The organism is Embleya sp. NBC_00888, from assembly GCF_045207655.1.
Classification (GTDB): domain Bacteria; phylum Actinomycetota; class Actinomycetes; order Streptomycetales; family Streptomycetaceae; genus Embleya.
Genome location: NZ_CP108785.1, coordinates 3,107,867 through 3,165,537, shown reverse-complemented (window position 1 = coordinate 3,165,537; position 57,671 = coordinate 3,107,867). Strand labels below are relative to the sequence as shown.

Sequence of the window (57,671 nt, the reverse complement as noted above, 5' to 3'; positions counted from 1 at the left end):
ACGCTCACTGCGCGCGTGCTCGCGGGCGAACCGTTCGCGCTCGGCGGTCGTCGCGCCCTGTGCCCGCACCCGGCGTACCTCGGGCGGCAGTTCCGGCAGGACGATCGCCTCCGCGGCGCCGTCGCGATAGTGGAACACCGTGCGCAGAGCCTCGTGTCGGCGCACGATTTCGGCCAGAGCCGCCTCCAGCGCGTCCGGGTCGAACGCGTCGGTGATCCGGATCCCCACGCTCACCGGGCCCACGTCGCGCGTCTCGTCGGTCGCGTGCATCCAGACGAAGAAGTTCTCCTGCTGCGAGCTCAGCGGCATCCGGGCGGGCGCGGGCGCCGGCTCCGGCGCGCTCGGGCGCACGGTTTCCGATCCGGCCCGCGCGCTGTCGATCCACGCCGCCTGGGCGGCCAGTTCGGGGTGGTCGAAGGCCAGCGACGCGGGCACTTCCAGGGCGAACAGGCGCTCCGCGGCGGCGGCCAGTCGGCCGGCCTTGAACGAGTCCCCACCGAGCGCGAAGAAGTTGTCCTCGCCCCCGGCGCCGGCGGCGCCGAGCACCTCGTTCCACAACCCGGCGACCGCGACCTCGGTCGCGGTCGCCGGGGCTCGCCCGGGGGATGTGTCGGCCGCGGTCAATCGGGCCCGCAACTGCGCTTTGCGCACCTTGCCCGCCGGGTTCCTGGGCAGGGTGTCCACGCGCAGGAACCGGGTCGGGATCTCGTGCCGGGCCAGCCGTTCGCGCAGGAACACCCGCAGGTCCTCGGCCGACGCCTCGGCGCGGAGCACCAACGCGGCGGCGACCATGGTGCCCATCGCCGCGTGCGGCACACCGAACACGGACGCGTCCGCGACGGCGGGGTGTTCGTACAGCGCGGCCTCCACCGCGAGGGTGGACACGCGCAGCGCGCCGGACTTGATCAGGTCGCTTTCCCGGTCGACGAGGTACAGGTAGCCGTCCGCGTCGAGCCGGCCGATGTCGCCCATGCGCACCCAGCCGTCGGTGAACACCGCCGTGTCGGCCCCGGGGTCGCGGTAGTAGCTGCGCGACGCGGTGGGCGAGCGCAGCCAGATCTCGCCGGTCTCGCCGACGGGCACGGCCTCGCCGTCCGGGCCCAGGACCCGCAGGTCCTCGCGCCCGGTGCCGCGCCCCACCGAGGTGGGCCGTTCGGGGTCGAAGACCATGGTGGTCTGCGCGGGCGCCGCCTCGGTGGAGGTGTACGCGTTGACGATGGTGGCGTCCGGGAACGCCTCGGTCAGCGCGAGCGCCGTGGCCGGGGGCAGCGCGGCGGCGGTCGAGCCGAACAGTTGCACGGAGCCGACGTCGTGCCGGGTCCAGGCCCTGGAGTTCACCAACTCGCCCGCCATCGCGGGGACGGTGAACACCGTCCCGACCCGATGGGCGGCGATCAACGCGCAGAACTCCTCGGCGTCGAACGTCGGTGCGCACAGCGCGGTCGGCGCGGCGGTCAACGCGTTGAGCAGCATCGTCTGGCCCGCGTTGGTGCCGATCACAAACGCGTGCAGGAAGTGTCGAGAGTGGGCCAACTGCCGTCGACGCGGCGCGAATTCGTGGCCGAAGGCGAGGTTGGCGTGGGTGGCGGCGACACCCTTGGGGGTACCGGTGGTGCCGGAGGTGTACAGGATCTGGGCCAGGTCGTCGGGGCCCGGCGGGGACGGGTCGGGTGGTTCCGCGGGGGCCCGACGCGGTACGGGATCGCGGTGCGCGGCCCGTTGGGCGGCGGCCTCCAGGTCGGCGGCGGGGGCGGTCCACGCATCGGTCGCCGGTGGCCGGATTCCGACGCCGTGCAGGACGGCGCCGGCCGCGCAGTGGGTGAGCATGGTGCGCAGCGCGGCGGGCGGCAAGCGCTCGGGCAGCGGCACCGCGACCGCGCCGGCCCGTTGCACCGCGCAGTAGGCGACGGCGTAGTCGGCCCATTCCGAGCCGGTGAAGATCAGCCCGACCCGGTCCCCCGCGTGTACCGAGCGGGCCCGCAACTCCCTTGCGAGCAAGGTGGATCGGTGGTCCCAGCCGGCGAAGGTCAGGCGACTTTCGGATCTTCCGGGCACCAGGATGGCGACTCGTTCGGGGTCGACGAGCGCGCGGGCTGCCAACAGGCCCGGCACGGTCGGCCCCGACGTGGTCGGGTCGGTGGCGCCGGTCGTGGAGCGCACCGGGTCGGTGGGTCCGCGGCGGGTGTCGGCGGCGGTCATGTCGCGATCCGATGCGGCGCGATCGGGTCCGGACATGGGTGAGCTCTGGCTCTGCGCATGGGATATCTCCGGGGTAGGAGCGAAACGCGGAACGCCATGGGCAACATCGGCCCATGCTGAGCGGCGGAAAATGCCATACGGGAACCGCCGATCCGGTCATGGAGCGATGACCGTCGGCGACGACTCCAAGACTGTCAATGGACTAGACCAATGACAAGAGCCGGCCGGAATCCCGCTGCCGATCCGGGGCGGAAACCGGACGGTGGGCCGACCCGGACCCCCGTCGCGGGAGACCACCGGTTGGTCGCCCGGCTTCGTGCGAACGCCCTGATTCCCCTGCCTGGCGGGCGAATTCACCCGCCGAAAACTGGGTCTGTCGCCGCCGTCCTTACGGCGCTACCGTGAGCCTGCCGCACTTCCCTAACCCAGGGTCGATGACCGGTGCACCCGGCGTACCGGCCGGGTCGTCCGGCATCGGCGGAAAGGTATCGCCATGCGCACCGCATCGAATGCCGCTCGGAACGCCGTCGTCAACGCCTGGCGCTCCGGCGCCGAATCGGCCGACGGCGTCGAGAACCCCGCCGGTTCGCTCTACATCGGCGGATCCGCAACCGAACAGAGCCTCACCGAGATCGACGTCGCCGCGATCAGCTGCGGCACCGCGTGCTCCGGGTCGCGCACTCGCCCCTGTTGTTGATCCGTTCCACACCGGCCCGCCGCCCGGAACCGTCGCCTGTCGACCGGTTCCGGGCGGCGAGTCCGTCCTCGATGGGTGGCGATCCGCGCATGGCAATCCCGGTCCGGCCCCGCCCCGTGGTCACCTACGACGACGCCGGCGAATTCGACGCCGCGTTCGAGCCGTTGATCGGCCCCGCCCTGGACCGCTTCCGACGCCGGCTGCGGGCGATCCCCGATCCCCTGTCGACCGTCGAGCGGGAAGTCCTGCTGCGTGCCGCCCACCACTCGCTGCTGGACGTGGTCCGACCCAAGGCCAACCGGCTGCTGCTGCTCGAACTGCACGCCGCCCGGATGTCCGGCCGCCTCACCCGAGACACCAGCGCGCGACGCTGGGACGAGTTCCTCGAACTCGCCTCCGGTGCCGAGTTCTGGCGCGAACTCGATTTCGACTACCCGGCGTTCGCACCGCGCCTGGAGCGAGTGATCCGCAATCGATGCGCCGCCCTGCTCACCCTGGCCCGGCACCTGGCGAGCGACCGGTCGCGCCTGGCCGACCTGCTCGGCAGGCCGCCCGGCGACCTCGTGGAGATCCGCCTGGACGCCGGCGACTCGCACCGCGGCGGCCGTACCGTCGCCCTGGTCCGCTTCGAGGCCGGCCGCGCGGTGTACAAACCCCGCTCGCTCGACGTGGACGCCGCGCTCGCCGCGACGCTGGAGGAACTCCTGGCCGGCACCCCGCACCCGGATCGCATCAAGGTGCCGCGCGTGCTGCTCGGCACCGACTACGGCTGGGCCGAGCACATCGAACACCGCTACTGCGCGAACCCCGCCGAACTCGCCCGGTTCTACCGGGGCTTGGGCGAGTGGATGTGCGTGATGCAGCTGCTCGGCGCCACCGACCTGCACTCGGACAACGTGATCGCCCAGGGGCCGGTGCCGTGGGTGGTGGACTGCGAGACGCTGTTCAGCCCGGAACCCCCGATGGCCGCCAGCGGACTCGGTGACGCCTTCGACACCGCCGCCGCCTCGGTTCGCCGAACCGTGCTGCGCACCGGACTGTTGCCCATGCGACTGGCCCAACTCGTGCTCCAGGGCGTAGACATGTCCGCCGTGGGCGCACTGCCCGAGCAACAGCCCCGGATCCCGGCACCGGTGATCGCCGGGGCCGGAACCGACCTGGCCCACCTGGCGATGGAGCCCGCCGACGTGGGCGGTTCGGCCAACCTGCCCGCCCCCGACGCCGATCCGATCGCCCATCAGGACGACATCGTGCGCGGCTACCGCGACCTGCGCCACCGACTCGACGCGCTGGACCGGGACGGCCGGCTGCGCCCGATGCTGGACGGCTTCGTCGGCTGCGACCTCCGTGTGGTGCTGCGGCCCACCCAGGTCTACGTGGAGATCGCCCGGATGTTGTGGCATCCCGCGTCCCTGCACGACGAACCCCCGGCCGTCGAACGCGCCACGGACGTGCTGACCCGGCAGGCGAAGGCACTGCACGGCGCGCCCTCCACCCCGGAGGTGGTCGGCGCCGAGGTCGCCGATCTGCTGGACGGCGACATCCCGTTCTTCGGCGTACGGCCCGAACACGGCCGGATGGACGGGCCGCGCGGCACCACATGGGGAGAGCCGGTCCACCTGATCGACGCGAGTGTCGAGCGCTGGCGGGCGGGCGATCCGCGGTTCGAGGAGGTGATGATCCGCTCGTCGCTGCTGGGCGTCTACCGCGACCGCAGCGCGATCCCCGAGGCGGAACGACGGCACGAGACCCCGGTCCGGACCGGCGACCTCGAGGAACGGCGCCGCGACCTGGCCGCCCGATTCGCCCGGGACCTGTGCGCACGAGCGGTGATCGGCGCGGACGGGACGGCCACCTGGATCGGGCCGGTCTACACCGAAGGCGGGTTCAGCGTGCGGCCGTTCGCCGCCGATTTCTACAGCGGGCAGGCCGGGGTCGCGCTGGCACTGGACACCTACCTGGCCCGCTCCCGCACCGGCCGGGTGCCGACGGTGCCCGGTCTGCGGGCGATCGCCGACGGCGCGATCCGGGCGCTGGCGGCGATGGAGGACGCGGTACCCACCGGCCGGCTCGGCGCGTTCGACGGGATCGGCGCGGCCGTACGCACCTGGCTGGCGCTGTACGCCCGCTCCGGCCGGCCGGCGGACCTGGAACGCGCCGTCCGACACGCCGAGCGCGCGCCGGGCCTGTTGGCCCAGGACACCATCCTGGACGTCGCGGGCGGCGCGGCCGGATTGATCGTGCCGCTGCTGGCCCTGGCCGGCGTCACCGGCGACGGCCGATGGCGCGAGGTCGCCGAGTCCGCGGGGGCCCTGCTGGTCGAGCGCGCCGTCGTCGAGGACGGCGACGCGGGCCGCACCGCGCGCTGGCCGACCGCGCTCTTCCCGGACGGCATCGGCGGATTCGCGCACGGATCGGCGGGCATCGGCTGGGCACTGGACCGCCTGTCCCTCGCGACGAACGATCCGGGGCCGCTCGAACCGGCCGCCCGCGCCTGGGCGTTCCAGGAGGACCTGTATCGGCCGGAGGCCGCCGCCTGGCTGGACGGCCGGGAAGCGGACCAGGTCCTGTACCTGGACTCCTGGTGCCACGGCAGCACGGGCATCGGCCTGGCCTCCTGGGACCTGTACGCGCGCACCGGTGCCCCCGCCCACCTGGACCGCGCGCTGCGCGCCGCGGCGGCGACCCGGCGTACCGGGTTCGGCTGGGACTACACGCTGTGCCACGGCGACGCGGGCTCCTGGGAACTCCTGGACACCCTCCTGCGCGGCGCCCCCGACCGACTGCGCGCCCACCTCCCGGACACCCCCACCCGGGACCACCTGGACGCCCTCCTGCTCACCGCGCTGGAAACCTACGGCCCCCTCACCAAGTCCATCACCGACACCACCACCGGTCTGCTCCCGGGCACCGCGGGCGCCCTCCACCAACTCCTGCGCCTGGACCACACCGACCCGGAACGTGCTCCGTCCCTGTTGCTGCTCGACGAGTTGTAGGGCGAGCCGGGGCGCGTCCCCGAGCCCCGCCGCGGTGCTCGGCGGGCATCGAGGACACGCCCCGGGCCGGTCTCACCCCGCCGGGTCGGCGTACGCCTGCGCCTGGAGGCGGTACAGCTCCGCGTACTCACCGCCCTCGCGCATCAGTTGCTCGTGTGTGCCCTGCTGGACCACCTCACCCGCGCGCAGCACCACGATGCGATCGCATTCGCGTACCGAGGCCAGGCGATGGCTGATCAGCACCACCGTGCGCCCCGCCGCCAAGCGCCGGATGTTCGCGTACACCGCGTGCTCCGCCCGCGCGTCCAGTGCCGCCGTCGGCTCGTCCGCGATCAACAGGCGCGCGTCCCGGTAGAAGCCGCGCGCGATGCCGATCCGCTGCCACTGCCCGCCGGACAGATCCACCCCGGCCCGGAACTTCTTCGACAACAACGTGTCGTACCCGTGCGGCAGGCGCTCGATCAGCCCGTCCGCCCCCGCGTCCCGCGCCGCGCGCAGCATCGCCGCGCCCTCCGGATCGACCCGATCGGCCCGCCCCAGCACGATATTGCCGCGCGCGGTCAGCGGCCAGCGGGTCGGCTGCTGCATCACCAGCGCCACCTGCTCGCGGATTCCGGCCGGATCCACCTCGGCCAGGTCGGTATCGTCCCAGTGCATCGTGCCCTTGTCCGCGTGGTAGAGCGCGGCCAACAGGAGCGCGAGCGTGGTCTTTCCGGACCCGTTCTCGCCGACCAGGGCCACCGTCTCGCCCCGGCGGATCACCAGATCCACCCCGCGCAGCGCCGACTCCGCACTCCCGGGATAACCGAAGTAGACGTCCCGCAGCCGGATCTCGGCGAACCCTACCGGCACCGCCACCGTCGTCCTCGGCCGTGCGCGAGCGCTCGCCTGCTCCAGGAACGCGTGATAGTCGGCGATGTACAGGGACTTCTCGTAGAGCCGGTCGACCGCGACCATCAAGGTGGCCAGCGAACCACTCGCGGTACGCACCGCCAGCACCGCCGTGCCCGCCACCGCGAGCGGCACGATCTCGGCACGCACCAGCAGACCCAGCGCGACGTACGTGGCCCCCAGTGCCAGGCCGGAGAGCGTCCGTCCGATCAGCCCCACCCGGACCTGCGCGTAGCCGACCCCGACCTCCGCCCGCTCCACCGACCCGGCCAGCCGCCGGAATTCGGCCAACAGCGGTCGCTCGGCGGTACAGGCCCGAACCTCCGCCGCCGCCTCCCGGGCGCTGAGCAGGTCGGCGAACAACCACAGTCGCCGATACAGCGTCATGCGCCGGACCATGCCCTCGAAGCCGATCCGGGCCGAGCGCAGCGCCGCCCACCCCTGCGGCGCGATCGACAGGGCCAGCAGCGGCAACAGCACCGGATGCAACCCGGTCACCACGCCGATCCCGACCAACAGGCCCACCAGCGCCCCCAGCAGCTCGACCGCGTGCCCCAGGGCCAGTTGCGCGTGATCGATGCCGCGATCGCGGGCCCGGGCCAGCGCGTCGTGCCAGTCCGCGTCGTCGAACGCGCCCAGGTCCGCGCCGACCGCCGCGGCGTGCAGCCGATTCTCCGCCACCCGGCGAATGCCCGGGGACAACCGCGCCTGGGTCGCCGCCACCACGGTCTCCAACCCCGCCCGCACCGCCGTGGCCGACACCACCGCGATCACCGCCGGCAGCGCGGCACCGACCCGGTCCGGCGCCGGCCCCGAGGCGAACAACGCCCCCAACGCCCGCGCGGTGGCCAGCAACGCCAGCGCCGTGGCCACCCCGGCGGCCGACTGGGCCAGTACCAGCAGCCACGTCGCACGCCGACTCGCCGCCCGGGACAGTCGCCACACCTGCACCAGCGCGACCGGCAGCCGAGTGAGCATCCGACCCAGGCCCGCGTTCGCCGCGTCCCCGTCGAACGGGGTGTCGTACCCCTCCCCCAATTCGTCGAACTCGCCCATCCCCGAAGGCACTTGCCCAGCCATCCCGAACCCCTCCCGGCCGACAGGTACGGTATGCCCGGGACGGGGGTGCGCTACGGGTACGGATGGGGTCCGACCCCGGACGGGGCAACTCCCGCCGCCGCGCCCGGCCCCGGTCCGGGATCGACGCCACTCGGTCCGGGATCGACCCGAATCCGCTCGGTCGGGGCCGCTCCGCTCGGTCGGGGCCCGCTCCGCTCAGTCCGGAAGCAACCCGCTGCGCCGGGCCAGGGCCACCGCCTCGGTGCGGCGGGACGCGCCGACCTTGGCCATGATGTTGGAGACGTGCACACTCGCGGTCTTCGCGCTGATGAACAGTTCCTCGCCGATCTGCCGGTTGGTCCGGCCCTTGGCGAGCAGTTCCAGCACCTCCTGCTCGCGCGCGGTCAGCATCGCCTCGCCGGCCGGCGCCGCGTTCGGATCGCCCAACCGCGCGCGCCGCACCGCCGCGTCCACCGCGTCCCGCAGCGGCACCGATCCCAGCCGATCCGCCGTCTCCCGCGCCCGCCGCGCCAGGTCGGCCGCCTCGTCCCGGCGCCCGGCCGCCACCAGCGCCTGGACCAGCCGCAGTTCGCTGCGCGCGCCCTCGAACACGTTGCCGTAGTCGTACGCCCGGACCGTCTTCTCCCACAGCGCGACGTCCGAATCGCCGGACACCCGGGACCACTCGGCCTCGACGCGCAGCAGCCAGGCGGTGCCCTCCGCGCCGGTGCGCGGATGGCGACGACCGGGCCAGGTCGCCGTGGTGCGGGCCAGTTCGATGAACTCCCGTGCCGTCGCCATCTCCTGCTCCACCCCCTCGGCGTCGCCCGCGGCCCGCAGCTCGGCCACCGTGTCGCCGATCGCGGACAGCACCAGGGCGGACAACCGCACCCCAACGTCCGGGTACCGATTGAGCTCCTCGGACAGTTCGGACAGCGTGCGTCGCGCCCATTCGGCCGTCGCGCGGGAATCACCGCGCCAGGCCGCCTCGTCGGTCAGCACCAGACCGCCCACGAGCGTGCCCATCCAGTTGAACGGCCGCCCCTCGAACAGGACCCGCGCCCGCTCCGCGACACCGGGCCCACCGCGACCCAGCAGCACGTACAGCTCCGCCGCCGCGACGTGGCCGAACGCCGAGGGCACCGTCGAGGGCACCTCGGCCAGGGCGTCGTCCCAGCGCCCCAGCGTGTACAGGAGCTGGGCGCGCAGGTAGCGCATCTCGAGCGGATACGGGGACGTGGTCCTGGTGCTGCTGCGGGCCAGTTCCAGGCCCTCGTCCAACCAGCGCAGGCAGTCCTGGAGCAGGCCCGACTCGAACGTGCCCATGGCCAGGTTCATCAGCGCCCGCAGCTCGATCGTCGGATTTCCCGATCGGCGGGCCAACTCGCGTGCCTGAACCAGCCGTTGACGTCCCTCGTCGGACTGCCGACTGGACTCCAGACCGGTCAGCGAGATGATCGCGTCGGCGAGGGCGTCGTCCGTGCCGAGTTCCTCGGCGACCGCCAGCACCTGGCGACCGACCCGCCGGGCGGTCTCGTCGTCCTTGTAGTAGTACGCGGCCTGCACGTACGTGGCCGCCGCCCACAACCAGGTGTGCGACGGCGGCTCGGCCGGAATCATCTCGAGTGCCTGTCTGCTGTACTCGAACGCGGCCTGGAGGTCGTCCACGCTCATCAGGCTGGAGGCCAGCGTGTAGCGCACGGTCACCGCCAGGTCGACGTCCGCGTGCTCGCCGAGCCGATCCAGGGCGGTACGCGCGAACGCGACGGCACGGTGCGCCTCACCGGCTCGGACCGCTGCCGCGGACGCGCGCAACATCAGCGACACGTTGTCGCTGTCGACCAACTCCCGCGCGTTCGGCACCGCGTCCCACACCTCGAGGGCCGTTTCGACCCAGCGCATCTCCTCGGCGGGCGCACCCATGCGCGCGGCATGGTCGGCCGCCTCGATCGACGCGGTGAGCGCTCCGGGCAGGTCGTGAGCGGCCCGGTGGTGATGGGCCCGCTCGGCCGGACTCGCGGCCCGGCGCTCCGCGGCGCCGAGCAGGCGGCCGAACACCGCGTGGATCCGCACCCGTTCGCCCGGCAGCAGGTCCGCGTACGCCGCCTCGCGGATCAGCGCGTGGCGAAACGCGTAGGTGTCGCCCTCGCCGGCCACCAGCAGGTGCCGTCCGACCGCCTCGCGCAGCGCCGCCTCCAACTCGTCGTCCGGCAGCTCGACGGCGTCCCGAAGCAATCCGTGCTCGACCCGGCGACCGGCCACGGCGGCCGTGCGGATCACCCGCTGGGCGGTGCCCGACATCTGCTCGATCCGGGTGAGCAGCACCTCGGCCAGGCCGCTGGGCACACCGCCCACCGCGGTGTCGGTGGCCGCGCGCAGTTCCTGGGCGTAGAACGCGTTGCCCTCGGCCCGCTCGACGATGGCCCGTACGGTGTGCTCGGGCAGCGGGTGGGCGTCCAGGCCGCGCACCAGGCTGGCCACGTCCTCGTCGTCCATCGGGCGCAGGTCCAGCCGCCCGACCGAGGGCAGCCGGACCAACTCGGCCAGCAGCGGGCGCAGCGGGTGCCGCCGATGCAGGTCGTCCGAGCGGTAGGAGGCCAGCACGGTCAACCGCTGGTACGCGGCGCCGCCCGGGCGCTGCGGCAACAACCGGCTCAGCAGGAAGCGCAGCAGGTCGCGGGTGGACTGGTCGGCCCAGTGCAGGTCCTCGACCACCAGCAGGACGGGAGCCTGCTCGGCGAGGTCGCCGAGCAGCGCCGCGACGTCCTCCAACAGCCGCAGCCGCACCCCGGAGTCCGGCATCGTGCCCGCGTACTCCGCCGCGCCCCCGCCGGCGCGCAACAGCCGATCGACGGCCGGGTGCGCGGCCAACACGTCGGCGTACCGCTCCTCGGCGTCCAGCCGGCGCAGCACCTCGACGAACGGCAGGTACGGCAGGCCGACGTCACCGAGGTCCACACAGTGGCCGGTCAACACGGTCATCCCGGCGCCGGCCGCCCGTGCGGCGGCCTCCGCGAGCAGCCGGGTCTTGCCCACTCCGGCGTCCCCGGCCAGCAGTACGGCGCACGGATCACCCGCCCGCCCCCACGCCAACGCCTCGTCGAGCCGGGCGACCTCCTCGCCCCGCCCCACCAGCGCCGCATCCCAACCCACGTCAGTCACCGCGCAATCCTGACACGTGTCGGCGACACAGGACATCTCGCCCCACAACCGTGTCCTGCCACGACACGCCGCGGCGACCCGCGGGCCCTCCCGGGGTGGCACGCACGCGCTCCGCGTGACGCCGATGTCACGGATCGTGCGCGCGAAAGGCCACCGCGGGCTGCGGTGGCCTTTCGTCGTGCGGGACCGGCAGGGTGGCGCGGGTCGGCTCGGCTGCGCTTCGGGCCGGGCCGGGCCGGGCCGGGCGCCGAGTGCCGGGTGTGGTCGGTGTCGGGGGTGGTCGGGCTCGGGGGTGGTCGGGCTCGGAAGCGGTCGGGTCTCGGGTGGTCGGCGCGGCCTCGATCAGCTCTTGATCGAGTAGCTGTCGCCGTAGACCTTCCAGTTCAGCGGCGGGTTGAGGTCGAGGTTGCCGGCCTTGAGGAAGACGCGCTGTTCGGTGTCGACCCGGCTGGTGTCGCTGTGCGCGTCCTCGTGCTTCATCGCGACCTTGCGGGCGTCGAGGAAGGCGTTGAGGTAGGTGGTCTCGTTGCCGCCCTGGGCCGGCGGCTTGGCCTTCTTGAGCGCGTTGGCGCGGATCGAGCCGAAGCTGTCCCGGTCGCCGCCGTCGCCGTGCATGACGATCGCGTCGTAGTAGATGAACTGGCCGAGTGCGCCCAGCCCGTCCGACTTGCCGCGGTTGACGGCCGGGTTGAAGTACACGCGGTCCCGCTCGTCGTCCTGTGCCTGGCGGAAGTCGGCGTCGCCGGCGGCGGTCGCCCAGGCCTTCGTGAACGAACTGCCCAGGCCCGCGTGCGAGTCCGTGCCGTTGACCTTGCGCAGTGCGGGCAGGAACTTGGCCAGCACGTTGCCGGGCTTGCGCGCGGTGTACAACTCGACCAGGTCGAGCATGTCACCGGTGCCGGAACAGAAGCCGATGATTCCGGCCGTGTATCCGCGCCCGTCGTCGATGTCCTCGATGTACTTGTACTGCGCCTTCCAGTCCAGGGAGGAGTTCTCCGCACTGGACACCAGTTGCATGGCGATGTCCTTCTTGTGCGGGTCGTCCAATCCGATCCGCGCGGCGGCGACCTGGGCCGCCGCGCCGGTCGAACCCGACTCCGCGGCGTCGTTCGTCGCCGCGTGGGCCAGCGGCCCGGGTACGGCGATCAGCAGTCCGGTGGCCACAAGCAGAGTCAGGCGCTTGCGGCGTCGTCCGAGGTGAGAGTGCACGTGCGTCTCCGTTCCGGCTCTACGGCCACGTTCGGGGGGCTCCGTGTCCATCCTTTGTTAGGAAAGTTTCCTAACAAGGACGAGTCACATTGAAGCACTGCCGGGTTCCGTCGCCAAGGGGACCGAGGGCATCACCTGAAAACTGATGTTCCGTCATCCGGGTTGGTCACAAAGCGACCTGATGACTGATCAGGTTCGAAAGACGGCGCGCACCGAAGTGCCGTCCAAGACCACGATCCGGCCCGAGCGGTCCCAGGCGGTGATCCGGCCCGCGTGTTCCCGGAAGCCGATGGTGTCGGGGGCGGCACCGGGGAAGGCGATGTTCGCGACGGCGTCGGTGTCCGTGCCCGGGTACACCGACGCCGAGCCCTCGCTCGGCACGAGCAGGTGGGCGTCACCCGAGACGAGGACCGCCTCGAAGACGGTGGGCACGACGACACCGGTACCGGTGACCAGAGAACGTGGCATCGTGCCCGCCAGGGTGGACCGTTCCCGCAGCGTCCATCCCGGCATGTCCCAGCGCCACTTGACGAGTTCCGTCATCCGTTCGGCGCCCTCCCGGGTCTGTGCCAGGGCCGCGCACGAGGTCGCGGTCCGGGTCACGCCGAGGAACGGCGCGGGTGCGGCGTCCTCACGCCAGACCACGCGCGGCCGCGGGGTGGTGGTGTCGAGAACCGTGATCACCCCCTGATCCAACGTCACCAGGTGTGCGCCGTCGAACGAGTCGGGGAACTCCCGTGCCGACACGGTGGCCCAGTGGCGGATCCGGCGGGTGAGCACCTCCAGTCGGTGGATGTCGCGGGACACGCCGCGTTCGGCGACCAACAACGCGACGGCGCCGTGGTCGGCCAGGACGATCCCGTGCGCCGGCACGTCCCAGCGAACCCGCTCGCGGCCGTCGGGGCCGAACAGGCGGGTACCGGCCGCGCCACACGCGACCAGGACCGTGCCGTCGGGCAGGGCGGCGGCACTTCGGATCGGCACCCGCCCCGGGAGGTCGCCTGCGGTCACCGCGACCGGGCGGTCCCGTCGCCCGCGCCCGGGTTCCTCGGGCGGACGCAGATCGACCGCGGCGAGCGGATCGGCGCGGACGCGGAGCGCGTCGAATCGACGGCGTACGCTCCCGGGCGGCGAGGCGATCACCCCGGCGGGCCGTCCCGCAGCGCGGGCGAGGGCCCGGGCGGCCAGGGTGGCCAGTTCGCGATCCCAGGCGGGGTCGGCGGCCGACATCTCGGCCAGTGCGGACGTGAAGGTGTCCAGCGCGGCGCGGTCGGCGCGGACCACGATCGGGCCGGCGCCGGCGCCGGCGCCGGCGCCGCTTCCGGCCGCCGGCTCCGTCGCCGCGGCCCGGTCGCCAGGCTCGACCCCGCTGTCGCGCGCCTCGGCCCCGCCCGCGCCCACGTCTGTGTCCGCGTCCGCGTCCAGGAACGCCACCACCGCGGACCTGGCCTGCTCGATCGGCGCCTCCGTGGCGAGGTACGCCAGCAGCCGTGCCCCGATCGTGCCGCCCTGTGCGATGCCGGCCGTCAAGTCGGCGGCCACCGCCGGGCGCAGGTCGCGGTCGGGCCAGGCGGCCTCGACCGCGCCCGGATGATCGCCGATCGCCTGGCAGGCCGCGACCCACTCCGCACGCAACGCGGCGGCCGTCCGCGGGTAGGTCGGCGTCAGTCGCCCGATCGCGGTCTCGAACGCGCCGTGCAGCCGCGCGTGCCGCACCGCCCGCTCCCGCTCACCGGCGCGCCACCACAGCCCCACCACCAGGTCCGGTGCCGTCATGCGGTTCTCGGCCAGTTCGGCGGCATTCCGGAAGCGGCCGTGGCGGGTGTACAGGGCCACCGCCGCGTCCGGTGAGCCGAGCAGGTCCGCGAGCGCGAACGCGGCCTCGTCGATCCGGTCGTCCCGCTCGAGTCGTTCGGCCGCGTCCGTGTACAACACGCGCAGGCGCGCGAACATCGCCGGTTCGGCCCGCAGCGCGGCGCCCGCCGGGCCGACCCGGACGGTGGGCCTCAGGTCGCCGGTTCGCGGCCTCGGCACCCCGAGCGCCGGCGGAACCCGCCGCCCTTCGGCCGACGCCTCGGAGAGCGCGATGCCGTTCCGCAGCGCCTCGTGGTAGCTACCGCGCTCGAACTGCCGGGCAAGGTCGCGCAGATAGCGCTCCTGCCGATCGACGACCAAGCGGGCCAGGGGGCTTCGCATCAGCAACTCGGCGAGGCGGGCGCCGGGGGCGCCCAGGAGCCGTGCGAGCGGACGGCGGGGGCGGGACCCGCCCCGAGACCCACCGCCGGGAGGGGCCTCCGCTTTCCCGGCGCCTGGATCGGTCGCCGCGTACCGGCCCGCAGGGGCGCCGCGAGAGCGTCGACGCCACAGCAGTACGGCCGACACCAGGACAGGACCGAGCAGCGCGATCGGGGCTCGGCCGTCGGTCACCGTGCCGAGCGCCGCGACGGCGCCACCGACGACCAGGGCGACGACGCCGACCGAGGCGACGATCCCGAGGAAGGCGAACGGTTCGCGCCCCGCGTGCGGCAGCGGCCTCGCGGAGCCTCGCCCGAACCTCGCGAAGGCTCGCCCGAACCCCGCCGAACCGCGCCCGCCGACGCGGGGGTTCGCCAACTCGGCCGCGACCCGTTCCGCCCGCTCGTCGCGCCGGCCCACCCCCGCCCTCGCCCGCAGGTCCGGAGCGGTTTCCGGAGCCGGCTCGATCGGGGCCTCGGCTCGGGCCGCGACCGCGTCGAGCGCGGGCAATCGCCGGATCGGCAACCCGTCGACGCGCAGCCACGACGCGGGCGTCAGGACCGGCAACCCGGCCAGGGCGACGGTGACCCGCCGCCCGCCGGAACGTCCCACCAGGTATCCCCGGTCACCGGGTCCTGACGGCAACCCCGGTTCCACCAGGGCCTGATCGAGCCCGCACAGCGGCGATCCGGGCGCTTGCTCGGCCCGCACGACACGCTCCGCGCCGAGCCGCAACAACCAGCGCCCGTCCGGCAGCGTGTACAGCCGGGCACCGGGGTCCCACAGGGCCAACACCCGGGCGGCGGCCTCGTCCCGGCCCAGGAGCGGCACGTCCAGAAGGAATCCGGCGGCCCGCACCGAACCGCGATAGCCGCTCGCGCCGCGGCCCGGCGACCCCTGTGGCGACCCGTCGAGGGTCCCGCCCGGCGACCCGTCCGGCATCCCGTCGGGGGGCTCGCACGGCGTCCCTCCCGGTACCCCGTCCCGGGTCCGATCCCCCGTCGCGCCCGTCATACCGCCGCCAAGGTCGCCAGGACCCGGCCGGTCACCGCGTGGCCGATCCTGATCCGCCCGGTCCGGTCCCGCATGGCGATCAGCGGCAGCGTCGGATGTACCGTCAACGGGTCCGTCCCGTCCGACCAGGCGCCCAGCACCCGGTCGCCGTCCGAGGTGTGCGCGCGCACCAGCGCGTCGTCCGCCGACGTGCTCACGAGCGCGGCCCTGCCGTCCTCGACGACCAGACCGATGGGTCGCACCCCGAGCGGGACGTACAACACCTGCTCCGGGGCGCCCGGCGCGGTGTGGATCCGCCACCTGGTCGGATCCTCGGCGCACCACCCGAACGCGCCGCCGCCCAGCAGGTGATCGGTGACGTCGACCGCCGTGATCGGCCTGGGCCCGCCGGTGAATCGCAGGTGCCGGGTGCCGGTCGGAGCGGTCATCAGCGGTTCGTCCCGGAACGAACCCACACCCGGCGCGATCGAGACCTGCTCGATCCGAACCGGCGACTCCCGCGCGCACAACCGCCACCACGCGTCCCCGATCCGCCAGAGCACCGCCCCCGGTACGTGGAGAACCGGCCGGATCGGATCGTCACCGGTCGCCGCGCCCGCGTCCGCGTCGAACCCCTCGATCGGCCCACCGATATGCTCCGCGTCCCAAAACGGTCGCCCGATCACGTGTACGGCGAACTCCCTGCGGAAGAGCGTCACCACGATCAGTCGGCGGCCCCACCAGGACGCGGCGTGAACGGTGCCGCGGAAGCCGTACCGGGTCGGTCGGCCCAACGGTCGGCCGCCGGTGGGGATGTACACCGAGAGCAGGTCGCCCGGTCCCTCGCCGCGCATCAACAGGTATCGCGACCCCCCGGTGAACGCGGGCAGCCGCAGCGGGCCCACCGAGAGCCCCGGCGGGGTCGACTCGATCGCGGCGAATTCGCGTCCGCGCAAGGCTTGGACCGCGATCTCCGGTGCGGGCAGCGGCAGTTCCACGGTCGCGTCGGCGATCGACGCCAGGACGCGCGACGCGCCCGCGGCGGTCCATTCCGCCTCGCGCGCGGTGATCACCCGAGGTCCCGTGGCGGTGGTGCCCAGGATCCACACCTCGTCGGCGGCGTCCATCCCGGCCACGCGCGCCGCGATCTGGCCGGGTGTGGGTGGCCGATCCAGGCGGATGTTCAGCCAGGAGCGCAACATCCGACGCAGATCACCGGTGAGCCGGGTGCCCGGATCCGTGCCGAGCACTTCGACCACCAGGTCCATGTCGCGCGCCTGGGCCTTCGCGGCCAGCACGATCAGGCAGGCGAGTTGCACCAGACGCGGCGCACCGGCCTGGAGCGGTCCGGCGTCGACCAACACGACCACCCGACCCGTCGGTCGCGGGTCGACGAAACCCGGTTCCAGGTAGAGCAGTTCGCCGGACGCGGCGCGGCGCAGGAACTCCGTCCCGCACTCCTGGGCCCACAACCACTCGGATGCGAGCAGCCGCTCCGGGTGTCCGCGTCGGCTGATCCCGCCATATCCCGCGAACTCCCCGGCCGGGGCGGCGGCGGGTTCGGCCGCCGACAACATCGTGTCCAGTCGTCGAATCATCGGCCCCAACGCGGTGCCGAGTTCGGGGGTGAGTGCGCGCAACGGACCGGCCCAGGGCGCGAGCGCGTCCGGCAGCCTCACCTGGCGCCGCCGGTCGCCAGGGTCGCCAGCGCGTCCCGGTCCGCCGGGCCGGCGGGCATCGGCGCCACGAGAACTCCGTCCGGCAGCAGGACCACCAGGTCGCGGGGGCCCAGCGCGAGACGCCACAACTCGGCCGAGGGCGCCGGCCGCATCGTGGTGGGCGTCAGGGCCTCCCCGTCCCACCCGAGATAACGCAGCCCGTCCAGCCAGGGCAGGTCCTCGCCCACAACGACCAGCCAGTCCTGATCCCCGACGGCACGCAGGACGTCCCCGCGCGCCAACCGCTCGACGATCCGCAGCGCGAGGCCCGGCACGGCCGAACCCCGGGCCAGCACGGCGGCGACCGGAAGCGGCGGTTCCCGGGGATGCCACACGGGCGCGGCGGGGCCGGCCGCGAACGGCTCGTCGCGTGGACCGGAGGCGGTCGCAGGCGCGGGCCCGGCCGGGTCCCGGGGGCCGATCGGCTCCGCAGGGCCGGCCGGTTTCGCCCGCCCCGGTGACCGCGCGTGCCCGCCCTCCGGGTGTCTCGTCGGCTCGGCGGCGTCCGTCATCACGACCCCACGGCCATCACGACCCCACGGCCGCGATCAACCGCTCGCGGATGGCGGCCAGTTCCGCGCCGAGGTCCGGTGTCGCGAAACCGGCGTCGATCTCGCGCAGCACCGCCTCCAGCCGCAACCTCCGGTCCCCGTCGGCCGGTTCGGTCCCGTATCGGTCGAGCAGGTCCCGGCCGGTGGCCACGAGGCGCTGTGCCCGGGCGGCGCTGCCCCGCGAGTACTCCTCGGCGGCATGGAACAGGCCCCGGTTGGCCGCGTCGCCGATCAGGTCGGCCAACACCTCGCGCGCCGCCGTCTGCGCGGCCGGGTCCGGCGCGATCAGCGGCAGCGTCCACAGATCGCCGGCCTCCGCGACCACGCGCCCGTCCAGGACGGCGGCCGAGGCCACCAGTCGTTGCGAGCGCACCGCCCGCCGGTCGGTGATCGGTACGCCCGCCGCCCGCATGCGCCGAATCGCCGTGGCCAACACCGGTCGTACCGCACCGAGTTCGCAGGCGAGCGCCGCCGCCGCGAGGCGATCGAGCCCGGCCCACGTGGGCGGGGCCGGCACCTCGGGCCGAGCGGCGGCGCGGGTGTCGCCCTCCTCCAGCAGTTCCTCCAGCCGCGCGTCCGCGACCGGTTCGACGAACACCCGGGCCAGGAACCGATCCGCGAAGGCCGCCAGCGCGGGATCCTCCGGAACGTGGTTCGCGGCTCCGACGCACACCCGCAGGGGCGCCGCCAGCACGGTTGCGCCGCGCCGGAAGACACGCTCGTTGAGCAGCCCGAGCAGCGTGTTCAGGATCGCGGTGGAACCGAGGAACACCTCGTCCAGGAAGGCGATCTCCGCCTCCGGCAACATGCCGGCCGTCTCGATCTCGACGACGCCCTCACGCAGTCGGCGCAGGTCGACCGGGCCGAAGATCTCGTTCGGCTCGGTGAATCGGCCCAACAGGTACTCGAAGTAGCGCCCGCCGAGCTGCTCCGCGATCCGTTGCACCGCCGACGACTTCGCCGTCCCGGGTGGACCGACCACCAGCAGATGTTCACCCGCGACCGCGCACAGCGTCACCACCTCGGCGACCACCTCGCGATCGACCAGACCCACCCGCGCGGCGGCCAACGCCGCCCGCACCGCGAGCGCGTCCTCCGCCACCTGTGTCGACCCCGAAACGATCACCCGCGAAGTCTATGCATCGCGCCCCACACGCACATTCGCGTTTCCGAAGCGCCGCATCGGAGCCGGCCAAGCCGCGTCGGAGCTGCCGAAGCGCTGCGTCGGAAGCGCCGCGTCGCCCGTCCCGACGGGTCGGAAGCCGGCCCGAGCCGGTGCGGCCTTCACGCCGTCGCCGTGCCGAACTCCGAGCAGGGCGCGAGTCGATGCGGGTGCCCCGACAACCCGTTGGACCCGATGTCGGTCGGTATGCGGCGGCCCGCCCGCGTCGTCGCGGGGAGGTCTCGAATCGGCCGGGTAACCGGTCGATTACGGACTGATTCGGATCCGATGGCAGCCAACCGCGCCGTCGCGTGGCAGCATCGTGGCATGGACGAGCATCCGCAGCCCGAAGACGAGCCCGAGTGGCTCGACCACGACGACTTCGAGCGGCTCTTGGCCGAGGTCCTGCCGGACCCCAAGCCACAGTTGCCACCGCTCGCCGCCAAGCGGGTCTACGAGCGCGCCGGCCGAGGCGACACCGGCAGTTGAGCGACCCGGTCGGCCCGAGGCCGCGCAGACGCCCGAGAACCGGGCGTCCGGCGTCGGCTCGGCCGGCCGGCGCGGTTCATCGGCGGAACCAGGCCGAGTCGCGTACCGCGCGGGAGAGTTCGGCCTGATCCAGCGGCGGTGCCGGCAGCGGCGGGCCGCAGGTCGTACCACCGACGATGCCGGCGGTGACGTGGATCTCGATGCTCCGGCCGTCCGCGCGGGTCACGCTCGCGCCGAAGCCTCCGGTCGACCGGTGTCCGGCCCCGGGTTCCTGTTGGTCCGGCGGCGAGGTCCAGGTCTCGAGCAGCGAACCGTCGGACGACGTGCCGTTCACACACGCCGTGTTCGGCGCGACCACGGGCGTTAAGCGCCCGTCGGCGAATCACCCAGGGTGATCGGGAGTTCACCGTAGCCGCGCAGCAGGAGGCGATCGTGTCGGGTCGCGCCCGGTGCCCGGGTCAGGGCCGGGAACCGGGCGAGCAGACGCTCGAAGGCCACCTCGGCCTCCAGCCGGGCGAGCATCGCGCCGACGCAGTAGTGGATGCCCGCCCCGAAGCTCAGCGGCCCGTTCTCGGCCCGCCACGGATCGAACCGCTGCGGTTCGTGATAGCGCGCGGGATCGCGGTTGGCCGCGCCGATCAGCACCAGCACCTCGCCGTGGTGCGGCAGCGCCCTGCCGCCGACCGTCAGACCGTCCGTGAGCGCGATCCGCGAGGTGAGCTGGACCGGCGAGTCGTGGCGCAGCACCTCCTCGACGAAGGAGGCCATCGGCAGCGCGCGTCGGGCCAGCGCGGTGCGTACGCCCGGGTGCGCGTCCAGCAGCGCGAGGCCGTTGCCGAGCAGGTTGGTGGTGGTCTCGAATCCGGCCACCAGCAACAGCACCAGGTTGGCGATCAGTTCGGCGTCGGTGATCGCCTGCTCCGGGTCCTCGTCGCGCAGCCGCACCAGCGCGCCGATCAGGTCCTCGCGCGGCGCGGCCCGGCGCTCGGCGACCAGGTCCTCGAAGTATCCGGCGAGTTCGTGGGCGGCCCGGTCCGCCGCGCTCAGGTCGAGCTCACCGGACATGAACTCCAGCGCCTCGGTGAGATCGTGGGCCGGGCCCCGGAAGCGGTACCGGTCCGCCTCCGGGACGCCGAGCAGTTCGCAGATCACCCCGACCGGCAGCGCGAAGGCGAACCGGTCCATGAAGTCGACGGGCGCGCCGTCCCGCCCCGCCTCGGCCATCCCGGCCAGGAGTCGGTCCACGGCGCTCTCGACGGCCGGTCGCAGCGCGGCGATCCGGCGCGCGGTGAACACGGCCGCGATCGGCTTGCGCAACCTGGTGTGCACGGGCGGGTTGCTCTGCAGGATCGAGCGGCCGAGCAGCCCCCAGGACTGCGGTTCCTCGGTCCCGCCGAACACGGCCGCGGTCAGTTCGCGGTCGAGTACGCCGAAGTCCCGGTCGCGCAGCACCCGATCGGCCTCGGCGTGGCCGGTCACCACGACGAACGTGTCGCTCACCCACAGCACGGGGCCGAGCCGTTGGGCCTGTTCGTACAGCGGGTAGGGGTCCGCCCGGGTATCCGGTGCGGTGAGTTGCGCCACGATTGCGGATGCGTCCACGAGTCGGCCTCTCGTCCCCCGTCGCCGGCCGGCCCCGAGTCCGGGGCCGGCCGCCTGTCATCGGGTCAACCGTGCGGAGCGCGCCCGGAGTTCCCGTCCGCGCGGGCGAATCACGCCACCCGCCGAGGGGCGTGACTCAGGCGGTCGATCGGTCCGCCTCCCCCAGGACGAACTCCCGGATCGCCGCGCCGATCTCGTGTGGCGAGTCCTCCTGGACGTAGTGGCTTCCGGCGACCGTGACCTCGCTCTACCGGGGCCGGCTCCGGGCGAACTCCAGGGCGCGGCCGACCAGGATGGCCCCGGGCTCGGCGGTGATCAGCAACTTGGGGACCGGGCTGTGCGCGAGCCACCTCCCGTACTCCTCCACCGTGTGCGCGACATCGGCGGGGGTGCCGTCGATGGGCAGTTCGCGGGGGAAGACCAGGGTGGGCAGGCGGGACTCGCGGGTGCGGAACGGCGCGCGGTAGGCATCCATCTCGGTCTTGGGGGACACGCTCGGGGTGGGGGCGGTGCGCTCGGTGTCGGTGGTTGGCGCGCGCGGCGCGATGGCACTTGGCGTGGGTGGTCGGTGTATCGGCGGGCTGGGGGTGGGGGACACGCACTGAGCGGCGGGTGGCGGGGTCGGTGTGGGCGGTTGGCGCAAATGCACGGGCGACGTGGGCGGTTGGTGCATTGGCATGGCGGCGTGCGCGGGGTGGCTTGCCCGGGTGGGTGGTTGGCAGGCGGCGGGCTGCGGGGGCGGTGATTGGTGCGACGGTATGTGGCGCGTGGTCGCTTCTGGGACGGGTGGTGTGCGTGGTTGTGGTCGGCTTGCACGTCGCGGGTGAAAACCGGTCTCGGCCCGGGCATGCCTGAGGTCTTCAGCCGGTAGGGCGTGGCGCGCAAGGCGGGACTGCCGAGGGCGGGACGGCGTGGCTGATACGGGCTCTACGACCCGGGCTCCTCGGCGACGGTGGTGCCAGTGGTGCCGGTGGCGGGTCTGGTGGTGGCGGCGCCGCGCCGCGCGGGCGTGGCCGTGGCCGTGACCGTGGTGCGGTCAACTCGCCGTTCGTACTCGCGACACCTGGGCTGTGGCGGCTGGGGCTACGTGTTCGGTGAAGAGTTTGGCGACCAGTTCACCGCGGCTGGCGACGCCGACCTTGGACAGGACGGACTTGATGTGGTCGCGCACCGTGTGTTTGGAGATCTGCAGTCGGCGGGCGATCTCGTCGGTGCCCAGGCCGCCCGCGACCAGGCGGGTGATCTCGGCCTCGCGCCCGGTCAGTTCGTACGCCTCGACGATGATCGCGGCCACCTCGGACGCCGGAGCCGCCTCGATCATCACCACCGTGAAGGGGTCGTCGCCGCTCAGCCGGGACGCGTGGCACACCAGCCAGCGTCCGGCGCGGGTCCGCACCCGCACCCGACCGGTCCCGGCCGCCGCCAGGGTGGCGATCCACATCGGCATCGTGGTTTCCGCGTCCTCGCCTGCCACACTCGCGATTCGCTCGCGGGCCTGCTCGTTGGCCGAGATCAGGCGTCCGGCGCGGTCGAAGAGCAGTACGCCGGTCGCCTCGTCCGTGCCGGCCACCTCCTCGACGGTGACCTCGCCCGGCCGCAGGAAGCCGCGCAGCCGCCTGGCGAGTGGCGCGGACAGACCTGCGACCAGTTCGGTGTCGGCGGGGGTGAAGGCCGGCCGATCCCGGTCCCGGAACAGGCTCACGCTGCCCCACGGTCGACCCGCCGTCCGCAGCACCGCGCGCAGTTCGTCGCCGAACCGGCGTGGGCGCAGGTACGCGTCGTAGAGCGGACCGATCTCGGGCCGATCGCCCGTGCTCTCGCGCAGCGCCGCCGCCGGAACCCGGGCGTCCACGAGGGTGCGGAACGCGTTGATCGTGTTCGGGTCGGCCTCGCTGGTCCAAAACGCCGCGCAGCCACCCGCGTCGATGTTCTCCACCCGGATCGGCGCGGCGATCAGCCCGGTGAGCGGATCGGTCGCGCGCCACACGGCGGCGTCGAACGGGACCAGACGCCGCAGCCGCACCGACGCGGTCGCGAACAGCGCGAGCGCGTCGGGCGCCTCGGCGGCGCGGGCGAGCAGTTCGTCCCGCTTCCAGCCGTCGGTGTCGGGTCGGCGGGTCATCGGCGCTTCCGTTCACTGGTCGGGTATCTCGGGCGGAGGCAATAACCGGGCCGGGGGTGCAAAGGCCGGCGCGGCAATCGGGTCGGCAGGTCGGTGCGCTTGGGTCGGTGCGCTGTGGATCGGCGGTCAGCTGTCGGGGTGCCGGCGGGTCGGCGGGTCGGCGGGTCGGCGGGTCGGCGGGTCGGCGGGTCGGCGGGTCGGCGGGTCGGCGGGTCACCCCAGCAAAGGCATCAACCCGGCGAATCAGCAGAAGCTTCCCCGTCGTCCGCCGGCTCTCCGGGTCCTCGTCCACACCACGCGCCCGCGCCGGCGAGTAGCGCCCGCCCACCTACGGCCGCAGCGCGCCGGACAGCTTGCGCTCTCCAACACGTCGCGCGCCCAGGCGGGCAATTCCACGCGGCCACGGACACAGCCGGCGAAGCCCGACCGGGTGGCGACTCGGCGTGCCGGCACGTCGGCCGGGTCACCCCCCCCCAGCCACGGCATCAACCCGGCGAATCAGCAGAAGTCTCCCCGTCGTCCGCCGGCTCTCCGGGGTCCTCGTCCACACCACGCGCCCGCGCCGGCGGATGCGCCCGCCCACCTACGGCCGCAGCGCGCCGGACAACTTGCGTTCTCCAGCACGTCGCGCGCCCGGGCGGGCAATTCCACGCGGGCACGGAGATATTCGCGAAGCCGGGCCGGGTGGCGGGTCGATGCGCCGACGGGTCGGCCGGGTCACCCCCCGGCGAAGGCGTCAGTCTCGGGAATCAGCAGAAGCTTCCCCGTCGTTCGGCGGCTCTCCAGGTCCTCGTGTGCGCGGCGCGCCTGCGCCAGGGGGTAGCGCCCGCCCACATGCGGCCGCAATGCGCCGGACAGCGTGCGTTCGAACACGTCGCGTGCCCGGGCGAGCAGTTCCACGCGGTCGCGGAGGTAGTCGGCGATGCCGGGCCGGGTCAGGTACAACGAGCCCGCGCCGAGCAGGCGGCCGGTGTCGAAGTCTCGTACCGGGCCGCTCGCCCCGCCGAGCAGCACCATGGTGCCGCGGGTACGAAGGCTCGCCAGGCCGCCGTCGAAGGTCGCCGCGCCGACTCCGTCGTACACCACGTCCGCGCCCCGCCCCTCGGTGGCCTCGCGGACCCGCTCGGCGAACCCGTCGTAACCGACCACGAGATCGGCCCCGGCCGCGCGGGCCCGGGCGTGCTTGGCCGGGTCGGACACCGTCGCGATCACCCGCGCGCCGCGGGCGACCGCGTACTGGGTAAGCAGTCCGCCCAGCCCGCCCGCCGCCGCGTGCACCACGACAGTCTCGCCCTGGCGGACCCGGTGGGTGTCGTGGGTGAGGTAGTGCGCGGTCATCCCGTGCATCAACACCGAGGCGGCCGATTCGACGTCCAGCCCGTCCGGGATCGGCACCGCACGATCCGCGGAGACCACGGCGCGCTGCGCGTAGCCGCCGTACGCGGTGGTCACCGAGCCGTCCATGGCCCACGCCACCCGGTCGCCGACGGCGACGCCGGTCACGTCCGGGCCGAGTTCGGCGACCGTACCGGCGCCCTCGACGCCGGGGACGAACGGCGTGGGTACGGCGAACACTCCTCGGCGCTGGCTGATGTCGATGAAGTTGACCCCGCCGGCGGCCACGTTCACCAGCACCTGCCCCGGGCCGGGACGCGGTTCGGGATGGGCGTGGACGGCGGTCAGTACCTCGGGACCACCGTATGCGGTGGCGATGACGGCTTGCATGGCGCGTACTCCTCGGCCGGATCGATGCGGACGTCGTCGATCCTGCGCGTCCCGGCCGCACGCGCCCATCCCCCAGGTGAGGGATGGGCGGCGGCTGGGCGCGGGCCGAGAGTGGCCCGGGTCGATGCCCGGGGCTCGATGGTCGAGTACACCCCGGCGGCATCGCGGACGAGGAGCACGGTCGTGACGACGAAGCAGGCGACGCCGGACGGGAGTACCGGGCAGGCGGGGCCGGTGCCGATCCGGACGGCAGCGGAGCCCGGTGCGATTCGCGGGGAAGGGATCCGGCTCGGACTGCTCGGCGGGCCCTCGGTGTTCGGGGTCACCTCGGCCGGGGTCGCGCTGCCGGACGTGGGCCGCGCTCTGGACGCCGGGCCGACGACCCTCGGCTGGGTGCTGACCGCGCACGCGCTCGCGCTCGGCATGGGGACGGCCGTGTTCGGCCGGCTCGCGGACGCGCGCGGCGTGCGGTTCTCGCTGTCGGCGGGCGGCGCGCTGCTCGCGCTGGGCATGGCGGTGTGCCTGGGTGCGCCGAACCTCGGTGTCCTGGTCGCCGGTCGGTTCCTGGCGGCGGCCGGCTCGGGCGCGATGGTCTCCGCCGCGCTGGCGCTCGCGGTGGCCGCCGATCCGGCCCGGCGGGCCCGGATCCTGGGCGGCTTCGGCGGCACGATGGCGGTCTTCGGGGCCGGCGCCACCCTGGTCGGTGGCGTGGTGACCGAGTGGATCGGCTGGCGGGCCACGCTCGTACTGCCCGCGCTGTCCCTGCCGGTGATCGCCCTGTGCCTGCCGCTGATCCGCCGCGCCGGGACCGGTTCGCGCCGCGCGGTGGACGCGGTGGGTGCCGGGCTGGTCGCGATCACGGCCACCACATCGCTGGTGCTGATCCAGTCCCCCACGCTGTCCCTGGGCGCGCCCGCGGTCTCGGCCCTGGGCGCCGGCGCCGCGCTCGCCCTGGGCACGCTGACCTGGTGGACCCGGCGCCGCCCGCACGGTTTCGTGCCGCGCGCGCTGATCGGCGACCGCACGATCGTGCTCACGGCGGTGATGGGGATCGGCGTGTTCGGCGCGCTGTTCTCGGTGATGTACGCGGCGCCGCAACTGCTGGTCCGGGAGTACGAGTGGAGCGTGCTCCAGGTCGGCGCGGCACTGCTGCCCGGCGGCCTGATCGGCTTCGTGCTCGCCCGTCGGGCGGTGGGGTCGCACGGGCGCGGGTTGTTCGCGGCGACCGCGGTGGCGGCTGCGGCGGGCCTGCTCGCGGTGGGCCTGAGCTCGGGCGCGGCGGTGATCGTGGTGGCCGCGTCGCTGTGCATCGTGGCCTTCGCGGTGAGCCAGGTCGTCACCACCGGGCGGGTCGCCACTCTGGTCGACCCCGCCGTACGCGGCGGGGCGGTCGGACTGCTCAACCAGACGTACTTCGTCGGCGGCGGGATGGGCGCGGCAGCGGTCGGCGCGCTGTCCGAGACCATGGACCCGGCGCGGGCCCTGGCCCTCGTCGCGCTGCTTCCACCACTCGCGGCGAGCGCGGCATTGTGGCCGACCGGGACGAACGGGCGTGCGGCCTCGGGAGGATGACGCATGTCGCGGCAACGACCAACCTGAAGCGGGTATTTCGCCACAACGGGGATTCAGCCACAACCGGCGCCCGGACCGCCGTGGGGACTCGGCCACGTCCAACACTCGCACCGCCGACCGGGATTCGGCCACAGCGGATGCTTGGACCGCCAAACGGAATTCGACTGCGGCAGGCGCTCGGGCCGCCGTGGGCGACTCCACCACGTCCAACACTCGCACCGCCGACCAGGATTCGGCCACCGCAGTGGCTTGGACCACCGACCGGAATTCGGCCAGACCGGCGCTCAGACCACCGACCGGAACGCGGCCACAATCGGCGTTCAAGCCGCCGTAGGCGTCTCGGCCACGACCAACACTCACACCGCCGACCAGGATTCGGCCACAACGAACGCTTGGACCACCAAACGGGATCCGGTCGCGGCAGGCGCTCGGATCACCGGAACCTGAACTCGGCACGGTCGGCGCTCGGGCCGCCGTAGGGATTCGGCCACGGCGGACGCTCGGACCACCGAACCGGACTCGTTCGCGACCGGCGTTTGGGCCGCCGACAGGGACTCGGCTGCGGCCGGCGCTCGGGCTGCCGACCGAATTCGGCCACGACCGGCGCTCGGACCGCCGACGGGCGTACGGCCAAATCCCTCGCGTCAGCGGGCCGGTGCCACGTTTTGCGTGAAGGAGCCGGTCAGATTGCCCGGTGCCCGCCAGTTGACCACGATGTAGGTCTCGTACCATTTCGAGCCGCGACCGGCGGAGCGGGCCGCGCCGATCCTGGTGCTGCGCTTCCAGACCAACTGGGTGAAGTTGCCTGTGGCGCCACTGAATCGGCCGGCCTCGAAGTCGTACGCGGCGACCTCGTCGTACCAGGCCTGCGCCGCCGCTGGGGCCGAGACCGGGCCCGGTGCGGTGCCGCCGCCCCAATAGAGCGTCTCGCCCGTGCCGGGGTCCAGCCCGCGATGGCCCTCCGAGAGCCCCTCGAAGGCCGAGATCTGCGCCGCGCGTTTCTTCGCGTACGTGTTCAGCTCCGGGTCGAACCGCACGGCCGGCGCGCCGTGCCGGCTCCGGTAGGTGTTGATCGCGGTCAACATCTCGTTCAGGTAGGCACCGTCGGTGGCGTCCGGCAGCGCGGGCCGGGCGTACGCGGGCACGGCCGCGGCCACCACCAACAGCGCTGCCGCGACCATGACTCCGAAGCGTTTGCGCACGCGTGCCCCTATCGATCCCGACCGCCGATTGCGACCGCGGGCTCAGCATGGGGCGGGCGCGGTACGGCACGGGCGACTCGAAGTGGGTTCACCCATCTGGAGCAGGGTGAACGGCCGGGTGAGAGACGGATCGGAGGCGGATCGGAACGCGTCGGAAACGGGTCGAAAGCGGGCTTCGGGCGCCGGCGATGCGCGAGAGCACGAGAGCACGCGCGGGCGACGTCAGGTCGTCGTGGTCGTGTTGCCCAGCACCGGGACGTCGGCCGCGTTGGCCAGGGTCGACTCCCGGCTGATCCGGAGTGCTCCGCGCAGCGTCGCGTCCGGGCCCAACACGCCTGCCACGATGGCCGGTTGCAGACGTGGCGCGAGCGCGCGGCGGCCGGCCAGCGTGGCGTCGACACCGGGGGTCAGCCATGCCTTCCACGTCGCCAGGTAGCCGCCCAGGATCACCTCGCCCGGGTCCACGAGTCCCGAGATCGCCAGCACCGCCGCGCCCACCGCGCGGCCCGCGACGGCGAGCGCGTCGACCGCCCGCGGATCGCCGGCGCCCAGTCGGCGGTCGAGTTCGGCCAGGGCCGCGTCGATCCCGTCCCGCGCGGCGAGGTCGGCGAGCCCGGCGGCGGCGGTCAGCGGCTCGGGCCCGACGTACATCGCCAGGCACCCGCGCGCACCGCACGGGCAGTCGGGGCCGTCGAACGCGAGCGGGATGTGGCCGACTTCGCCGGCCGTGCCGTGCGTACCGGTGTGGATCCGGCCGTCCACCACCAGGCCGCCGCCCACACCGGTGTCGGCCTTGATGTACGCGACGGCGTAAGGGAGTTCACCGCCCCGTTCGGCCCGGGCGTGGTATTCGGCCAGGGCCGCGACGTTCGCGTCGTTGACCACGTCGAGCGGGCAGGCGAGGTCGGGCAGGTGCGCCAGCACCAGCGCGCGCAGGTCGGTCCGGGACCAGCCGAAGTCGATCGCTGCGGCAACGGTGTGGCCGGGCCCGGTCACCGGCCCCGCCATCGCGATCACCACCCGGGCGAGATGCACGTCGGGTCGGGCGCGCACCACCGCTTCGGCCCGGCCGATCTCGCGCGCGAGCACGGCGGCCGGCGGTTCGGGATCGCCGAACGGCGCGTGATGCGGCACGGACGCGCGGTGCACCACGGTGCCGGCCAGGTCCGCGGCCATCACCTCGACCCGCTCCAGGGTCACCTGTACCGCGATCGCCACCACCCGCCCCGGCACCAGGCGCAACAACCGGCGCGGCCGCCCCCGCCCCCCGGAGGACGCCGAGCCCACCTCGGCCACCAGACCACGCCCGATCAGGTCGGCGGCCAAGCCGGTGACCGAGGCGGGCACGAGGCCGGTGGCCGTCGCGACCTCGGTACGCGCACAGGGGCCGTGCGCGGCGATCTCGCGCGACACGAGGGCGAGATTGTGCCGACGAACCGCGGCGGTGTCGGTGGGGGCGGGGGTGTTCACCCGACCGATTCTGCCCCAGTCGGATCCGGACGCTTCCGGTCGACCGCGGGGCCGGGTGGTGCCAACGCCCGGCAACGCCCTGCGGTCCCACCGACCCGTGGGTCGGCAACTCGGCGCCACCGTGGCCCAACGGCACCGCGGCCCAACGGCACCGCGGCTCCGTGGGCGCATGGTCGCGTGGCCGCGTGGGCGGTCATATTTTTTTCACGTCTTGTAATATTTATGAATCGGGGTCGATACTCGGCCATGGACCGCTCGGGATTCGCCCCCGTGTGAGCCGCTCGACCCCTCCGCGCAAAGGATGAACCCGTGTCCAACCAGCCGCTCGTCACCACCACCCTCGGCCCCGTCCGGGGTTCGTGGCAGGGCCGGTCCGCCCGCTTCCTGGGCATTCCGTACGCCAAGCCCCCCGTCGGCGACCTGCGCTTCGCCGCGCCCGAGGCCCCCGAGGCGTGGACCGAGCCGCTGGACGCCACCGCGTACGGCCCCACCGCCCAGCGCCGCAGCTTCGGCGACGGGCCGACGATCATCCCGGAACCGTCGATCCCCGGTGACGGCGTGCTGAGCGTCAACGTGTTCACCCCGAACCCGAACCCGAGCGCGAACCCGAGCCCGAGCCCGGACACGGACACAAACGCGGACACGGACGCCGGGCTGCCGGTCCTGGTCTGGATCCACGGCGGAGGCTTCGTGGCCGGTTCCGCCGCCAGTCCCTGGTACGAGGGCAGCGCGTTCAACCGGGACGGCGTCGTCCTGGTCTCGCTCGGCTACCGGCTGGGCATCGAGGGCTTCCTGCACCTGGAGGGCGCCCCCGACAACCGCGGCGTGCTGGACTGGATCGCCGCGCTGCGCTGGGTCCGGGACAACATCGCGGCCTTCGGCGGCGACCCGGCCAAGGTCACCATCGCCGGTCAGTCCGCCGGTGGCGGCGCGGTACAGACGCTCATGGTCACCCCGTCCGCGCACGACCTCTTCCGGGCCGCGATCTCGGTCTCCGGCGCCGTGATGGAGCCGCAGAGCCGCGCGGCCGGCCTCGCCGTGTCCGAACTCTTCACCGCCCGCACCGGTCTACCCGCGACCGCCGCCGCGCTGCGCGACGTCTCGCACGACGAGATGCAACGGTTGCAGGACCTGGTCACCGCGCCCGAGGAGGGTTCCGCGGCGCTGCCCGGACTGCTCCTGGCGCCGTTCACCGACGGCGAGTTGGTCCCCGAGGACGTACACGCGGCCTTCCGCGACGGCTCGGCCACACCCGTGCCGCTGATGCTCGGCGCGACCCACCACGAGTTCAACGCCGCCGCCGAGTTCGGCATGCCGGACGCCCCGATCGAGGCCGCCATGGGCATCCTCGGTTCGGTCGGCCTGCCACCCGAGGGCATCGAGGCATATCTCGCCCTGCACGAGGGCGCGACCCCCGCCCAGGTGATCGGCCAGGCGCTCACCGACACGCTGTTCCGGGGCGCCGCCGTCTCGATCGCCGAGGCCCGCGCGGGTCAGGACCGGCCGACCTGGCTCTACACGTTCGAATGGCTGTCCAGCGCGCCGATGTTCGGCGGCAAGGCGTTCCACTGCCTCGACCTGCCGTTCGCCTTCGACCTGCTCGCCGCCGACGGCGCGGAGAACGCGACCGGCCCCGACGCCCCGCAGAAGCTGGCCGACGCGATGCACGGCGCCTGGGTCGCCTTCATCCGCGACCTCGACCCGGGTGCCCAGTGGCCGCGCTACACCCACGAGCACCGCGACACGATGGTGTGGGACACCACCCCGCGCGTCGTGCGCGACCCCCAGGGCGCCGAACGCGAGATCTGGAACACCCGCCGGGCACCCGCCGCCTGAGCCGAGCGCCCCAGCAGCCGAGGACGAACGGCCCGCCGACCCGCCGACCCGGGCACCCCTGCCCGACCGGCGGGTCGTCGGCGACCCACCCACTGCGTACGCCGAACCCCCGGCCCGGCACGTACCGCGCCGGGCCCGGGCCCACACCCACGCCCGGGTCCACACCCACGCCCACGCCCACGCCCACGCCAACGCCCACGCCAACGCCAACGCCAACGCCAACGCCAACGCCAACGCCCGAGAGCATGCTCACGCCCGGGTATCGAGCCAGTCCGCGTAGGTCGGGCCGGCCAGCCGGGCGTGCGGGCCGGGCAGCAGGCCGCCGTTCTCGAACAGGTCGCGGTCCGGATCGGCCGGATCGCTCACCTCTTCGATCCGCACGTCCCGACCGCGCCGCACCAGCACCAGCTTCGCCATCTCGGCGAGGTTCTCCTCGCGCGGACCGGCGATCTCCGGGAACGGCGCCCCGACCTGCTCCGCCGTCGGCTCGGGGTCGGTGGCCAGGTCGACCAGGCTCTCCGCGACGGCGCGCGCGGCCACCAGCCGGGTGCGCATCCTCGGCACGAAGCACACGTCCCCCTGGAGCCCCCAGTTCGCCAACTCCTCCACGAACTCGTGGAACTGGGCCGCGCGCAGGATCCGCACCGGGACCGGACCGTCCTGCACCGCCCGCTCGTGGGCCGACTTGGCCGCGTTGTAGCCCGCGACCGACGCGTCGATGCCGATGATCGAGGCCACCACCAACCGGCGCACGCCCGCCTTGGCGCCCGCCTCCTGCAGGTTGCGGGCCGAGGTGGTGAAGAACTCGGTGGCCTCGCGCTGCTCCGGCGACGGCGTGCTGGACACGTCGATGACGCACTCGACACCGGCCAACGCCGCCTCCAGACCCGCGCCGCTGATCACGTCCACGCCGACCGACCGGGAGATCGGGACGACCTCGTGGCCCCGCTCGCGAAGGACGTCGACCACGTGCCGCCCGGCCCGACCGGTCGCTCCGACGACGGCGATCCTCGAACGTGTCTCCATGGTTCTCTCCCTCGGTGAAGTCCGGCTTCCGGCTGCCCCGGTGTGCTCGACACAGCCTTGACGGACCCCGCCGGGAAAGTGTGACCGCCCTTCGGCACACGCATCGGAAACGCGGTTCGAGGACGGCCCGGAGCGGTCGCGACGAGTGGGCAAAGGCCCGAGCGGGTGGGTGATTCGAGCACGGCGGCGGGCGCGCAACACTTGAAGGCGCGCCCTCGGATCGGTGCCGCCGGATCGGGGTGCGCCATACGAGGAACGACCGAGCAACCGAGGCGCATCGTGGCCATCCTGATCATTCTGGGCGTCGTTCTGGCGGTCCTTCTCCTGCTGTGGTTCGGCTTCGCGGTGAAGATCGTCAAGCAGTACGAGCTGGGCGTACTGTTCCGGCTCGGCCGGGTTCGGGGAGTGCGGGCGCCCGGATTCCACCTGATCATTCCGTTCGTCGACATCCTGCACCGGGTGTCGCTGCGGATCATCACCAAGCCGATCCAGTCGCAGGGCATCATCACCCGCGACAACGTCAGCGTCGACGTGTCGGCCGTCGCCTATTTCCGGGTCGTGGACGCGGTGAAATCCGTGGTCGCGATCGAGAACGTGCACGCGGCCATCGACCAGATCGCGCAGACCACCCTGCGCAAGGTGGTCGGCCGGCACACGCTCGACGAGACGTTGTCCGAGACCGACACGATCAACCTCGACATCCGGCGGATCCTCGACGTGACCACGGCCGAGTGGGGCGTCCAGGTCACCCTCGTCGAGCTCAAGGACATCCAACTGCCGGACACCATGAAGCGCGCGATGGCCAGACAGGCCGAGGCGGAGCGGGAGAAGCGAGCGAAGATCATCAACGCCGAGGGCGAGTCGCTCGCGGCGGCAGCGCTGGGCGACGCGTCGGACACCATGACGGCCCACCCGCTCGCTCTGCAACTGCGCAATCTGCAGAGCCTGGTCGAACTCGGCGTGGACAAGAACACCACCGTCGTCTTCCCCGCGCCGTTGATGAGTACGATCGCCGAACTCGGCTCCTTCATCGCCCGGGAAACGGCCGCCGCGGCACCCTCGGCCCGGCCCGATCCGCCACCGACCCGTGCGGTTCGGCCGACCGGGCCGGATCGGGACGTACCGGCCGGCGACGAGACGCTCGCCACCCGAGCGTAACCGCCCGCCACCCGAGCGCGAGCGTCCGCCCGGTCACCCCGGCCGACACGTGTCGCACGTCGGGTCGGAGGTCACGTCGCCCGGCGCGGGCGGGGTCAGGCCGCGATCCTTCTCCCGAACAGGCCCTCGGTCTCGGTCAGTGCCAGCAGCCGGGCCACCACCGGAGGAACGCCGTACAGCACCAGGGTCGTACCGACCCCTCGCGCGCGCAGCCGAGCCCGGAGCAGGGCGTTCAAGCCGGCGCAGTCGCAGAACCGCACCGCGCTCAGGTCCAGCCGAAGCGCGCCGGGCCGTTGGTCGAGGCATCGATCGAGGGCGAATTGGAGTTCGGGTACGGCGTCCACGTCGATCTCGCCGATCACGGTGACCACGGCCGAGGAGTCCGTCAGGACGGTGGTAACGGTGAAACTCGGGCACGAGTACATCGGGGCCCTTCCTGACACTGCGAGGGCATACGGACTTGCGGGCGCCGAGGCCCCAAAGCCCGAGGGCGCGGTCGTGTAGGGGCTGCGCACGGTTGTGCACGTGGGCGACGCGGCCCGACAGGCATGGGTGAGCCGCGACCGGCAACCAGCGCAACGTCGTTGGGGGAAACGGGGGTTCCGCTCCCATTCACCTCTCTTGCCGGCGCCCTGTCAACGCCCGCACCCGGCGAATCGACCCAACGGCGGCACGCTCCCCCGGCCCGGGAATCAAGGCATGGGGGACATCGGCCATCGGTTGACCACCCGCTCCAATTGGTTGTACAACAGTAATGGTTGTATTGCTATAACGATTGGGGTGGTCCATGTCCGCCGCCGAGAGCACGGCCGAATCCGGAGGTGGCGGCGACGACGGGTCGGTCGGTCGCCGCAGGAAGCTCGTCGTCCTGGTGACCTGTTGCCTGAGCCTGTTCATCGTCGGGCTCGACAACACCATCCTGAACATCGCCCTGCCCGCGATCCGCAGCGACCTGGACGCCTCGGTGTCCCAACTGCAATGGACCATCGACGCCTACACGCTCGTGCTCGCCGCGCTGCTCATGCTCGCCGGCTCGACCGCCGATCGCATCGGCCGGCGCCGGGTCTTCCAGACCGGACTCGTGCTCTTCGCCGTGGGCTCGCTGCTGTGCGGCCTGGCCCCCGGTCTCGAGTGGCTGATCGTGTTCCGGGTGGTACAAGCCGTCGGCGGGTCGATGCTCACCCCCGTCGCGATGTCGATCGTCACCAACACCTTCACCGAGCCCCGCGAACGCGCCCGCGCGATCGGCGTGTGGGGCGCGGTGGTCGGGGTGGCGATGGCACTCGGGCCGATCGTGGGCGGCGCCCTGGTCGACTCGGCCGGCTGGCGCTCGGTGTTCTGGATCAACCTGCCCGTCGCGCTCGCCGCGATCGTCCTCACCGCGCTGTTCGTCCCCGAGTCCAAGGCGCCGCACCCCAGGCGCGCCGACCCGGTCAGCCAGGTACTGGTGTTCACGTTCCTGCTGTCCCTGACCTACGCGATCATCGAAGGCCCCGAGGCGGGCTGGTCATCGCCCCCGATCATCGCGCTGTTCACCCTCGCCGCCGGCTGCGTGGCGGGCCTGCTCCGCTGGGCACCCCGGCGCCCGGAACCCCTGATCGACCTGCGCTTCTTCCACAGCGTGCCGTTCGCAGGCGCGACCGTGATCGCGGTGTGCGCGTTCGCGTCGATGTCCGGATTCCTCTTCCTGAACACCCTCTACCTCCAGGACGCACGCGGCTTCTCGCCGACCGAGGCCGGTCTGCACACGCTGCCGATGGCGTTGGCGACCGTCGTGTGCTCGCCGATCTCCGGGCGGCTGCTCACCCTGGTGGGCCCGCGCCTACCGCTGATCGCCGCCGGCCTCGCGATGGCGGCCGGTGCAGGATTGCTGGTCGGACTCGGCGAGGACACCTCCACCGCTCGATTGATCACCGCCTACGCCCTGTTCGGCAGTGGATTCGGACTGGTGAACGCGCCGATCACGAACACCGCGGTGTCCGGGATGCCGCGCGCCCAGGCGGGCGTCGCCGCCGCGATCGCGTCCACCAGTCGCCAGGTCGGCCAGGCCTTGGGAGTCGCGGTGGTCGGCGCCACGATGGCGTCCGTCCTGGCCGCCCCCGGCGCCGCCGGTCTGGCCGCCGCCACGCACACCGGGTGGTGGATCGTGCTGGGCTGCGGCGTCGCCGTCACGGGCCTCGGTATGCTCACCACGGGCCGCTGGGCCCGGCGCACGGCCGAGCGCACGGGCGCGGAACTGATGCCCGCGGCCCCGCCCGCCCAGGCACGCGATACGACGGACGTGAGGCAATGAACGCTTCCCCCGCGCGCGACACCGCGCGCGACACCCCCGCCGACGCCGCGGCACGGGTCTGGATCGGGATGCGCGCCCTGGTCGTGGAACGCCACGACCGCCGTCGCGAGGTCACCGAGGCCACCGGACTGAGCTTCGTCCGGGTCAAGGCGCTGCGCCGGGTCGCCGCCGGTCCGATGTCCATGCGCGAACTGGCCGCACGGCTGTCCACCGACAAGCCCTACACGACGCTGGTCGTCGACGATCTCGAACGCCGCGGCCTGATCGAACGCACCGTGCACCCCGACGACCGGCGCCAGCGCATGCTCACCGCGACCCCGGAGGGCCTGCGCCTGGCCCGCATCGCACGCGGCATCCTGGACGAGCCCCCCGCGTCCCTGCGCGACCTCGCGCCGGCCGATCTGGCCACCCTGGACCGGGTGATCGGCGCTCTCGTCGACCCGGACCACCCCGCGCCACCGCACTCCCCGCACGGGGACGGGGCCGACGGGGCCACGGGCTCGACCGCGAACGAGTAGGCCCGCTCCGCCACCCGACACCGGTCGTCCGGTCGGGGACCTTCCCTCGAACCCGGGCAAACCGACCCCAGCGCGGAACCGGTTCGGCACCGCGGCCACGTCACCCCGGGCAATCCGCCGGCCGACCGCGGAATCCGGGTCGGCCGATCACGACGGCTCTGGGGGAACGTCACTCGGCCGAAGGCGTCCACACCCACCACCGCTTCACCGGCACCGCCATCCGGGTCTCCGCCAAACGACACCGCAGGGCGGTCCCGCTCACCAACAGGGTCCACCACTCCGCGAACGCGAACCACCGAACGCCATCCGCGACACGTTCCGCGGCCTGGTCTCCGACGCGTGGCCGCCGCGCGCCCGGCCACCCCCGTCGCAGCGCCGCGGTGCTCGACAACCCCTTCGGTTCGGCCGAGCCTGCCACCGGGCAGGATGGGGTGCCATGACGGAGAAGACGGAACCCGTGTCGGCCCTGATCGTCGTCGACGTCCAGATGGCATTCGTCACCGGTGCCGGCGCGGTACCGGCGGCGGAGCGGGTGGTGGACCGGGCCGCCGCGCTGGTCCACCGGGCCCGAGCGGGCGGCGCGCTGGTGGTGCACCTGCAAAACGACGGGCCGGTCGGTGCGGACGACGAAGTCGGCACGCCCGGCTGGGAGTTGCGCCTGCCGGTACGGCCCGGTCCGCGCGAGTTCGTGGTGCGCAAGACCGAGGACGACGGCTTCGACGGCACACCGCTGGAGGACCTGCTGACCCGGGCGGGCGTCACGGACCTGGCCGTATGCGGAGTGATGTCGGAGATGTGCGTCGGCGCCACCGCACGCGCGGCACTCGAACGCGACCATCGGGTGGTACTGCCACACGACGCCCACGCCACGTACGACATCCCCGCCGCGCCCGGCATCAGCGAGGCGGTCCCGGCCCACATGGTCTCGCGGGTGGCCGAATGGGCCCTGGGCGACGAGGTCGAGATCATCGCCCACGCCGACGACGTGACCTTCACCGCCGCGCAGGACGCCACGCACACCGAGAGCACCGAGAGCCCCGCACATCCGGCATAGGGCCGGCCGGGCGAGCCCGGTGATGCCGAGCCGGGAAGAACGCGGTGGCGCCGTTCGGATCACGCACCGCCGGCACCACCGCGCACATCGAGGCACTCGCCTACTCGGCCGCGCGAACCACCGTGTCGGCGTTCGGCAGCGGCACGACGTGGGCGGCGGCCACCCGTCGCGCCAGTTCGCGGTCGAACGCGGCCGACAGGAGGTCGAGTCGAAGGCGTTCGCGGGCCTGGTCGAAGGGCGGTGCCTCGGCCGACGGCGGGACGGCGGCGAGCAGTTCGGCGTACCGTTCGCGCAGCCGGGACTCGGACAGGTCCACCTGGCCGGCGAGCGACTCCCGTAGCGAGGCGGAGAGTTCGGCCACCTCGTTGCGGGCGAAGCCGTCCTCGTCGTAGCTCGGTACACCCGGCATCGGGCGCCCCTGGGCCCGGGCCGCCGCGCGGCGGGCGTTCTCGGCGTCCAGGCGGGCCCGAAAGCCCGCCTCGGACGGGTCGGTCGACACACCGGTCTGCCGGGCCCAGCGGCGCAGCACCGCTTCCCCGACGGCCGCGCGCAAGGACCGCTCCCACAGCACCACGTGCGGCGTGCGACCCGCGATCGGGGTACGCCAATAGTCGGCACGCGCACCGGCGATCGGGAACTCCGCCACCACCTCGGCCCGCAACCGCACCGCAGAGCGTCGCAACTCACCGGCGGTGAGCGGTACTTCGTCCACCGTCGCGACCACGGCGGCCCGATCCACGGCGGTCGGCGAGGCCGGGCTCGGAGCGGGAGCGGGGGTGCGGTCGGGTGTCGCCCGTCCGGATGCCGGGGACGGGCCGAGCAGGGCCACCAGGATGCCCACCGCGGCGACCACGAGCGACGCGGCGAGTACGGCGGGCCGGCCGAGCACGCGTCGCCGACGACGACGTACGTCGCCCGTCCGCGACCCGGACCCGCGTGGTGGCCGTACGGCCCGTCCCCGGCGGGACATCAGACGACCTTCAGGTCGAACACGTGCAGTCCGGGTCCCGCGATCGGACTGCCCGCCGGCAGCGTCACCGACGCCACGGTCCGCCCGGGGTCGATGGCGAGCGACGCGACGCGTACCGTGACGTCCTCCTCGGAACGTGCCGTGGCCGGATTGCGATAGTCGGTCTGCGGCTTGTGGTGATAGACGGCCCGGACCGCGACCTGGTCGGAGGGGCCCGCCGCGGTGCTCCACCAGTCGCCGAGAGCGAGCGTCGCCGTCGTCGCCGTGCCGTCGGTGTAGGTGACGGTGACCGCGCCGCTCTGTGCGCCGTAGGCGCCCGCGCCCAGCACCACCAGGCGGCTGCCACTGCCGGTGAGCGCGATCCGCTGGCCGGCGACCTTGACGTTGTCCGGCAGGCCGTAGCGCGGGTGCCACGTGAACGCGGCGCCGCCCGCGGTGACCGTGCCTCCCGGGACGCATCCGGCCGCCGCCGGCGCGGGTCCGGAGTAGCTGCGCCCGGAGAGTCCGAGGCCGCCGGTGTTCGGGTTGACGTCGTCGCCGATTCCGACGTTGTTGTACGCGGCGGCGATCCACGGATACAGCGGCGCGCTCACCGCGAGGCCGTTGTACGCGCCCCGGTTGACGCCCACCCCGCCGGCCGCGACGGGGTTGCCGAAGTAGTCGCGCGAGCCGATGCCGGGTATCGCGACTCCGGTGCCCAGTGCGGGAGATCCGGCGAGCAGCGCGTAGCCGCCCGCGTCGCCGCGGCCGGTCGCGGTACCGGGTGCGGCCAGACCGGGATCGGTGGTCACCGCCGAGGTGTCACCGGTCGGCGCGGTGAAGCCGCCGTGGTAGACGTTGGCCTGGTAGGTGACGCCCGCCCCGGTGGGCAGCGCGCCCTGACCGGCCACGAACACGTTGTTGGCGACGAGCGTGTTCGCCGAGGGCCCGTTGGGCAGTTCGACGTCCAGCTTCTTGCTCGGGCAGAAGAACGTGTTGTTGTACATCCGCAGCGGGCTGGAGTTGTCGCCCGACGCGTTGGCCCGGATCCGGCAGTCGTCCTGGGCGATGTTGAAGCGCAGGATCTGGGTGGCGTGGAAGTTTCCGAGCGCGGTGCAGTTCTGGCAACCGAGGTAGAAGCCACCGCCGTTGTCGTGCGAGTAGTTGTACTGGTAGGTGCACGAGCCGGTGATCGCCCCGTCGCAGTCCCACGCGGTGGAGTCGAAGATGGACGGCCGCTGCCGGGTTACCTCGTTGTACTGGAACACCGGGTCGCGCGAGTCGATCGGCCACATCCCGGCGAAGTTGCCGTTGACGTAGGGGTACTTGCCGCCTCCGCCGTCGTCGAAGAGGTTGTACTCGACCAGCGGTGCGTCCGAGCCGTGCACCACGATCCCGTCGCCGCCCACGCTGCGGATGGTGTTCGCCCGGATCAGGACGTCGCGGTGGAAGTCGGCGGGCTTGACCGAGATCTTGATGCCGCCGCCACCGGTGTCGTGCACCTGGTTGTCGGCGATCGTGAGGCCCTCGATCGGTCCGGCGGTCGCCCGGCCGAGCACGACGATGCCTGCGGAGGCCGAGAACCAGCCCGCGTTGGCGCCGGTCTTGTCGCTCCAGCCGGCGACGTCGGAGACCTCCAGGTCGCGCAGCACGATCCCGTACTTGCGGTCGGGGGTGGTGGTGTCGATCTGGACTCCGGTACGGAGGGCCCGGGTCGGGGCCGGGTTGGTCACGTGCAAACCCTGTACGGTCCACCAGCTCTGGTCGACCAGGCGCACGGTGGAGGGGCCTCCGGTGCCTTGGACCACGGGACGCGGGCCTTCGCCGTAGGCGCCGATGGTGATGGGGTTGCCCGGGGCACCCGAGCCTTTCGGGGTGAGGGTTCCGGTGCACAGGGTGCCGGCGCGCAGGAGGATGCGGTCGCCGGGTTGGTGGGTGCGGGTGTTGACGAGGGTCAGGTCGCCGAGGGGGTCCTCGGGCGAGGTCCCGGTGGCGTTCGGTCGGCCGACGCCGCAATCCACGTACGTGGTGGTGGGGGCGGTTGTGGCTGTGGGCGCGGCTGTGGCCGTGGGCGCGGCTGTGGCGTTCGCGGTTTGGGCCGAGACGAGGCCGACCGTGGTGGCCAGGAGGGTCGCCGAGAGGGCGAGGGTCAAGGGTCTGGTGCCGTGCATGTGACCTCCGGTCTGGGGGGTCGTGCAGGTGCCTCCGGCTGGGGCCGGAAGTTGTGTGGGCGAGGTCCCCGACGTCTTCGTTTCGGCCGACGTTCGGCATCGGTCAGGCTGCGTTGGCCTCGAACGCCGGCCGAGCTGAATCTCTTTCGGTGGACCTCGCGGGTCGGTTGCCTCAGGTGGCCTCAAACGCCCGCCGGGCTGGATTTGTTGGATCTCGCGAATCCGTCGACCGGTAACCCCGAACGCCGGTCGGACTCGATTTGGCCAGACTTCGCGAATCGGCAGCCCCGGACGCCGGGTTGAGGTTTCGGCGGACCTCGCGGGTCGGTTGTTTCGCGTGGCCGCGAATGCTCGCCGGGCTGAATCTCTTTCGGCGGGCCTCGCGAGTCGATTGCCTCAGGTGGCCTCAAACGCCCGCCGGGCTGGATTTGGTTGGATCTCGCGAATCCGTGGACCGGTATCCCCGAACGCCGGACGGACTGGATGTGGGCCGGATCTCGCGACTTCGTGGCCTCGAAGGCCGGTCGGGCCGGGCTTGGTCAGGTCTGGCGAATTGGTGGTCTCGGGCCTCGAACGCCGGCCGGGGTGGGGTTTGGGTTCGGCCGGCGTTCGTGGGCCTGTTAGGCCGAGTGGGTGAGGGTGGCTGGTTCTACCGCGTGGGTGAAGGGGAGGCCCCTTGTGTAGCGGTCGAGTTCGTCGAGGGCCAGGGCGACCATGCGGCGGAGTTCGCCGCCCAGGGAGCCGGCGATGTGGGGGGTCAGGAGCACATTGGGCAGGTCGTACAGCGGGGAGGCGGCGGGGAGGACGTCCGGCTCGGTGACGTCGATGACCGCGTCGAGGCGGCCGGCCACCAGTTCCTCGGTGAGCGCGTCCTGGTCCACGAGCGAGCCCCGCGCGGTGTTGATCAGCGTCGCGCCGTCCCGCATCAGCGCCAGTCGGCGACGGTCCAGGAGATGCCGGGTGGACTCCAGTTCGGGCGCGTGCACGCTGACCACGTCCGAGCGCTCGACCAGTTCGTCCAGGTCCACCGGACGCGCGCCCAGTGCCCGGGCCTGCTCGGCGCTCACGTACGGGTCGTGCAGCAGCAGTTCGAAGTCGAACGGGCGGAGCAGTTCGAGCACCCGGCGACCGATCCGCGAGGCACCGACGATGCCGATGGTGCGCCGGTAGTTGCCGAATCCCGGAAAGCGCGCGTCCCAGTCGACCAGTCGCCGCTCCGCGCGGTACGCGTCCCGGATCCGCAACACCTTCTTGTTGGCGAACAACACCGCGGCGACCGTGTACTCGGCCACCGGCAGCGCGTTCGCCGAGGCTCCCGAGGAGACGGTCAGGCCGCGCTCCCAGGCGGCGTCGGTGAGGTGGTGTTTGACCGAACCGGCCGCGTGCACCACCGCGCGCAGTCGCGGGGCCCGGGCCAGTACCGCCGCGTCCAAGGGCGCACTGCCCCAGCAGGTGAACAGTACTTCCGCCTCGGCCAGCGCGGCGGCGACGGCCGGCGTGTCGAAGTCGGCGGCGATCAGGTCGAGATCGACGTCGGCCAGCGTGCTCAGCCGGGCCCGCGCCTCGCCGTCGAGGATGCGCGCGGCCACGGAGGGGTCCATCGCGAGCAACAGTCGCGGCCGGTGCCGGCGCGGCGCGCCCGTACCGCCGGCGGACTCGAATCGGGTGGTGCCATTGCTCACTTGACGCTCCCCGCGGAGAGCCCCGAGCGCCAGTGGCGCTGGAGCGAGACGAACGCGACGACCAGCGGAACCACGGCCATCAGCGATCCGGTGATCACCAGCGGATAGAACTCGGGGAAGGCGTGCGCGTTGGTGTTCCACGAGTACAGGCCCAGACTGACCGGGTAGAGCTTCTGGTCGGAGAGCATCACCAGGGGCAGGAAGAAGTTGTTCCAGATCGCGGTGAACTGGAACAGGAAGATGGTCACGAAGCCAGGCATCATCATCGGCATCGCGACGCCGAAGAAGGTCCGGATCTCGCCGGCGCCGTCCATCCGGGCGGCTTCGAGCACCTCGCCGGGGACGTATCCGGCGCTGAACACCCGGGCCAGGTAGACCCCGAACGGGTTGACGATGACCGGGATGAACACCGCCCAGAAGGTGTTGACCAGGCCCACCTTGGACGCGAGCAGGTACAGCGGCAGCGCGACGGCGGTGGTGGGTACGAGCACGCCCAGCAGCACGCCGCCGAACAACTTCTCCTTGCCGGGGAAGTCGAACTTGTCGAACGCGTAGCCGGCGAGCACGCTGATGAACGAGCCGAGCCCCGCGCCGACGCCGGCGTAGAGCAGGCTGTTGAGATACCAGTGCCAGTAGATGCCGTCACCCTCGGTGCTGACGGCCTTGACGTTCTCGGTGAAGTGGAACCCCTCGAACGCGAAACCGTCGCCGCCGAACAGGCCGCCCATGTCCTTGGTCGCCGCGATCAGCAGCCAGGCCAGCGGCAACATCATGTAGAGCGTGACCAGCACCAGGGCGCCGTTGACGGCGACCTTGCCCATCAGCGCCTCGGTGGCGCGGCCCTTGGCGCGCGGGCGGCGGGCGGGCTTGGCCGCGGGTGTGTGGGTCGGCGCGGGAGCGGGGGGCGCGGCCCCGTCCGGTTGTTGCACGGTGGTGCTCATGCGGTCCTCCGTCCGGACGACAGGCGGGTGACGCCGAACGACAGTGCCGCGGCGAAGACGGCGAGCAGCACCGATGCCGCCGCCGCGAGGCCGAAGTCGTTGGCGCGGAAGGCGGCCGAGTAGGCGTACATGTTGGGTGTCCACGAGCTGCCCACGGCGGGGTTGGCGTCGCTGAGGATGGACGGCTCGGTGAACAGTTGCAGCGAGCCGATGATGGTGAACAACATCGTCATCGCGACGGCGGCGCGGATCATCGGGATCTTCACCGAGACCGCGATGCGCACGGGTCCGGCCCCGTCCACCGTGGCCGCCTCGACCACCTCGCGCGGGATCGCCTGGAGCGCGGCGTAGAAGATGATCATGTTGTAGCCGATCCACTCCCACGTGGCGATATTGACGATCGAGAACAGCGCGGTGTCCGAGGCCAGGAAGTCCCAGTGGATGCCGCCGGATTCGAGCAGTTCCACGACCGGGCTCAGGCCCGGGGTGTAGAGGTAGACCCAGATCAGCGCGGCGATGATGCCCGGGACCGCGTGCGGCAGGAACAGCGCGAGTTGGAAGAACCGGCGGGCCCGGGCCAGCGCCGAGTCCAGCAGCAGGGCCAGCGCGAGCGCGGTGCCGACCATCACCGGGATGTAGAGGAGGCAGTACAGCCCGATCGCGACGAAGCCGTCGCGGAACTTCTCGTCGCCGAGCGCGTCGGCGTAGTTGCCGAAGCCGCTGAACACACGTCTGGTGCCGCCGAAGCCCAGGCCCGAGGTCTTCTCGGTGAACAGGCTGAGCCAGATCGCGTAGCCGATCGGCACGACCATGGTGGCGATGAACAGCGCGTAGAACGGGGTCAGGAACAGCGCGGCGGTGGTCTTCCGGCGCCGGCGTCCGGCGCGCAGGGATGTGTTCATGGAACTGCTTCCTCGTGGCGGTCCCCCGGTACGCGGTGGCGCGGAGCGCACCGGGGGCCTGCGGATCACGGGTCGGGCCGAAGGGCGGCCTCGCGGGGCGAGCGGTCTGCTCTCGGCCCGTCGCGGGCGAGCGGTCGGCTCTCGCCCCTTCGCGGGCGATCGGTCAGCTCTTGACCGAGATGCCGCGCTTCTTCAGGTCCTCGACGGTGGTCTTCTGGGCCTCCTCCAGGGCGCCCACGATGCTGCCGCCGCTGGAGAGCTTGCCGAACCCGTCCTTGAGGATGGTGTTGGTCTGCGTCATCGACGGGCCCCAGGTCCAGCCGGTGCCGATCTTCCCGGTGGCCTCGGTGAACAGCGGGTAGATGTCCTGCTTGCCGAAGTAGCCGGTGTCGAAGGACTGCGCGGCGGTGGGCACCAACTCGGTGGCGGCGGGGTACGCGCTGGAGGTGCCGCTGGCGATCCGCGCGGTGATGCCCTCCTTGGTGGTGGTCATCCACTCGATGAAGGTGAGCGCGGCCTTGGTCTTCTTGCTGTCCTTGCTCACCGCGAAGGTCGAGCCGCCGAGCATGCCGTTGGACGCGGTCCCCCAGTCCGGCAGCGGCGCGACCGCCCACTTGCCGGCCAGGTCGGGCTGGCTGCTCTTGAGCACGCCCGCGCTCCACGAGGCGCCGACGATGCCGACCGTGCCGCCGCTCTTGAGGTCGGCGTTCCACTGCTGGCTGAACGAGGGCTGCACGCGCACCAGGTCGTCGGAGACCAGCTTGTTCCAGTACTCGCCGACCTTGCGCGAGTTCGGGTCGGTCAGCGAGACCTTCCAGGCGTCGCCCTCGGTGCCGAACCACGAGCCGCCGGCCTGCCAGGTCAGCCCGGCCATGGTGCTGGGGTCGTCGGGGTAGAAGGTGCCGATCCGCGCGTTCGGGTCGGCCTTCTTGACCTGCTCGGCGGCGGCCCGGTACTCGTCCCAGGTCTTGGGCACCGGGATGTTGTGGTCGGTGAAGAAGTCCTTGCGGTAGTACAGCGCCATCGGCGCCGCGTCCAGCGGCACGGCCCAGGTCTTGCCGCCGAGCTCGGTCAGCTTGTTGACCGACGCGGGGAACTTCGACTTGAGGCCGGACACCTTCGGCGAGAGGTCCTGCACGGCCCCCTGGCTGACGAAGTCCGGCAGCTGCGGGTACTCGATGGTGAGCACGTCGGGGGCGTTGCCCGCCTTGACCGCGTTGGCCATCTTCGCGTAGCCGCCGGCGTTGCCGGAGGGGATCTGCTCGTACTTGACCTGGATGTCGGGGTGCGACTTGTTGAACGCGTCCACGACCTCCTGGGTGCCCTTGGTCCAGGACCAGAAGGTGAGCTCCTGCTTCTGGCCCGGGCCGCCGCCCGCGGCGGGGGCGGCCCCGGCGTCCTTCTTCTTGTCGTCGCCGCCGCCACAACCGGTGACGAGGCTCAGGGCGGTGACTATGCCGACGAGAGCCGTGCCGAGTCTGATGGATGTGCGCTGCATGGATGCTCCTGGGTCGAACCTGCATCGAAGGCGATAGCGAGCATCATTCGGTCAGGAGCGAACAGCGTCAAGAGCAAATGAACAATCGATGAAAAACGAAACTCACTATGATCGTTCGATCACAGAATGGCTTGTTCGCTTTCGCTCGCTCGGATCGAATCGGTCGGGTCGGTCGAATCGTTCACGTCGGCCGGCACCGGGCCGGCCGACTTCGGGCCGCTCGGCTCCGCGGCGCTCGGCTCCGTGGTGGCGCGCAGCCGCAGCCTGGGCACCAGCGAGATGTGTCGGGGCGCGCGCCCGTCGTCGCCGTCGGCCAGCCGCGCGGCGAGCAGCTCGACCGCGATCCGGCCGACCTCGTGCTTGGCCGGCGCGATCGCGCTCAGCGGCGGATCGGCCAACGCGGCCACCTCGTCGTCGTAGGCGATCAGCGCCAGGTCACCGGGCACCTCCAGCCCCGCCGCGCGCAGCCGGGACACCAGCAGCAGCGCGTCCTGGTCGTTGTGCACCAGCGCGGCGGTGGCGGCGCCCGAGCGGGCCGCCTCGATCACCCGGGTGACCGCCCGGTCGAAGCCGTCCGCGTCCTCGCCCGGATGCGGCGTCTCCACCCCGGCCGGATCCGGCGGGGTCAACGACAGCGCGGCCATCGCGGCGGTGTAGCCGGCGTGCACGGCCGGCGTGGTGGGACTGCCGAGCCGGGCCACCAGCAGGATGCGCTCGTGGCCGAGCGCGCCCAGTCGGCGGACCGCCTGCGCCGCGCCCAGCGCGTGGTCGGAGGCCACCCGGTCCAGGTGTTCGAGCCCGGAGCCGATCTCGGCGCGCCGCTCCACCAGCACCACGGGCACCGGCAGGCGCCCCATCCACGCGTCCTCGCCGCCCGGCCCCGGCGCGCGCGCGGGGGTCAGCAGCAGCCCGTCCACACCGCCGCGCAACAACTGGTCCACCTGGTCCCGGTCCTCGCTGGGCAGGTAGCGCGAGATGCCCAGCACCAGCCGGCCGCCGATCGCCTCGACCGCGTCCCGGGCGCCGCGCACGACCTCCGGAAAGTAGTAGGTGGCGGACGGTACGAGCATGCCCACGGTCGGGCCGTCGTGGCCGTTCGCGGGCGGTCGGTCCGGCTCCGGCGCGGACGGGCGGGCATGCGGGAGGGTGGCGCCGCCGTGCACGCGGGCCAACAGGCCGCTCGCCACCAGCGCGGTGACGTCGCGCCGCACGGTGACCAGGGACACGCCCAGTTCCTCGGCGATCTCGACCACCTTGACGCTGCCCTGTTCGCGGGCCGTCCTGAGAATGAGTTCCTGCCGCTGTTCCGCCAACACCGTGGACGTCGTCCTTCCGTTCAGCGCACGGCCCGGACCGGGCCGTGCCCCCCTGCGTCCGGCTGCTGTCCGGCCGCCGCCTCAGCCTAGGGCATCGCCATTCGATTTTGATTGAAAAGGATCGTTCGATCAAACCGACTCTTGACCTGATCGATCGACCCCGCCTAGCGTGTCGACGGCCGCGCGCGTCCAGTCGAGGAGATCCGTGAACACACCGCACCCCTTCGTGCTCCCTCCGGAAGATCGCGCGCTGAGCCCGTGCACCGGCTGGACCCGCGCGCACTGGGAGGCGGTGGCCGACGGCCTGCTCGCCGCGGTGCGCCCGTACCGCTCCCCCGGCGGCGCACTGATCACCCTTCCCGGGCGCACGAGTTGGTCGGGCGAGCGATCGGACGGACTGGAGGGCTACGCCCGCACGTTCCTGCTCGCGGCACTGCGCGCCGCCGGCACCGCCGGCTCCGGCCGCGCGGTCCCTGCGGACCTCCTGGAGCCGTACGCCGACGGCCTGCGCGCGGGAACGGCCGCACCGGGCACGGCGGATCCCGAGTCCTGGCCGGCCGTGGTCGACCGCGGTCAGGCGATGGTCGAGGCCGCGTCGGTGGCGCTGGCCCTGCACCTGACGAAGGATCAACTGTGGGACCGGCTCGACGAGTCCACCCGCGAGCGGGCGGCCGACTGGCTCGCGGGCGCACTGCGGCACGAGCCGGTGGACAACAACTGGTGGCTCTTCCCGGTCGCGGTGGGCACCTTCCTGGAAGCGGCCGACCGGCACCGCGACGAGGCCCGCGCCGCGATCGAGCGGGGTCTGGCGAGGATCGAGAAGTGGTACGTCGGCGACGGGTGGTACACCGACGGCGCCGGACGCTACTTCGACCACTACAACGGCTGGGCCATGCACCTGTATCCGCTGCTGTGCGCGGCGGTCGCGGGCACGCCGGCCGATCCGGTCCGTCGCGAACGCCTGCGCGAGTTCCTGACCGGCTACGGCCGGCTCTTCGACCGCACCGGCGCGCCGCTGCACCAGGGGCGTTCGCTGACCTACCGGTTCGCGGCGGCGGCCCCGCTGTGGCTGGGCGCGCTGGTGGACGCCACGCCGTACCCGCCGGGCACCACCCGGCGGCTGGCGAGCGGTGTGCTGCGGCACTTCCTGGACCGCGGCGCGGCCCGCGACGGCCTGCTGTCGTTGGGCTGGTACGGCCCGGACCCGGCGACCGTGCAGGCGTACTCGGGCTCGGCGTCGCCGTACTGGGCGGCCAAGGGCTTCGTCGGCCTGCTGCTGCCCGAGGGGCACCAGGTGTGGACCGCCCGGGAGAGCGCCGGACCGGCCGAGGACGCGGACGTCGACCCCGCGCTCGGCCTGCCCGGCCCCGGCCTGCTCGTGCACTCCGGGCACGGCGTGGGACGGCTGGTCAACCACGGCGCCGACCACCAGCCGGCCGCCGCGGCCACACCGTCCGCCGGCCTCGACGCGGACGATCCGCTGTACGCCCGGCTGGCCTACTCGACGCTGACCGGCCCGACCCGGGAGGGCGATCCGGCGGACAACCACATCGGGCTCGTCCTGGCCGGCGGGACGACCGGGCGCGGCCGGATCGAGCCGCTGGGCGCCGGCCCCGGGTGGGCGGCCTCGGCGCACCTGCCCACGCTCGCCGGGCAGCCGGTGCCGGACACCCGGATCGTGTCGATCAGCGTGGCGCGCGGTCCGTACGAGGTACGCGTACACCACGTCCGGGCGCCCGAGGGCACCGCCGTGCGCGAGAGCGGGTGGGCGCCGGCCACCTCGTCCCGCGACGAGTTGCGATCCGTGGCCGACGGCCTCGGCGCGCGGGTGGCCACCGCGTCGGTACACAGCACGCTGACCGGCGCGCACGGCTGGGACCGGGCCCGGGTCGACTCCGCGCCGCACGGGACCGCGTTCGGCGAGGTCGCCGAACTGGCCGTGTTGGAGGGCACGGTGGCCGCCGGCCCGCTGGTCACGGTGCTGTCGCTGACCTGGGCGGACGCCGCGCCCGTCGCGGCGCCGCGCGTGCTGGCGACGGCGTCGGGCGTGCACGTGACCTGGGCCGACGGGAGCACGAGCCGGATCCGCCGGAACGGGGCGGACCGCTGCTCGGTGACCCACGAGCACGTCTGAACCGAAGCACCGCCGCCGGCACCCTGCCCGCTCGGACCGGGCGGACCGGTGCTCGGCGACCCACGAACACGCCCGAACCGAAGCGCCGCCACGCCCACCACGACCGCTCGGACCGGGTGGCCCGGGGCCGGCGACGCCCGGGCGGACCGGCTCAGCCCGCCAGGCGGCGCACCATCAAGGTGTTGTCCGTGCGGGTGGTGGGCCGGCCCTCGGGGTCGTTCTGGATCCGCTCGTGCTCCTCGCTGCGGAGCACCTCCCACTGCCCGTCCGGGAGTTCGAGCGCGGCCAGCACCTCGTCGGGGGCGGGGAACCGCACGTCCGGGTGCGGGTTCGTCTCCCAGGCCGGGAACCCGCAGTGGCCGACCACCAGCAGCACGCCGCCGGGCGCGACGTTCGCGGCGGCGGTGCGCAGGATCGCGTCGCGGTCCAACTCGCCGTGCGAGTGCAGGAAGTGCGCCGAGATCAGGTCGAAGGTGCCGGCCGGAAAGGTCGCGCCCAGGTCGTGCCACTGCCAGTCGATCAGGTCGGTGACCCCCTCCTCCTTCGCGTGCTCGGCGGCCCGCTCCAGCGCGATCCGGGAGACGTCGGTGGCGGTCACCCGCCAGCCGCGCTTGGCCAGCCAGATCGCGTCGGCCCCCTCGCCGCAGCCCAGGTCCAGCGCGCGGCCGGGCGCCAGGTCGGAGGTCTCCCGGACCAGGGCGGCGTTCGGGTTGCCGCTCCAGATCCGGTGGCTCTCCGCGTAGCGGGCGTCCCAGAGGTCCGCCGCCGAGGGCTGGTCGGCGTGCTCCGAGAGCTGGTCGTCGGTCATCGTGGGAGTCCTTTGCGGCGGTGGCGGATGCGCCCGGCCGTACCCGGCCGAGGCGGGCGGCACGTGGTCCGCCGCCCTGCCGAAAATGGTCCGCCCGGCGCACTGCGATTGACAAACCTTGTTGCCGAGTCGGCAAATGGTGCCATGAAAGATGGCGAGCTCACCTCGGTCCTCACCGCCGTCGGCCCGCGCCTGCGAGCCCTGCGTCTGGAACGGGGCACCACGTTGGCCGACCTGAGCGAGAGCACCGGGATCTCGGCCAGCACGTTGTCCAGGCTGGAGTCCGGGCTGCGCAAACCCACCCTGGAACTGCTGCTCCCGCTGGCGAAGGCGTACGGCGTGCAGTTGGACGAGTTGGTCGACGCGCCGGAGACCGGGGATCCGCGGGTACACGCGCGCCCGATCCAGCGGCACGGGATGACCATCATCCCGCTGACCCGCTACAGCGGCGGGCTGCACGCGTTCAAACAGATCCTGCCGCCCGGACTCGGCGGGAGCGCACCCGAGTTGCAGACGCACGAGGGCTACGAGTGGATGTACATCCTGTCCGGCCGGCTGCGGCTGTACCTGGGCGAGCACGAACTCGTGCTGGTGGCGGGCGAGGCCGCCGAGTTCGACACCCGCACCCCGCACGCCTTCACCTGCGTCGGGCCGGAGCCGGTGGAGTTCCTCAGCCTGTACGGCACCCAGGGCGAGCGTATGCACGTACGGGCCCGACCCGGCGGCGGCGGGTGAGCCGCCCGCGCGTGCCGGTGGGCCGGAGGGTCGTCGCGCTGCGGCGACCCTCCGGCCCGTTCGTACCGGCATGGGACGTGCCGGGTGGGATCAGAAGGTGACGTCGGTGCACTGGTAGAAGGCGTTGCCGGTGTCCGCGATGTCCCAGACCGCGAAGATCACCGCCTTGCCGCTGCGGCCGGCCGGGAGCGTGCCGGTGTGCGAGACGGTCGCGCCGGGCTGGACCCCGCCGTACGGGACGCTCAGGAACGGGGTGCTCTCCAACTGCGCCCGGGTGATCGGCTGGCTGGGGTTCCAACTCGCCTTGGTGACGAAGTAGCGGAACGTCGTGGTGGCGTGCCGCGCGGTCAGCTTCCAGGTGAAGGTCTTGCTCGATCCGGAACTCACCGGAGTGCTCGGCCACGCGCCGCCACGCGGGTCGTCGAGTGGGGCGAAGCGGCTGTTGCCGCCCGCGCAGAGTCGGCCGTCGGCCGGTCCGCCCGCCGGGAAGCCCTTGGGGCCCTCCACGCTCTGCGGTTCCCACTGGATCTCACCGCAGTTGGTGACGGTGCCCTGGGCGCAGTAGGCGGCACGGCTCGGCGGGCTGGTGACCCAACCGTGCGCGCCCGCGGTGCCGGCCATCATCAGGGGGAACGAGACGGCGGGGATGGTCAGCGCCGTCAGGATGGTCCTTTTACGCATGGAACTCTCCTTGGGGACGAGTGAATGCGAAGGACGTTCGAACGGTCCGGGTCCGCGTCGTACGCCTTTTTCACCGGATGCCCACATCCGTAGTGCGTTCCTCAAGTTAAGAGGTCCAGACCACTCGGTCAATGGTCTGGACCACAGCAACGAAGATGAAGTCCCTTTCCGGACACGGAGATTGATGATCTTGCCGGTTTTTGCCGGCCGTTCCGAGCGGGGGTCGAATGCTCAGACGCGATCGGCTTCGGCGGGCGACTCCGGCGCCAGTACTTCCAGTTCCGCCATCGCGCCGACGGTGATCGCGCGGGTCAGTCGCTCCGCGCCGGCCGCGTCGCCCTCGCGGACCGCCTCGGCGACCCGGACGTGCAGCGTGACCGCGGCCGGGTCCGGATCCGGGAACATCACATGGTGGTGGGTGCGGCCGGTCAGCACCTCGGCGACCACGTCGCCGAGCCGGGCGAACATCTCGTTGCCGGACGCGGCCAGGATCACCCGATGGAAGGCGATGTCGTGCACGAGGTACGCCTGCAACTGTCGACCGCGCGAGGTGGAGACCATGCCGAGCGCGTGCTCGGTCAGCGCGGCGCACTGGGCCGGCGTCGCGGACGCCGCGGCCAGCGCCGCCGCCGCGGGCTCGATCGCCGAGCGCAGTCCGGTCAGCGACCGGAGCTGACGCGGGCGGTCGGCGCCGGCCAGCCGCCAGCGGATCACGTACGGGTCGAAGACGTTCCACTGCTCGGCCGGCCGGACGGTGACCCCGACCCGGCGCCGCGACTCGACCAACTGCATCGACTCCAGCACCCGGATCGCCTCGCGGACCACGGTGCGCGAGACCTCGAAACGGTGTTCCAGATCGTCGGTGCGCAAAACCGTGCCGGCGGGGTAGGCGCCGGCCGTGATGGCCGGCCCGAGGGACTCCAGCACCTTCATATGCAAGCCCCGGCCCTCGTTCTCCATGGTGGCAGCCTACTGGGCGGGGTGCCGCGAACCGATCAGATTACGTATGACTTAATTGCTCAGAAGTCTTGATTAAGTACTACCTATACGTTTGGGTATGGGACGGCGCCCGAGCACGAGCCGGGCAAGGACAGCGAGGTATCGATGAACGCCCCCCACGTCGTGGTGGTCATGGGTGTGTCCGGGACCGGGAAGTCCACAGTCGGTCGGCTACTGGCCACCGAACTGCGGGTGCCCTACGCGGACGCGGACGACTTCCACCCACCCGCCAACATCGCCAAGATGTCGGCCGGGATCCCGTTGGACGACGTGGACCGCGCGCCGTGGCTGGACGCCGTCGGCGGCTGGCTCGCCGCGCACGCGCAGTCCGGCGGTGTGGTCGGCTGCTCCGCGCTCAAGCGCGGCTACCGCGACCGGCTACGGCTGGCGGCGCCGGAGTTGATCACCGTCCATCTGGTCGGCGACCGGGCCCTGATCGCCGAGCGCCTGCGCGGGCGCACCGGCCACTTCATGCCCGAGGCCCTGCTCGCCTCGCAGTTCGCCGATCTGCAACCACTGGAGCCGGACGAGGCGGGCCTCGTGCTCGACATCTCGCCCGGACCCGACGCCGTCACCGAGCAAGCCGTCGCCGCGCTGCGCCGCCTGGAACCGAATCAGGAAACCTCGTGACCGCGATAGCCCTGCCGATGGTGGCGGCGGGGCCGCCGGCCGCGCCGATCACCTCGGCCGGACACGCCCAACTCGGCCTCGCGGTGCTCGTCGGCATCGGCGTGATCGTGCTGCTCATCGGCCGCTTCAAGCTGCATGCCTTCCTGGCGTTGACGATCGGCTCGCTGGTGCTCGGCGCGGTCGCCGCGGCCCCGATGGACAAGGCGATCGCCAGTTTCACCTCGGGTCTGGGCTCCACCGTCGCGGGCGTCGGCGTACTGATCGCGCTCGGCGCGATCCTGGGCAAGCTGCTGGCCGACTCCGGCGGCGCCGACCAGATCGTGGACACCATCCTGGCCAAGGCGAGCGATCGCACCATGCCCTGGGCGATGGCGCTGATCGCGGGCATCATCGGCCTGCCGCTGTTCTTCGAGGTCGGCGTGGTGCTGCTGATCCCGGTCGTGCTCCTGGTGGCCAAGCGCGGCAACCACTCGCTGATGCGGGTGGGCATCCCGGCGCTGGCCGGCCTGTCGGTAATGCACGGTCTGGTCCCGCCGCACCCCGGCCCGCTCGCGGCCATCGACGCGATCGACGCCGACCTGGGCGTGGTGCTCGCGCTCGGCGTGCTGGTCGCGATCCCGACGCTGGCCATCGCGGGCCCGCTGTTCGGCCGGTACGCCTCGCGCTGGGTGGACATCGCACCGCCGCAGAACCTGGTCCCCGAGCGTTCCTCGGCGGACCCGAAGCGGCGGCCCGGCTTCGCCGTCACCGTGGGCACCGTGCTGCTCCCGGTGGTGCTGATGCTCGGCAAGGCGCTGGTGGACATCGTCGTCGACGACCCCGCGGACCGGGTCCAGCGGGTCGCGGACGTGGTCGGCTCACCGCTGATCGCGCTGCTGTCGGCGGTGATCGTGGCGATGTTCACCCTCGGCCGGGCCGCCGGATTCACCCGGGACCGGCTGTCCGGCACGGTGGAGAAGGGGCTGCTGCCGATCGCGGGCATCCTGCTGATCGTCGGCGCGGGCGGCGGCTTCAAGCAGACCCTGATCGATGTGGGCGTCGGCCGGATGGTCCTGGACATATCCGAGGACTGGGCCATCTCCCCGCTGCTGCTCGCGTGGCTGATCGCGGTGGCGATCCGACTGGCCACCGGTTCCGCGACGGTGGCGACCATCTCGGCGGCGGGCCTGGTGGCGCCGCTGGCGGCGGACATGAGCAGCACGCACGCCGCACTGCTGGTGCTGGCCGTGGGCGCGGGGTCGCTGTTCTTCAGCCACCTCAACGACGCGGGATTCTGGCTGGTCAAGGAGTACTTCGGGATGAGCGTGGGCCAGACGGTGAAGACCTGGTCGCTGATGGAGACGATCATCTCGGTGGTCGCGGGCGGGTTCGTGCTGCTGTTGTCGCTGGTGTTGTAGCGCACACACCCCAGCCCGGAGGGCGGTGGACGGCGCGGGCCGGACGCGGCGCGGCGGGCGGGGCGCGGGGCGACGTGGAGCGCCCGGCGGGGCGCGCGGCGACGTGCGGCGCGACATCGTGGTGTCGCGCGAGGCGCCAGACGCGACGCGGCGGCCGGCCCGCGCACCGCCGCGAACCGCCGGGGCCCGGCCCCGCCGACGCCGGGACGATCCGGCACGGCGTGGAGAAGGGTGTCGGGTCCACGACGGTCGGCCGGGCAGGCCCTAAGCTGCCGGCATGTCGGCTCCCCAGGATGCTGCTCGTGACGAGGACCGGGTACGCGCCGCCGCGTTCCGCCTCGTATCGGCCCGGGGCGGCTCGCCGGTCACCCCCGAGGAGATCGCCGCCACCCTCGATCCGCCGCCTGCCGAACTCGGCCTGACCGACCCCGACGACGTACTGCTCGCCGCCGTGCACTGGTCGCATCGCCGGATCGCCCGGCGCTTCTTCGACCTCACCGCCGGCCGCTTCGGCCTGGCCGCGCTGCGGGCCGGCCTGATCGACCTGCTTCCCCTGGACGAGGACCGCCTTCAGGAGACCGTGCTCGAGGTGGCCATGTGGCACCGCGGCCTGGTCTCCCCCAAAATCGCCGCGAACAACCGCCGCGAACGCGAGGATCTGAGCGTGATCGTCCGCGGTGTCCTGCGCGACGCCCGCGACGACGGCGAGCTGATCGACGGCGTGGACGTGGACCGGGTCACGGCCGAATTGCTGGCCCTGATCGACGGCCTGAGCGTGCACGCGCTGCTCTACCCCGAGCGCATGTCCGGCACCGCCGCCGCCCGCGCGCTCGACGCCGAACTCGACCGGATCGCCCGCCCCGGCACGGCCCCCGAGGGCCACTGACCCGCCCCGCGCGCCACCCGGCTCGCCCGTCCCGCCGCCGCACGCGCGGAAAACGACATGAGTCCGCACCCCCGGGTCGGCTAGCTTCCCCGCATGACCACTCCGGAGAAGCTGCTCATCGAGCGGCTGGCCCCGGCGTTCGCACGGGTCGCGGGCACACCCGCCGATCCGACGATCCGCCCGAGCCGGCACGCGGACTTCCAGTGCGACGGGGCCCTGGCCCTGGGCCGACGCCTGGGCCGCGACGCGCGCGAGATCGCGGCCGAGGTGCTCCGGTACGCCGCGCTGGACGACCTGTGTTCGGCGGTGGAGATCAGCGGGCCCGGCTTCGTGAACCTCACCCTCGCGCCGACCGCGCTCGGCCGATTGCTCGCCGGGATCGCCGCCGACGAACGGCTCGGCGTGCCGCGTACCGACCGGCCCGAGACCATCGTCGTCGACTACTCGGGGCCGAACACCGCCAAGGAGATGCACGTCGGCCACCTGCGCTCGACGATCATCGGCGACGCCGCCGTGCGGGTGCTGGAGTGGCAGGGCCACACCGTGCTGCGCCGCAACCATCTCGGCGACTGGGGCACCCCGTTCGGGATGCTGATCGAGCACCTTTTGGACATCGGCGAGACCGAGGCCGCGCACGAGTTGTCGGTCGGCGACCTGACCGGCTTCTACCAGGCCGCACGGCGTGCCTTCGACGCCGACGAGGCTTTCCGGGTCCGGTCCCGGGAACGGGTGGTCGCGTTGCAGGCGGGCGATCCGACCACGTTGCGGTTGTGGCGGGTGCTGGTGACCGAGTCCAAGAAGTACTTCATGGCGGTCTACGCCCGACTCGGTGTCCGGCTGACCGCGGACGACTTCGTCGGGGAGAGCCGTTACAACGATCGACTGGCGCCGCTGGTACAGGAGTTGGCCGAGCTGGGATTGCTCCGGGAGAGCGCCGGCGCGCAGTGTGTCTTCCCCGCGGGCTTCGTCAACCGCGACGGCGAACCGCTGCCGCTGATCGTGCGCAAGAGCGACGGCGGATTCGGTTATGCCGCCACCGATCTGGCCACCCTGCGGCACCGGTTGCGGGACCTGGCGGCGGACCGGCTGTTGTACGTGGTCGGTACGCCGCAGAGCGGGCACCTGGAGATGGTCTTCACGACCGGGCGCGACGCGGGATGGCACGACGCGACCGCGCGCGACGCGGGCCGGGCGAGTGTGCCCGCGCGGATCGAACACGTCGATTTCGGCCACGTGTTGGGTTCCGACGGGAAGGTCCTGCGGACCCGGGCCGGGGCCTCGATCAAGCTGGTCGACCTGCTCGACGAGGCGGTGTCCCGGGCCGCCGCCACGATCGCCGAGAAGAACCCGGACCTGGACGCGGACGCGCGGGCGGCGGTGGCCCGGGCGGTCGGCATCGGTGCGGTGAAGTACGCCGACCTGTCCGGGGATCGGCGTAAGGACTACCGCTTCGACTACGACCGCATGCTCTCCTTCGACGGCAACACCGCGCCCTATCTCCAGTACGCACACGCCCGGACCCGCTCGATCCTGCGCCGGGCCGGCGTCGATGCGCCGCGGGCGACCGGGCCGCTGGTGATCCGGGAGCCGGCCGAACGGGCCCTGGCCCTGCGGCTCCTGACCTTCCCGGACGTGATCGCGGAGGTCGGCGAATCGCTGGACTTCCATCGCCTCGCCCTCCACCTGTTCGAACTGGCGACCACGGTCACCGGTTTCTACGAGAACTGCCCGGTGTTGCGCTCGACGGGCGAGATCCGGCACTCGCGACTGATCCTGTGCGACCTGACCGCACGCACCCTGGCGCGCGGCCTGGACCTGCTGGGCATCGAGGCGCCGGAGCGGATGTAGCCGAGCGGTCGACGCCGAGCGGTACGCAGCCGACCGCACCCGCGCCCGCATGCTCGGTGGGCGCGGGTGCGGTCGTGGCAGAACCTTCCCGGGCGGGGTCGACGTGGGGAGGAGCGACGACCCCGCCCGGCCGGCAGGTCCCGGCCCCGGTCGGGGCCGCCGGGCATCGGGATCAGCCGCGGCGGCGCCGGACCTTGACCAGCACGCCGCCCACGCCCGCGACGCCGAGCAGACCGGCCGCGGCGATCGCGGTCGGGCCGACGCCGAACGGGTCGTCGTCGGCGCGCGCCGTACCGGTGTCGGTCGGCCCGAAGCCGCCCGCGAGGCCCTTGGCGTCGTAGCCGGAGCCGGGCAGCTTGTCCGCGTAGGCCCGGTGCACCCGGTCCCGGTACGCCGAGACCGTGGTTCCGCCGGCGCCGATCGCCCGCTTCGCGTCGGCGTTCAGCGGCAACACCCGGTCGCCGCCCTGCACGTACCAGGCGTTGATCTGCGGCTCGCGGAAGACCACCCCGCCCGCGAGCAGACGCGCGCCGGCCGCGGTGTAGCGCGCCTCGTCGTCGCCGTCCGCGATGTTGACCACCTGTCGGCCCTGCGGGCCGTCCACCGTCCACACCGACGCCTTGCGGCCGTCGGCGGCCACCACGGTGGCGGCGAGGAACTCCTGCCGGGCGATCGGCACCGGCCGCGCGCCCGGGCGGGCCGCGACGAACTCCGGGGCCAGCGTGTACACGGCGACCACGTCACCGTCGATCCGGGGAGCCGCGTCCGCCGCCGCGAGCGCGCCGTCCCGGGCGAAGAACCTGGACAACGTGTCGAGCGTGCCGGGCGCGGCGATCACGTCGCGCGCGGCGCCCACGCCGACCGCGTCCGGCGCCGGCGGCGCGGGCACGGACGCGGCGTGCGCGGCCTGGGGGGTGAGTGTCAAGGTCAGCGCCGCCGCGAGGGTACCCGCCGCGAACAGGCGCTTGATGCCGCCTGCGGTCATGGCGTCACGCTCCGATCCGGTAGAGCGAGTGGGTCCAGGAGAACTCGTTGTTGCTCACGTACCAGTTGTGCGCGGCCCAGTTGTAGCGGTAGTTGTCCGGCCACGGGTCGCCCCAGTAGACCCAGTTCTGCGCGGTGTCGAAGCCGTGGATCACGTGCATGTGCCCGCCG

At 72.9% G+C, this 57,671-nt stretch carries 44 protein-coding genes (2 of these 44 running past the window's edge); 15 read left to right on the top strand and 29 right to left on the bottom strand.

Annotation, left to right across the window (positions count from 1 at the left end; translation table 11 throughout):
* Positions 1-2,199, bottom strand: partial view of an AMP-binding protein gene (locus OG948_RS48235; protein WP_331771378.1) — the 5' portion only. Its footprint begins 1,017 nt before the window's first position; 2,199 of the gene's 3,216 nt are visible here — the first part of the coding sequence; its start codon is at positions 2,197-2,199; its stop codon lies beyond the left edge, outside the window.
* Positions 2,200-2,692: 493 nt separating this feature from the next.
* On the opposite strand from OG948_RS48235, the gene OG948_RS48230 reads away from it, so the two are divergent.
* Together OG948_RS48230 and OG948_RS48225 are read left to right on the top strand one after the other, a co-directional pair.
* Entirely contained in the window at positions 2,693-2,896 is a 204-nt protein-coding gene (locus OG948_RS48230) for a DUF6229 family protein (RefSeq protein ID WP_331771377.1), read from the top strand.
* An 89-nt stretch (positions 2,897-2,985) separates the two neighbouring features.
* Positions 2,986-5,892: a type 2 lanthipeptide synthetase LanM family protein gene (locus OG948_RS48225; RefSeq protein WP_331771376.1), complete on the top strand. Its 2,907-nt coding sequence runs from the start codon at positions 2,986-2,988 to the stop codon at positions 5,890-5,892.
* A gap of 72 nt (positions 5,893-5,964) precedes the next feature.
* Here the strand turns inward: OG948_RS48225 and OG948_RS48220 are convergent, their stop codons facing one another.
* The 7 genes from OG948_RS48220 to OG948_RS48190 form a co-directional block, all read right to left on the bottom strand.
* Entirely contained in the window at positions 5,965-7,863 is a 1,899-nt protein-coding gene (locus tag OG948_RS48220; protein WP_331771375.1) for an ATP-binding cassette domain-containing protein, read from the bottom strand.
* A gap of 195 nt (positions 7,864-8,058) precedes the next feature.
* Positions 8,059-11,040, bottom strand: a complete 2,982-nt coding sequence (locus OG948_RS48215) for an AAA family ATPase (RefSeq protein WP_406300675.1) — start codon at positions 11,038-11,040, stop codon at positions 8,059-8,061.
* Between the two features lie 306 nt (positions 11,041-11,346).
* Complete coding sequence (locus OG948_RS48210; RefSeq protein ID WP_406300904.1) at positions 11,347-12,168, bottom strand: chitosanase; 822 nt, start codon at positions 12,166-12,168, stop codon at positions 11,347-11,349.
* Between the two features lie 234 nt (positions 12,169-12,402).
* Entirely contained in the window at positions 12,403-15,306 is a 2,904-nt protein-coding gene (locus OG948_RS48205) for a bpX6 domain-containing protein (RefSeq protein WP_406300674.1), read from the bottom strand.
* A 152-nt stretch (positions 15,307-15,458) separates the two neighbouring features.
* Entirely contained in the window at positions 15,459-17,120 is a 1,662-nt protein-coding gene (locus tag OG948_RS48200) for a hypothetical protein (RefSeq protein WP_331771373.1), read from the bottom strand.
* Positions 17,117-17,671 (bottom strand): hypothetical protein, encoded by a 555-nt coding sequence (locus OG948_RS48195; RefSeq protein WP_331771372.1) that lies wholly within the window; start codon positions 17,669-17,671, stop codon positions 17,117-17,119. Before OG948_RS48195 ends, OG948_RS48200 begins: the two co-directional genes overlap by 4 nt.
* Before the next feature lie 16 nt (positions 17,672-17,687).
* Positions 17,688-18,836 carry an AAA family ATPase gene (locus tag OG948_RS48190; protein ID WP_331771371.1) on the bottom strand — a complete coding sequence of 383 codons (1,149 nt, stop codon included), beginning with the start codon at positions 18,834-18,836 and terminating at the stop codon, positions 17,688-17,690.
* Positions 18,837-19,199: 363 nt separating this feature from the next.
* Here OG948_RS48190 and OG948_RS48185 point away from each other — a divergent pair, with 363 nt between their 5' ends.
* Complete coding sequence (locus OG948_RS48185) at positions 19,200-19,361, top strand: hypothetical protein (protein WP_406300672.1); 162 nt, start codon at positions 19,200-19,202, stop codon at positions 19,359-19,361.
* Positions 19,362-19,437: 76 nt separating this feature from the next.
* Here OG948_RS48185 and OG948_RS48180 read toward each other — a convergent pair whose 3' ends face one another.
* The 5 genes from OG948_RS48180 to OG948_RS48160 all read right to left on the bottom strand — a co-directional run bounded on the left by OG948_RS48180 (position 19,438) and on the right by OG948_RS48160 (position 24,810).
* On the bottom strand, positions 19,438-19,695 hold the full coding sequence (locus tag OG948_RS48180) for a hypothetical protein (protein ID WP_331771369.1): 258 nt from the start codon (positions 19,693-19,695) through the stop codon (positions 19,438-19,440).
* Positions 19,696-19,724: 29 nt separating this feature from the next.
* The gene (locus OG948_RS48175; protein WP_331771368.1) at positions 19,725-20,963 is read right to left on the bottom strand and encodes a cytochrome P450; all 1,239 of its coding nucleotides are present in this window, start codon (positions 20,961-20,963) and stop codon (positions 19,725-19,727) included.
* Positions 20,964-21,210: 247 nt separating this feature from the next.
* Complete coding sequence (locus OG948_RS48170; protein ID WP_406300671.1) at positions 21,211-21,456, bottom strand: hypothetical protein; 246 nt, start codon at positions 21,454-21,456, stop codon at positions 21,211-21,213.
* Between the two features lie 543 nt (positions 21,457-21,999).
* Complete coding sequence (locus OG948_RS48165) at positions 22,000-23,085, bottom strand: helix-turn-helix transcriptional regulator (RefSeq protein ID WP_331771366.1); 1,086 nt, start codon at positions 23,083-23,085, stop codon at positions 22,000-22,002.
* A gap of 717 nt (positions 23,086-23,802) precedes the next feature.
* The gene (locus tag OG948_RS48160) at positions 23,803-24,810 is read right to left on the bottom strand and encodes a quinone oxidoreductase (RefSeq protein WP_331771365.1); all 1,008 of its coding nucleotides are present in this window, start codon (positions 24,808-24,810) and stop codon (positions 23,803-23,805) included.
* A gap of 183 nt (positions 24,811-24,993) precedes the next feature.
* On the opposite strand from OG948_RS48160, the gene OG948_RS48155 reads away from it, so the two are divergent.
* Positions 24,994-26,382: an MFS transporter gene (locus OG948_RS48155; RefSeq protein WP_331771364.1), complete on the top strand. Its 1,389-nt coding sequence runs from the start codon at positions 24,994-24,996 to the stop codon at positions 26,380-26,382.
* A 644-nt stretch (positions 26,383-27,026) separates the two neighbouring features.
* Here OG948_RS48155 and OG948_RS48150 read toward each other — a convergent pair.
* A complete protein-coding gene (locus OG948_RS48150) occupies positions 27,027-27,584 on the bottom strand; it encodes a CAP family protein (protein WP_331771363.1) in 558 nt (185 codons plus the stop codon).
* Positions 27,585-27,806: 222 nt separating this feature from the next.
* Positions 27,807-29,054: an ROK family protein gene (locus OG948_RS48145; protein ID WP_331771362.1), complete on the bottom strand. Its 1,248-nt coding sequence runs from the start codon at positions 29,052-29,054 to the stop codon at positions 27,807-27,809.
* A gap of 309 nt (positions 29,055-29,363) precedes the next feature.
* Between OG948_RS48145 and OG948_RS48140 the strand changes: the two genes are divergently transcribed.
* On the top strand, positions 29,364-30,890 hold the full coding sequence (locus OG948_RS48140) for a carboxylesterase family protein (protein ID WP_331771361.1): 1,527 nt from the start codon (positions 29,364-29,366) through the stop codon (positions 30,888-30,890).
* A 249-nt stretch (positions 30,891-31,139) separates the two neighbouring features.
* Here the strand turns inward: OG948_RS48140 and OG948_RS48135 are convergent, their stop codons facing one another.
* A complete protein-coding gene (locus OG948_RS48135; RefSeq protein ID WP_331771360.1) occupies positions 31,140-31,916 on the bottom strand; it encodes an NAD(P)H-binding protein in 777 nt (258 codons plus the stop codon).
* 279 nt (positions 31,917-32,195) lie between these two features.
* Between OG948_RS48135 and OG948_RS48130 the strand changes: the two genes are divergently transcribed.
* The gene (locus OG948_RS48130) at positions 32,196-33,074 is read left to right on the top strand and encodes a slipin family protein (RefSeq protein WP_331771359.1); all 879 of its coding nucleotides are present in this window, start codon (positions 32,196-32,198) and stop codon (positions 33,072-33,074) included.
* Between the two features lie 95 nt (positions 33,075-33,169).
* Here the strand turns inward: OG948_RS48130 and OG948_RS48125 are convergent, their stop codons facing one another.
* Entirely contained in the window at positions 33,170-33,499 is a 330-nt protein-coding gene (locus OG948_RS48125) for an STAS domain-containing protein (protein WP_331771358.1), read from the bottom strand.
* A gap of 362 nt (positions 33,500-33,861) precedes the next feature.
* On the opposite strand from OG948_RS48125, the gene OG948_RS48120 reads away from it, so the two are divergent.
* The 3 genes from OG948_RS48120 (at position 33,862) to OG948_RS48110 (ending at position 36,939) form a co-directional block, all read left to right on the top strand.
* On the top strand, positions 33,862-35,367 hold the full coding sequence (locus OG948_RS48120; protein ID WP_331771357.1) for a DHA2 family efflux MFS transporter permease subunit: 1,506 nt from the start codon (positions 33,862-33,864) through the stop codon (positions 35,365-35,367).
* A complete protein-coding gene (locus tag OG948_RS48115) occupies positions 35,364-35,885 on the top strand; it encodes a MarR family transcriptional regulator (RefSeq protein WP_331771356.1) in 522 nt (173 codons plus the stop codon). Before OG948_RS48120 ends, OG948_RS48115 begins: the two co-directional genes overlap by 4 nt.
* Positions 35,886-36,321: 436 nt before the next feature.
* A complete protein-coding gene (locus OG948_RS48110) occupies positions 36,322-36,939 on the top strand; it encodes an isochorismatase family protein (RefSeq protein WP_331771355.1) in 618 nt (205 codons plus the stop codon).
* A 100-nt stretch (positions 36,940-37,039) separates the two neighbouring features.
* On the opposite strand, the gene OG948_RS48105 is transcribed toward OG948_RS48110, so the two are convergent.
* The 7 genes from OG948_RS48105 to OG948_RS48075 form a co-directional block, all read right to left on the bottom strand.
* Positions 37,040-37,828 (bottom strand): hypothetical protein, encoded by a 789-nt coding sequence (locus OG948_RS48105; RefSeq protein WP_406300670.1) that lies wholly within the window; start codon positions 37,826-37,828, stop codon positions 37,040-37,042.
* Positions 37,829-37,908: 80 nt separating this feature from the next.
* Positions 37,909-40,059, bottom strand: coding sequence for a right-handed parallel beta-helix repeat-containing protein (locus OG948_RS48100; protein WP_331771353.1), 2,151 nt, complete (start codon positions 40,057-40,059; stop codon positions 37,909-37,911).
* A 620-nt stretch (positions 40,060-40,679) separates the two neighbouring features.
* Complete coding sequence (locus tag OG948_RS48095) at positions 40,680-41,660, bottom strand: hydroxyacid dehydrogenase (protein WP_331773544.1); 981 nt, start codon at positions 41,658-41,660, stop codon at positions 40,680-40,682.
* A gap of 77 nt (positions 41,661-41,737) precedes the next feature.
* Entirely contained in the window at positions 41,738-42,682 is a 945-nt protein-coding gene (locus OG948_RS48090; RefSeq protein WP_406300669.1) for a carbohydrate ABC transporter permease, read from the bottom strand.
* Positions 42,679-43,584, bottom strand: coding sequence for a sugar ABC transporter permease (locus OG948_RS48085; protein WP_331771352.1), 906 nt, complete (start codon positions 43,582-43,584; stop codon positions 42,679-42,681). The genes OG948_RS48090 and OG948_RS48085 overlap by 4 nt, the downstream gene beginning before the upstream one ends.
* A 163-nt stretch (positions 43,585-43,747) precedes the next feature.
* A complete protein-coding gene (locus OG948_RS48080; RefSeq protein ID WP_331771351.1) occupies positions 43,748-45,082 on the bottom strand; it encodes a sugar ABC transporter substrate-binding protein in 1,335 nt (444 codons plus the stop codon).
* A gap of 119 nt (positions 45,083-45,201) precedes the next feature.
* Positions 45,202-46,398, bottom strand: a complete 1,197-nt coding sequence (locus OG948_RS48075; protein WP_331771350.1) for a substrate-binding domain-containing protein — start codon at positions 46,396-46,398, stop codon at positions 45,202-45,204.
* 205 nt (positions 46,399-46,603) lie between these two features.
* On the opposite strand from OG948_RS48075, the gene OG948_RS48070 reads away from it, so the two are divergent.
* Positions 46,604-48,532 (top strand): DUF2264 domain-containing protein, encoded by a 1,929-nt coding sequence (locus OG948_RS48070; protein ID WP_331771349.1) that lies wholly within the window; start codon positions 46,604-46,606, stop codon positions 48,530-48,532.
* 151 nt (positions 48,533-48,683) lie between these two features.
* Here the strand turns inward: OG948_RS48070 and OG948_RS48065 are convergent, their stop codons facing one another.
* Positions 48,684-49,340, bottom strand: coding sequence for a class I SAM-dependent methyltransferase (locus OG948_RS48065; protein WP_331771348.1), 657 nt, complete (start codon positions 49,338-49,340; stop codon positions 48,684-48,686).
* Between the two features lie 144 nt (positions 49,341-49,484).
* Between OG948_RS48065 and OG948_RS48060 the strand changes: the two genes are divergently transcribed.
* On the top strand, positions 49,485-50,075 hold the full coding sequence (locus OG948_RS48060; RefSeq protein ID WP_331771347.1) for an XRE family transcriptional regulator: 591 nt from the start codon (positions 49,485-49,487) through the stop codon (positions 50,073-50,075).
* 90 nt (positions 50,076-50,165) lie between these two features.
* Here OG948_RS48060 and OG948_RS48055 read toward each other — a convergent pair whose 3' ends face one another.
* Positions 50,166-50,756 carry a lytic polysaccharide monooxygenase gene (locus OG948_RS48055; protein ID WP_331771346.1) on the bottom strand — a complete coding sequence of 197 codons (591 nt, stop codon included), beginning with the start codon at positions 50,754-50,756 and terminating at the stop codon, positions 50,166-50,168.
* A 231-nt stretch (positions 50,757-50,987) separates the two neighbouring features.
* Complete coding sequence (locus OG948_RS48050; RefSeq protein WP_331771345.1) at positions 50,988-51,716, bottom strand: FCD domain-containing protein; 729 nt, start codon at positions 51,714-51,716, stop codon at positions 50,988-50,990.
* 144 nt (positions 51,717-51,860) lie between these two features.
* On the opposite strand from OG948_RS48050, the gene OG948_RS48045 reads away from it, so the two are divergent.
* The 4 genes from OG948_RS48045 to argS all read left to right on the top strand — a co-directional run bounded on the left by OG948_RS48045 (position 51,861) and on the right by argS (position 56,516).
* Entirely contained in the window at positions 51,861-52,385 is a 525-nt protein-coding gene (locus OG948_RS48045; protein WP_331771344.1) for a gluconokinase, read from the top strand.
* Between the two features lie 17 nt (positions 52,386-52,402).
* Entirely contained in the window at positions 52,403-53,782 is a 1,380-nt protein-coding gene (locus OG948_RS48040) for a gluconate:H+ symporter (RefSeq protein WP_406300903.1), read from the top strand.
* 277 nt (positions 53,783-54,059) lie between these two features.
* On the top strand, positions 54,060-54,668 hold the full coding sequence (locus tag OG948_RS48035) for a TetR family transcriptional regulator C-terminal domain-containing protein (RefSeq protein WP_331771342.1): 609 nt from the start codon (positions 54,060-54,062) through the stop codon (positions 54,666-54,668).
* 93 nt (positions 54,669-54,761) lie between these two features.
* Positions 54,762-56,516, top strand: a complete 1,755-nt coding sequence (argS, locus tag OG948_RS48030; protein WP_331771341.1) for an arginine--tRNA ligase — start codon at positions 54,762-54,764, stop codon at positions 56,514-56,516.
* A gap of 172 nt (positions 56,517-56,688) precedes the next feature.
* Here argS and OG948_RS48025 read toward each other — a convergent pair whose 3' ends face one another.
* Positions 56,689-57,501, bottom strand: a complete 813-nt coding sequence (locus tag OG948_RS48025) for a hypothetical protein (RefSeq protein WP_331771340.1) — start codon at positions 57,499-57,501, stop codon at positions 56,689-56,691.
* A 4-nt stretch (positions 57,502-57,505) separates the two neighbouring features.
* Positions 57,506-57,671 carry the end of a papain-like cysteine protease family protein gene (locus OG948_RS48020; RefSeq protein ID WP_406300668.1) on the bottom strand. It continues 476 nt past the right edge of the window, so the window shows 166 of its 642 coding nt (coding positions 477-642); its start codon lies beyond the right edge, outside the window; it ends in the stop codon at positions 57,506-57,508.

What these genes read in the sequence shown, in the direction of transcription:
- OG948_RS48230 (WP_331771377.1), top strand. Translation starts at nt 2,693, where the DNA reads ATGCGCACCGCATCGAATGCCGCTCGGAACGCCGTCGTCAACGCCTGG.
- OG948_RS48225 (WP_331771376.1), top strand. Translation starts at nt 2,986, where the DNA reads ATGGCAATCCCGGTCCGGCCCCGCCCCGTGGTCACCTACGACGACGCC.
- OG948_RS48220 (WP_331771375.1), bottom strand. Translation starts at nt 7,863, where the DNA reads ATGGCTGGGCAAGTGCCTTCGGGGATGGGCGAGTTCGACGAATTGGGG.
- OG948_RS48215 (WP_406300675.1), bottom strand. Translation starts at nt 11,040, where the DNA reads ATGTCCTGTGTCGCCGACACGTGTCAGGATTGCGCGGTGACTGACGTG.
- OG948_RS48195 (WP_331771372.1), bottom strand. Translation starts at nt 17,671, where the DNA reads ATGACGGACGCCGCCGAGCCGACGAGACACCCGGAGGGCGGGCACGCG.
- OG948_RS48185 (WP_406300672.1), top strand. Translation starts at nt 19,200, where the DNA reads ATGGACGAGCATCCGCAGCCCGAAGACGAGCCCGAGTGGCTCGACCAC.
- OG948_RS48165 (WP_331771366.1), bottom strand. Translation starts at nt 23,085, where the DNA reads ATGACCCGCCGACCCGACACCGACGGCTGGAAGCGGGACGAACTGCTC.
- OG948_RS48160 (WP_331771365.1), bottom strand. Translation starts at nt 24,810, where the DNA reads ATGCAAGCCGTCATCGCCACCGCATACGGTGGTCCCGAGGTACTGACC.
- OG948_RS48135 (WP_331771360.1), bottom strand. Translation starts at nt 31,916, where the DNA reads ATGGAGACACGTTCGAGGATCGCCGTCGTCGGAGCGACCGGTCGGGCC.
- OG948_RS48125 (WP_331771358.1), bottom strand. Translation starts at nt 33,499, where the DNA reads ATGTACTCGTGCCCGAGTTTCACCGTTACCACCGTCCTGACGGACTCC.
- OG948_RS48120 (WP_331771357.1), top strand. Translation starts at nt 33,862, where the DNA reads ATGTCCGCCGCCGAGAGCACGGCCGAATCCGGAGGTGGCGGCGACGAC.
- OG948_RS48115 (WP_331771356.1), top strand. Translation starts at nt 35,364, where the DNA reads ATGAACGCTTCCCCCGCGCGCGACACCGCGCGCGACACCCCCGCCGAC.
- OG948_RS48110 (WP_331771355.1), top strand. Translation starts at nt 36,322, where the DNA reads ATGACGGAGAAGACGGAACCCGTGTCGGCCCTGATCGTCGTCGACGTC.
- OG948_RS48100 (WP_331771353.1), bottom strand. Translation starts at nt 40,059, where the DNA reads ATGCACGGCACCAGACCCTTGACCCTCGCCCTCTCGGCGACCCTCCTG.
- OG948_RS48095 (WP_331773544.1), bottom strand. Translation starts at nt 41,660, where the DNA reads ATGGACCCCTCCGTGGCCGCGCGCATCCTCGACGGCGAGGCGCGGGCC.
- OG948_RS48090 (WP_406300669.1), bottom strand. Translation starts at nt 42,682, where the DNA reads ATGAGCACCACCGTGCAACAACCGGACGGGGCCGCGCCCCCCGCTCCC.
- OG948_RS48085 (WP_331771352.1), bottom strand. Translation starts at nt 43,584, where the DNA reads ATGAACACATCCCTGCGCGCCGGACGCCGGCGCCGGAAGACCACCGCC.
- OG948_RS48080 (WP_331771351.1), bottom strand. Translation starts at nt 45,082, where the DNA reads ATGCAGCGCACATCCATCAGACTCGGCACGGCTCTCGTCGGCATAGTC.
- OG948_RS48065 (WP_331771348.1), bottom strand. Translation starts at nt 49,340, where the DNA reads ATGACCGACGACCAGCTCTCGGAGCACGCCGACCAGCCCTCGGCGGCG.
- OG948_RS48060 (WP_331771347.1), top strand. Translation starts at nt 49,485, where the DNA reads ATGAAAGATGGCGAGCTCACCTCGGTCCTCACCGCCGTCGGCCCGCGC.
- OG948_RS48055 (WP_331771346.1), bottom strand. Translation starts at nt 50,756, where the DNA reads ATGCGTAAAAGGACCATCCTGACGGCGCTGACCATCCCCGCCGTCTCG.
- OG948_RS48050 (WP_331771345.1), bottom strand. Translation starts at nt 51,716, where the DNA reads ATGGAGAACGAGGGCCGGGGCTTGCATATGAAGGTGCTGGAGTCCCTC.
- OG948_RS48045 (WP_331771344.1), top strand. Translation starts at nt 51,861, where the DNA reads ATGAACGCCCCCCACGTCGTGGTGGTCATGGGTGTGTCCGGGACCGGG.
- OG948_RS48040 (WP_406300903.1), top strand. Translation starts at nt 52,403, where the DNA reads ATGGTGGCGGCGGGGCCGCCGGCCGCGCCGATCACCTCGGCCGGACAC.
- OG948_RS48035 (WP_331771342.1), top strand. Translation starts at nt 54,060, where the DNA reads ATGTCGGCTCCCCAGGATGCTGCTCGTGACGAGGACCGGGTACGCGCC.
- argS (WP_331771341.1), top strand. Translation starts at nt 54,762, where the DNA reads ATGACCACTCCGGAGAAGCTGCTCATCGAGCGGCTGGCCCCGGCGTTC.
- OG948_RS48025 (WP_331771340.1), bottom strand. Translation starts at nt 57,501, where the DNA reads ATGACCGCAGGCGGCATCAAGCGCCTGTTCGCGGCGGGTACCCTCGCG.